The organism is Paenibacillus sp. FSL L8-0663 (assembly GCF_038008125.1).
In the GTDB taxonomy this organism is placed as follows: domain Bacteria; phylum Bacillota; class Bacilli; order Paenibacillales; family Paenibacillaceae; genus Paenibacillus; species Paenibacillus polymyxa_D.
Genome location: NZ_JBBOYM010000001.1, coordinates 2,203,500 through 2,261,170, shown reverse-complemented (window position 1 = coordinate 2,261,170; position 57,671 = coordinate 2,203,500). Strand labels below are relative to the sequence as shown.

Here is a 57,671-nt window from a genome sequence, read left to right as displayed (position 1 = left end):
TGCTTGAGAATGAAGGCATGCAAGGTATAGGAAATGACGGACATAAACAAAATCAGCATACTAATAATGAGCAGCATGGCATTGCGTTTCTGACGGAGATCACCCAGCGGACCGTCCAGCGCCACCACATTTAGCAGGTAGGCGTCCAACCCTTCTATATAACGATACAAACCAAGATAAGGCTTATTCCCATAGGTAAAGTCAAAAACACCACCCTGTCCCTGAACGCGGGACTGTAACAGATGGTGCACATGGGACAGAGGGATCGGAATGGGATCAGGTTGAAAGGAAGCTGTAGCTATATCGGTAGAAGACACTAATTTTCCACCGTTTGAGATGGAATCCCCGCCGTTCAGAATGAACATTTGCCATGCGCGATTACGTTGCGGGATTCCAAATACCCTAGGTGAAAATAGCTCCAGCCTCATATTTGTTTCTACCAACCCCGCGTGTCTTCCTCCAGTAGACTGAATTTCACGCAGCAGTGCCATATACTGCACTGTCTCACTTTCCTGGCGGGATTGTCCCCCAAGTAAGCTTTTCGGCCCCTTGTACATATCCCACCATATTTTCCCTTGTCGGAGTTGAGCCGCTTTCAGCCAGGAAGCCTTAGGCAATCGTGATTCTTTGAAAATCATCGGCCATATTTCATGCGTCTGGGGATTATTGGTATACAGTCGAATGTTCTCTACATTGGGATTACTGTACAGCAAGTGCTGTAAATTTGGAAACACATTCAAGTTGAATTGGACTAGCTCATCGCTGCTTATTTCACGTTCCTCGGTTAGATAATGAAGCACGTTGCGATCTGAGATCGCAAGCTGTGCGGTTCGCTCCATAATTTCCATATTGCTATGAATATGGGCCAGCTCTGTATCCAACACATACTGATTTTGTACGGTAATGTCTTTCATTGTATTCTCGTACAGTTGGTGAAAGGTATATAGCGAGAACAATACCACCGGGATTAAAATGACGCCGATATACGCGACAATGAGCTTAACTTGAAGGGAACAACCGCCAAGCCGATCGGTCGTTCCCGTCATCCACTGCCATATCGTGCGGCGCAGCAGGCTCTTCATCTGTGAACGTGCACGGCCTGGCATGTAATCACATCCTTAGGGGTTCAATAGATTAAGTTATTGAATTAAATCATTTGGTGAACTGTTCAATTTTCTTAAGGTTTTCCTCATAGGCTTTTTGCTGATAAGCCAATACCTTGTCATAGCCTGCTTTTCTGCGGTCTTCCAAAAAGCGGGCAAACAGCTGATCGAACTCCTCATCCGAGGAAGCCAGCAGCAGTTTCGGTAATGCCTTGCCCCAAATTTTGTCTATCTGGCCTGACGCAATGCCTTCTGCCGAGGTTCCGGTCGGTTTGATATTCTCATATTGAGAGAAGCTGTGGGTCTTGCCTTTCGTCCAATCTTCAGGCTGCTTATACGGCTCGACACTGGGCGGCGCCCACTGCAAATTCATATTTGTATCCATCAGCATCCAGAAAGTGAAGGAGGCGCCATACTTTTTGTCAAATGCAGACCGATCCTTGTTCAGCAGCTCCAGTACCTCCGGCTTGAAGGCTGGCTTACCGTTAACTGTGTCCCACAGCTTTCCCTGCTCCCCCAGATACAGATCACGATTCCCTTCCTCGCTAATCAGATAAGTCAGAAATTCAATAGCCCGCTCCTTGTCTTTGACATCCTTCGAAATAAGCGTCACCGTCCACCCGGAAATGCCCGGCCCGGCCAGCGTCGGCGGGTCCAGCTTACTGTTGGAAGGTCCATCCACCGCAATGTAGACGGAGTTGGGATCTTTCGCATGCAACGTCACCTGTTGTGTAGCAAAATCAGAGCGCTGATATAGCATGGCAAAATACCGTCCCTGTGCCACCTTCTCCTCCATTTGCGGACGTTTGTCGATAAATACGTCCTTGGCGATCAGACCCTGCTCATTGGCTTGACGGAATGTTTTGAGCCAGCGAATGTACTCTTCGTCCGATCGACGGTCGTACAGCTTTCCGTCCTTCTCATGTGGAACGGCTAAAAAATTAAGTAAATAGTCTTCAAAAGAATAATTTCCGTTATCCGTAAATTCGTGGAACCCTATCGGGATCAGCGGTTGACCGTTTATCTCCGGGAATTTCTCCTTTGCTTTTTGAAGCGCTTTCAGAAATCCCTCTGGTGTTCTCATATCCGGCTTGCCAATCGCCTCGTACATATCCTTCCGAACCATAAACGTTTGATTGGAGACAAAATTTTGGCCGTATTTTTGGTAATCCTGTGGTGAAGAGGACGCGTTAGGATACCCATATACATTCCCGTCCGTTTGACGATACCATGACATTTTAGCTGGGTCTGCCACTTTAATCAGATATGGATCATATTTCTCGGCCAACTTGTTAAGTGGGAGCACCATCTTGCCCTCGATCATTTTTTTGATCGCATCTTCCCCCCAACTGAGCGTGACAAAATCAGGCAGTTTGCCCGAGGCGAGCATGGTATTCAGTTTTTCATTTTCATTCCCTGCGGGTACGATAAAATTAACGCTGACCCCAGTCTTTTGCGTCACATACTTCGAGGTCATATCCGTTCCCCACTTGTTCGGGAACCAGGAAAAATTCAAATACCAGTCAAACGTAATCGGCTCTGTATCCGCCTTCCAGCCTGGCGTATCTGCCGAAGCCTTAGTTTTCTCGTCCTTCAATTCCGTGACAGCGCCACTTCCACCGGACGTACACCCCGCGAGCGGTCCTATCAGCAGCACGACGGCCAACAGCCCTTTCTGCCATTTGCGAATATTCATCATAAATCTCCCCCTTGGATGATGTGCTAACCCTTGATCGATCCGATCATCAGACCCTTGACGAAATACTTCTGCAGAAAAGGATATACCAGTACAATGGGCAATGTCGTCACGACCATCGTCGCCAGCTTGATCGATTGCGAAGTGACAGACTGGGCAACGCCCCCCGGTGCAGCAGCCATCATTTGATTAGAGCTGGATTGGGCAACAACCCGGTACAAATACGTCTGAATCGGCTGAAGATCCGTATTATTAATATAGATCATTCCAGTAAAATAATCGTTCCACTGGTATACCCCATGAAACAACGCAATCGTCGCTACTACCGGCATGGATACAGGGAGCACGATTCGGCAGAAGATACCGAAATCATTCGCACCGTCTATTTTCGCCGCCTCTTCCAGTGCATCCGGCAGTTCTCGGAAAAAAGCCATAAAAATAATAAGATCAAAAAAGCTGAACATCGCAGGAATGATGTACACCCAAAAGCTGTCCAGCAGTCCGAGATCACGAATCAGCAAATACGTTGGAATCAATCCCCCACCGAAAAACAGGGTAATGGTACCAATCAGCATATACAGCTTGCGCCCGATCAGCTCCTTACGGGAATATGCATATGCAATCATAGCGGTAAAAAACACATGAACAATCGTGCCGATAAGCGTCTTGGCAATAGTCACTCCCATCGCAGTCATAATACCGTTGTTAGCAAATACGGCCTGATAGCTGCCCAGACTGAAGACTCTCGGCCACCAGTAAATGCCACCCCGCATAGCGTCTGCTCCTTCGTTAAAGGAGTTCACCAGCACATACCACACGGGATACAATGTCACAAAACAAATGATCAGCATGAAGACGTTGTTCATGAAATCGAATATCGCTTCGCCTGCTGTTCTACGTTGCAATAGCTGCATGCACCCGTCCTCCTTCAAAATAGGGATGTATTATTCACCCGTTTGGTCACCGAATTGGCAATTAGCAGCAAAATGAGAGCAAGAACCGATTTCAGCAAACCCACCGCGGTAGAATACGAGAAACGGCCCTGCTGAATGCCCACCTGATATACATAAATATCAACTACATTACTTGCACTTTCATTCAGCGAGTTACGCAGGACGAGAATTTGATCGAAGTTGGAGTTCAATATGCCGCTGACCGCCAAAATAAACAAAATGGATATGGTCCCCTTGATAGCGGGAAGTGTGACGTACCACATTTTCTGAAACCGTCCGGCCCCGTCAATGGTGGCCGCTTCGTACATGTCCGTAGATACCCCCGCCATGGCTGCCAAATAGATAATAGCTGACCATCCAAGCTCTTTCCAGATATCCGAGCTAACGACGATAGCCCAAAAATAGCTCGGCTCTGCCAAATAACTGATCGGCTGGTCAATCCACCCCCAGGCTAGCAACAGTTGATTGATCATCCCGGTATCTGCCAGCCACGTCGTTAAGATCCCGCCAAGAATGACCCAAGATAAAAAGTGCGGAAGGTACGAAATGGTCTGAATAGATTTTTTGAACCGTGTAGACCGAATCTCATTCAGAAACAGAGCAAATACAATAGGTAACGGAAACCCGATCGCCAGCTTGAGCAGGCTAATGCCCAGTGTGTTTTTGACAATGTACCAAAAGTTATCATCCTCCAAAAAGGCCCGAAAATGCTCTAACCCTGCCCAAGGTGCGCTTGATATGGTTCCAATGATGTCAAAATGTTTGAACGCAATTAAAATACCGTACATCGGAATGTAATGGAAAATAATCATCCATACCACCCCAAGCAGCGCCATAGTCTGCAAATGTCTTTGTTGAACCCATTTGCGCGCTAGTGATGCTCCTCTTCCCGATCGAACCGGCGGCTGTGGCTGCGGATTTTTCCCTCCTGTACTCATACGAAGACCTCCTTTCTTTGTAATGTAAGCACTTACATTTATTATTTTAAAGGCTTCTGCTTCGTATGAGTAGTACTGGATTTTTTGATTTTGGTATCTAAAGTTCAGGTGGGGATCTGACTATAGGCGAGAATTTTCTTCCATACTTTGGATTTTCATATCTATTAATTTACGAAAAAGACTATCAGATGGTACGATAAGACTATATGTGATTCCAATCATTACCTATATACCTAGATCAGGAGGATTAAGAATGGAAGAATTGGTTCGTTCGATTCAGAAACAGGTTCGAATTAAAAAGTTTGCTTGCTGGGCGGGGCTCATCATGTTTGGTCTGTGTACTTTAGTTGGCATTGCAGCTCAGGAATGGCTTATGACGCTCCTGTCACTCGGGATGACAGTCTTATCAATCTATGGGTTAACCATGATGCGTGGTATGACGAAGTTTACTAAAGAGTATCAACCGGGAAAGGGCTACGGTTATTATCGCCGTACGGTACAACAAAAGCTGCGCTATCTAACTTGGGGACAGTGGTTAGTAGGCGGCCTTATTGTCCTGATGTTCTTTATATTTAACGTCCGACTTAGTGCTTTTCTCATTGCTATCTTGGGTATCCTGACTATTCAGTTCAGTATCAAAAAACGAATTAAAAATCATCAGGAACCCGATGTCACTGAGCTGGAGGAGTTTGTACGGATGGGGATTGTTTCTCCGCATGAGCAGACTATTGGTGTATATAAAGATTTTCTACACCTGAGTCATACATTTCGGGGTAACCAAATTGTTATCGTTACAGACAAACGCCTGATTTCTGTATTTGTGGAGGAACAGGGGCGTGCGGTGAAGACGGAAATGTTACTCTCGGGTATAAACAAAATACGCGCCATCGGTACGGGTTTTCAAGGTCAAGGTATATTGCTGTCCGTAAGCAACCGTGACCATAACGAGCTTCACATTCATATGGTCGGAAAAAGCATTTTCTTTTCTCCAGAGCAATTTATAGGTTCCTTGCTACGGGCACTGGATGCAGCGTTAAAAAGCAGATCATACAGTACGGAAGAACCATTCCCGGTTTACCAACAGACAAGGATTTCATTGCATCCGTCAGAACAGGGTTTGCTGCATAAACCTACGACAGCTTAAATATTGTTGGGACATGTACCGCGTTATATATACGGTATGATCGGTCTTCATCATACGCCAAATAGCAAGTAAGCCCTGACCTAAATGAGCTTACTTGCTATTGGGTGTACTTCCACATCATATTTTCCAATCAACTGCCTACCTGCTAAAACAACTAATTTTCTACTGTACTTCTGCCTTCTTAATGATTGGCTCCATGATAAAACACCGTGATGAGATCATGACTTGTAACAAACACTAGCAAACTAAACAGACTGAGCGACAGAGAGCGTGAAATCAATTTTTTCATCCTTTAACACTCCTTTTAAAATAGTTATATATTGGTCTTGCTGTGTTGCTGTAGCTTGGGATCTGAAAATTTCAAATACAGCGGTACATTTCCTAAACTCATGTTCATGTTCCATACCCAGGGTATCGGACAGCATGAGAGATTGCAGGATATAGCCCAACGCAACCGTAAACTGTTGTTGCTTGATATAGTAAAGAGCCAGTTGATAGCAGAAGCGAAAATAATAAGATACATTCACAGGCTCTTCAAAATATTTAAAACCTTCAATTTGTTCGGCAAATGATTCCAGCACAGCCTCTAAAGAATAGTCGTATCTCGACGCTCCCTCAACGATGGAAAGAAGCCCCGGTAACAGCTCTTCCGGATTGTTACGAAGAAATTGGATATATTCCTGCAACACTTCGGCATGGCCTGACAAAATATCAAGGGCATACAAATTAGCTCTGGCAGCATAGCGGTAATATTCCACCTCTGCTTCCCCATATTGATCAAGACCATTAAACCAGCCCAATTCTGCATATTTTTCGATGCAATCGCGAGCGGCCTCATACTTGCCCTGTTTTTGGAAAGCCATGCCTTTCATGAGATGACTGTAGCCGTAGTAGTAGACTAGCGGCCGTTTGGTATGTATGGGTTGTATAGGTTTCTTGCGCGCTTTGTAGAGCTGCAATTCCTGATACTTTTGGTTGACATGGCTATACAGCCGGTCGCATAAAGCAATCATATTGGCACCGTCCGCAAATGAAAAAGACAGCTTAATCATGTTGACAAGTGTGTCTAGATCTGTGATGTCGGAGTGAACAAGATCATCCACTATTCCCGCCTCCTTGTCTGACTTTTTATATTCACCAAACAAAAGCAAGCTCTAAACCTTAACTAAAAATAACTTAATTACGTATTTATTACGTAATTAAGTTATAACATGAATTCAAACATATGACAAGTGCATTATGATAATATATTCCATTTTTAAAATACCAACGAAAGTAGATCGTTCACTTGTTCAATTCCATGTGAAGCAAAGGAAATGCCCTACCTGATCCATCCAGTGCAGAACGCGCCGTTTGTACAAAGCCGTAATGTCTGTAGAAAGCATACGCTTTCTCGTTCTGCTCATTCACGTCCACTTTGAGGTGTTTCCCTTTTATTTTTTCAGCATGCTGGATGAGTCGGCTGCCTATGCCCTGCCCATGGTGTTCAGGGTCCACAAACAGCATCTCTATTTTTAATCCGTCCAGCCCGATAAAACCTGTTGGTTCTTGACTTGTATTCCATTCCATCCAAACTTCAAGTTCTCTTAAAACACCATTGCGTACGATATGATGATAAAATTGAATGTCCTCTTCCGCCAAAAATGTGTGCGTCCGGCGTACAGCCCGCTGCCAAATATCAACGAGTTGATCATGATTTTCTTCCCGATAAGCAACAATTTCATTTTGCACGGTACTTCCCCCTTATTTAAATATCGATATTGCATGTTTTGCAGTAAGTCTAACATGCCTATTTAGAAGCATACAAACACAAAAAAGGAAGCGGAGTAATTCCGCCTCCCTTAGACTACAGCCTTTTACAACGTAACACCGTTTTTAAAAATAGCGAGCTCCCTGAAATTGTTTTTCTCATTGTTCACCCATGTTCCGCTGGCTACATCGACGATGTAATCGACAAAGTTGCGGAGCGCATCTTCCATACTGACATCCTCCACCAATGAACCGGCGTTATAGTCGATCCAATGAGGTTTAGCCTTATATAACGGCGAGTTGGTTGATACCTTCATCGTCGGAACAAAGGAGCCAAACGGCGTACCGCGTCCAGTTGTGAAAATGACGAGTTGGCAGCCCGCTGCGGCGAGAGCTGAAGATGCCACTAGATCGTTGCCCGGCGCGCTGAGCAGGTTGAGTCCCTTGGTCTTGAGACGTTCCCCGTACTGAATGACATCAGTGACCGTGGAAGACCCGGATTTTTGCGTACAGCCCAGTGATTTATCCTCCAGCGTCGTAATGCCCCCTGCTTTATTGCCCGGTGACGGATTTTCGTATACTGGCTGCTTGTAATCCAGAAAATATTGTTTGAAATCGTTAATCAGATGTACGATCTTACCAAATACTTGCTCATCGGCAGCGCGCTCCATTAAAATCGTTTCCGCGCCGAACATTTCAGGTACTTCTGTCAATACCGTTGTTCCACCTTGCGCTGCCATATAATCCGACAATCGTCCGAGTAGTGGGTTGGCAGTAATACCCGATAAGCCATCAGATCCACCGCATTTCAAGCCGATGTTCAGCTCAGACAATGGTACAGGTTCCCGCCGATCTTCTTGCACGGCCGCAAAAATTTCATGAAGCAACCTTACCCCTTCCTCTACTTCATCCGACACATCTTGGGAAAGCAAAAACTTTACCCGCTCCGAATCATATTCCCCGATGGCTTCCTTAAATTCTTTCATTTCATTGTTTTCACAGCCCAAACCCAGTACAAGTACGCCACCTGCGTTCGCATGTTTCACGGCATCGATCAAAATCGTGCGCGTATGTGCATGATCGTCACCCAACTGAGAACAACCATAGTTATGCTTGAGCACAAGTGCATTTTCAAAAGGTGAAATATCTCCCACTTCCTGCTTGAAACGGTTTAAAATAAGTTCAGCGATCCCGTTCACACAGCCGACCGTCGGCACAATCCACAACTCATTGCGAATCCCCACACGACCGTCCTTTCGCCGAAACCCTTGAAACGTACGACTCTCCTGTTCATATAAATGAGGAGCTGGCTTAGGCTTATAAGTGTACTCTTCTACGCCTGTCAGGTTCGTCTTCGTATTATGCGTATGCACATGCTGACCTGCCTGAATGGGCTGAATGGCATGACCGATGGGATATCCGTATTTCAGAACATGCCCACCTACAGGTATATCCTGCAAGGCGATTTTATGCCCACGTGCTACATCCTCGGCTAGCTCCACCCGTTGTTCTTCTTGTGCTCCCCATGCCAGTGTTTCTCCCTGCTTGTAATCACGCAAGGCGACAGCCACGTTATCTTGATTATGAATTTGAATGAATTCCAGCATTCCGGTTTCCTCCTTGCTTATGCTCTGGGCACGCTGTTCCCGGTTAGAGAATCGAGCGTCTCCTTCATTCCTCTGCTTGTAATTTCATACACGTGCTGTGCCGTTTGTTCAGCCAGCCCTTCGATCTGGTTCAAATCTTGACCCCACCATGTTTGCTTGCCGAGTACCCGCTCAGTCAATTGCTTCGCCCCGGCGAGAGTACCGTCATATTTACTCCACAGTTCACCAAACGTGCTCAACACTTCAGCTTCGTCTGCCAACGCAATCGACTCGCCATTTCTATCACCCCGGTAAAATACGAGTAAGGACGCCAGTGAAAACACGATTTTGGCAGGCAGCTCCTTACGTTGTTCTACATACTGGAGCAAGGATGGCAAGTTCCGTGTCTTGAACTTTGACACCGAATTCAACGCAATACTCATAACATAATGACTTACATATGGATTACGGAACCGCTCAATAACATCGTCGGCATATACATTCAATTCCGCTTCTGGTGAGTCCAGCGTCGGAATAATTTCTTCTCGAATCAGCGACTGGATAAAACTGCCCATAATATCATGCTCAACCGCCTGCCCCACTGTGTCCAGGCCATATAAATAAGCTACAGGTGTAAGCGCCGTATGTGCTCCATTCAAAATACGCACTTTCCGTGTACGATATGGCGCCATATCGTCGACAATCAGGACATTCAATCCGGCCAAATGAGCAGGTAATTCCTCTTTAAGCCACTGTGGCCCTTCAATAACCCATAAATGATACTGTTCGCCCACAACAACCAAATCGTCCTTGTAACCCAATTCCGCTTGGATTTCATGAATTCGGTCTTTGGGATAACCAGGTACAATTCGATCCACCAAACTGTTGCAGAACGTATTTGCTTCCTCTATCCATGCAATAAACTCAGCTCCAAGCTTCCATTGGTCCGCATATTTCAGTACGATTTCCTTGAGAGCGTCTCCATTACGGTCGATGAGCTCGCATGGAATGATGACCAATCCCTTGCTCTGATCGCCCCCAAAAAATTGAAAGCGCTTATACAGAAAGGCAGCCAGTTTGCCCGGGAAGCTCTTTTGCGGACGATCTTCTAGCTGATCGTCTGGGGCATAAGCGATCCCCGCTTCCGTCGTATTCGACACAACAAAACGCAGCTCCGGCTTTTGGGATAGTGCTTCATACTCCAAAAAATCCGAGCCGTACGGATTAATCCCACGAGAGACGCACTCCACAACGGTATGCTCCTTCATGGCCTTCCCATCCTTAATCCCTTCAAGAATAACCGTATACAGGTCATCCTGCTCGTTAAGCTTCTCCACGAGGCCTCCTGGCTGCGGTTGTACAATCACAACTCCCGTATTCCATTCTGCCAGCTTATTCATTTTGTCAAATTGCCAGTCTACAAAAGCACGCAGAAAGTTCCCTTCCCCAAATTGCATCACCCTCACAGGATGCGGGTCTGTAACGATAAAGCTTTTTCTGTTTAATTGATCTAATGCATCTACTTTTTTCATCCGGAGTATCCTCCCACTATTACCATAATGATTTCAACGTTATTTTAGCATAATGCACACGTTAACAAAATAGTTTTCTCAACATTTTTACTTTATAAAAATAATAATGACAATAATATGAACACGTTAACATAAGAGTTTTGCATAACAACCAGCAAGTATATGGACCTCTTTCTGTTGTTTCGCTGCTGAGCCAAGACGGTTAAGGCTAACTATCACCCTATCCGAGACCTTGTCCTTATATACTTTTCAGGAGAATAGACGCAAGAAAGCACGGGCAGGATAACACTACTTACTAGGCAGGAGGAACATCTATGAAGACAATTGCAGATACTATTGTACAAGTTTTGGTCAATGCAGGGGTCAAGCGGATTTATGGCATTGTTGGAGATTCTCTAAATAATATGGTGGATTCCATTAGCAGCAATGGTCAAATCGAATGGATTCATGTAAGGCACGAAGAAGTGGCTGCCTTTGCAGCCGGAGCGGATGCTGACCTTAGTGGCAGCATTGCTGTATGTGCCGGAAGCAGTGGTCCCGGAAATTTGCATCTGATTAATGGTTTATATGATTGTCACCGCAATCGTGTGCCTGTACTGGCTATTGCCGCTCACATTCCAAGCGACGAAATCGGAAGTGAATATTTTCAAGCGACGCATCCTGAACATCTTTTCGGAGAATGCAGTCACTTCTGTGAAGTTATTACGACACCGCGTCAAATTCCCAGAACGGTGACCATGGCCATTCAACAGGCAGTTTCACGTTCAGGTGTCTCCGTCATTGTTCTTCCCGGTGATGTAGCAGCATTGGGGGCGGAAAAGGTACCCGTCCCTGAACATGTCTACCATCCCACTACACCTGTAGTGCATCCGTCAGCTTCCGAAATTTCCCGACTGGCCGAATATTTGAATCAAGGCAAACGAATTACGCTACTATGCGGCGCCGGCTGTTCACAATCTCATGAATTGCTCATGCAGCTATGTGACAAGTTAAAATCCCCCATGGTATCCGCTCTGCGAGGCAAGGAATATCTGGAGTATGACAATCCTTATTATGCTGGATTAACGGGACTGATCGGGTATTCTTCCGGGTACCATGCGATGATGGATTGTGACGTCCTACTTATGCTCGGAACAGACTTCCCTTACAGACAATTTTACCCTGAAGATGCGATTGTCCTACAGGTAGATATAGAGCCAGCCCATCTTGGCAGACGTACTCCGTTAACGTATGGTTTATGTGGGGATGTAAAAGCCACGTTGGAAATGCTGCTACCGCATTTAACATCAGAGCATGATTCCAAGCATCTAGAGAAAACCGTCTCCCACTATACCAAGGTACGCCAGGAGTTGGATGACCTTGCTGTCGGTAAACCAGGTCATACGCCGATCCATCCGCAATATCTCGCCAAGGTCATCAGTGACGCCGCGCAGGAAAATGCTATTTTCACCTGTGATGTCGGTACTCCCACTGTATGGGCGGCGCGTTATTTGCAGATGAACGGTCAGCGCCGGCTTCTCGGATCGTTCAACCATGGTACGATGGCAAATGCGTTACCACAAGCGATTGGAGCACAGGCCACTGAGCCTGACCGACAAGTGATTGCCCTCTCAGGCGATGGCGGACTCACGATGCTGATGGGCGACCTGCTCACCCTGAAGCAGCATCATCTGCCTATCAAAGTCATTGTTTTCAATAATGGCGCTCTCGGTTTTGTCGAGCTGGAAATGAAAGCGGCCGGATTTCTGGAAAACGGTACTGAACTGGTGAATCCTGATTTTGGTGCTGTAGCGCAAGCCATGGGACTCAAGGGCATCCGGGTTGAAGATCCGACCATGCTGGAAGATGCCATTCAGCAAGCATTGGCTCATGATGGCCCTGTTGTGGTAGACGTGGTGGTGAACCGCCAGGAGCTATCCATGCCACCCAAAATTAATCTTAAACAAGCAGAAGGATTTACACTGTGGATGATGAAAGCGATGCTAAACGGACGTGGTGACGAGATTGTAGAACTGGCTAAAACCAATCTCTTTCGTTAAATATAGACGAAGCAGAACGCATTTCAGCCTAAAAGGGGCAGAAACCATAAGTCTCGCATGGTTTCTGCCCCTTTGGCCTGCCTGTTAATCAAACGAAACTTAGTGTGGTCTGCCTGCCGTTGATTTCCGCTTCATGAGCGCGGTCTCCATAAATATAAGCTCGCCCTCATTGGACGGTGACTGAATTCGTTCCAGAATGCAGGCGGCTCCGCGCTCGCTAATCTGTTCAATCGGTCTTTTGACTGTTGTTAACGGTGGAGTCGTATACATTGAGAACCCGATATCGTCAAAACCAATGACAGAGATATCCTCTGGTACCTTCAAGCCGTTTTCGAATACCGCATTCATTGCCCCAATAGCCATATCATCGTTAGAGCAAAATACCGCTGTCGGCGGCTCCTGCAAGGAAAGCAATTGCTTCATTGCCTGGCTACCACTTTCAGTATCATAATGACCTTGCACGATATATTCATGTCGAATGGGCTTACCACTATCAATCAACGCATTCATAAAACCCTCGCGGCGTTGCTGGGTAGACTTGAAGCCTTCTACCCCTTCGATGATCGCAATGCGTTCATGCCCACTTTCAACGAGAAAGGAGACCGCTTCATAGGACCCTTCTTTATCATTAGAAATCACGTTTACAATCCCCGCCCCGGACACCTGCCGATTCAGAACAACAAGCGGAATGCCTTGACCGAGCACATGATAAATAAAAGGGTTGTCCGCCTCGCTCTGGCTCATCAGAATGATACCATCAAAACGCTTGCGGTGTATGGCCGAAAAATCAGCGTAATCGTCAATTCCTCGCACAAACAGATTGTAATCTACCCCAATGACATGATTAACACCGCGGATGGTATCGGCAAAAAAACTGGAGCTGGTGCCTTCTGAAATACTGGTGAAAAACAGGCCAATCGTATGCGAGCGCTGGAGAACTAGGCTTTTGGCATTAAAATTTGGAATGTAATTGAGTTGCTCTGCCAACTCCATAATTTTGCGTTTCGTATCTTCTTTAATCAGCGGGCTGTTATTGAGCGCCCGGGAGACGGTTGTATGGGAAACATTAGCCAATTTGGCAATGTCTTTAATGGTAGCTGCCATATACGTATCCTTTCCTTAGTGAGGCTCTAAAAAAATTATATACCCACCATACCACAGGAGCCGCCCGGAAAAGAAGACTTTCACAAATTATACGCGGTTGTCCGCATGTCGACGCTGTAATTCTTGAACCATTTCTGCATGTCTGCTGTCCGTCAGCTTGTACATTTTACCGATGACCAGCATGGCCAAAGCCAGGGCAACAGCCGGATAGAGACAAAGTAATGCTTTGATCCCAAGCAGGGTTCCAGAGGACTGAACCACATTCGGAACATACCCGATGAGCGCTAGTCCAATACCCGATAGAAAGCCAGACAAGGATTGAGCCAACTTACGTGAAAAGTTAAATAACGAGTAAGTAATCCCTTCCTTACGCTCCCCGGATGACCATTCGCCATAATCAATAATATCGGACACGAATGCCCAGGTCACCCCGTTAGGAATACTAATACCAATGAACGAAATACTGGCCAGGATTGTGAAAATGTATACATTTGAAGGCATAAAAAAGTTAATGGAGTCGGCAATGACACTAACCAGCATCCCCAGTATGGCTGTTTTTCGTTTACCGAAACGCCGTACCAGCTTGGGCAGGAACAATACACCCAGTAGCGACGAACCGATAATAATAAAATTCATATAAGCCATTAACTCTACATGCCCCAAGTTATATTCGGCAAAATAGATCAGCAGAGCGGACTTAATATTGTACGCGGATATAGTGAAAATCGTCATCAAAACGAGCACCAGCAAAGGCTTGTTATTCGTAAAAGTATGCACAATAACGCCTATAGATAGCTTCTCTTTTGGCCCGGACTGGCTAATAATACGTTCTTTCGTTCCTCGGTAACATATGATGAAAGCGATCACACCAATGAGTGACATAATCCCCATCACAACCGGATAGCCAACATGGTGGTTAGGAAATAGTAAAATAAGCGGCATGACAACGACACTGGTGACGAATAATGCGCCCAGCGATCCCGCCTGACGGAAAGATGACAATGAAGCACGCTGATGAGTATCCTGTGTAATAGCGGCACCTAGCGAGCCGTATGGAATGTTTACAATAGAGTAGCCGATCCCCCAGATCATATAGGACGCATAGGCGTAAATGAGTTTTCCTGTGGGTGAAATATTCGGCGATATAAAGGTTAGAACCGTAAGAATTGCAAGGATAACGCTTCCAACAATAAGAAAAGGTCTAAATTTTCCACGTGTACCGATATGTTTGCGATAATCAACAAAGGACCCGACAATGGGATCACAGACGGCGGCAAATAGCTTGCTGACCAAGAAAATGCCTGCGGCGGCTCCTGCAGAAACCCCTGCTACATCTGTAAAAAATTTCAGCAAATACAACTGCCCCAAATCAAACATGAATCCGTTTCCAAAGTCACCCATACCATACGAAATCTTTTCTTTCAGGCTAATATGCTCGCCTGTCTTGTTGTCAGTTTGGACGTTCTCCTGCACGATAGGCACTCCCATACCTACACACTCCTCTTTGTTTGTAATTAATTTCACAAAATTAGTTCTGGATTTTGCAAAATCCTCAGTTGATAACTATTTTATTTATAATTGCTCTTACCGGGAGTTTTGAAACAAGCTCCCGGTAAGAGCCCTTTCTTATGAAGTTAGTGAGTCCTCGCCTTAGGGCGTAGTTTCACTTACTATGAACAACCGTTGGGAAATTAAAATATTGCTCGGCGTTGTTGTAGCAAATGTTTTGTACCATGGCTCCGAGCAGCTCCAGATCCTCAGGCGCCTTACCCTCCTGAACCCACGTTCCAATTAAGTCACAGAGTATACGGCGGAAATATTCATGGCGTGTGTAGGAGAGGAAGCTGCGGGAATCCGTCAGCATACCAATAAAGCGGGACAGCACCCCGTAGTTAGCCAGCAACTTCATCTGCTCCTGCATACCTTCGATATGGTCGTTATACCACCATGCCGTGCCAAACTGGATTTTCCCCACATTTCCACCGGATTGGAAACAACCCGCGAGACTTGCCAGTACTGGATAATCAACCGAATTAAGCGAATACAAAATGGTTCTAGGTAATCCTCCTCCCAGCTCCTGTGCGTCCAGCAATGCCGCCAATGGACGAGCGATAGAGCCATCATTTACGGCATCGTAGCCTGTATCCGGTCCCAATTGACGGAACATAGTAGTGTTGTTATTACGCAGTGCGTGGATATGGTATTGCATAGCCCAGCCATGTTCTGCATACTGTTTGCCAAGGAAAACCAGAACGTACGATTTATATTTCGCCTCCTCTAAAGGAGTCACATGGCCTTCCTCCAGCGCCTTATTGAATATGGCTGCAGCTTCCTCCCGTGTCGTTTCTTCATAGACTACAGTATCCAGCGCATGATCAGATACTCGGCCTCCGGCAGCATGGAAATGGCGCACCCGGCTCGCCAGCGCATTCAAAAATCCTTCCAGGCCAGAAACATCCAGTCCGCTGACTTCACCCAACCGAGCCACCCAAGGCCGGAAAGTTTCGCGATTTATCTCCAAAGCCTTGTCGGGACGAAAGCTTGGCAACACTGCGACTGGGAAATCGGTCAGCTTGCTGATTTGTTTGTGGTATTCGAGATGGTCTGTCGGATCATCCGTGGTGCACACCACAGTTACCTTCGAGTTCACAATCAGATCACGTGCGCCAAAGCCTTTTCCCTGCAGCTTTTGGTTTACCTTTTCCCAGATCACTGGTGCGTTCTGTTCATTCAGCAGCTCAAAGACACCAAAAAAGCGTTGAAGCTCCAAATGCGTCCAATGGTACAGCGGATTGCCGATTAGTGTAGGTACGGTTTTGGCCCAAGCCATAAACTTGTCATAATCTTCGCCATCCCCCGTAATCAGGCGTTCCTCAACCCCATTGGCCCGCATAAGTCTCCACTTGTAATGGTCTCCGTACAACCAAGCTTCCGTAATATTCTTGAACGCTTTATTTTCATAAATTTCTTGTGGACTTAAATGACAATGATAGTCAATAATCGGCATATCCTTGGCGTACTGATGATACAAGATTTCAGCCGTTGGATTGCTCAACAAAAAGTTTTCGTCTAAAAACGCTTTAGTCATACTTTCTCATCCCTTCTATAATCGTGTTTCTCAACAAATTGTTAACGTTAACAAAAATGCTTGTACTGTACTCGTTTTCAATAATAGCATTCTCCACCACATAGCAGATCTCGTGATTAGGCAAGATGATATAGCTGTAATACGATACCTGCACATCATTTCAAGCCGGATTACTTCACTTTAAATTTAATGTTTACGTTAACAACAATTACATTGTAACCGCTATCCTTTGTAGACGAAAGTGATTTTTATCATGTGAGCGAATAAAAAAAATGGCCTACTGCCATTTGGAGCAGATCTGTTCTATATTTTCCCGATAGCTGATACCAAAAGAAAATTCTACAATTTTTAATTTTCCCCGATAAATCAAACTTTGAAAACGTTTTATGTGTTTTTCTCTTTTTTTCAGAAAATTTCTTTCTTGAAAATACCAGTTATTGCATTATAATTGTAATATACATCCATTGTTTTACATTGAAAGTATTTCATTGGTTTATTTCAAAGATGAAAAGAAGAGGTGGTAGCATTGAGTACTAAAGTTCAAGCTGTTCAAACTAAAACTAAAACCAAATCCGATACAAAAGGAGCCGACCTTGTTGTCGATTGTTTGATCAAGCAAGGGGTTACGCATATTTTTGGCATTCCAGGTGCCAAGATCGATTCTGTTTTTGATGTTCTTCAAGATCGGGGTCCAGAATTGATCATATGCCGTCATGAACAAAATGCCGCCTTTATGGCAGCAGCGGTCGGTCGTTTAACAGGTAAACCGGGCGTATGCATTGTTACTTCCGGTCCAGGCGCGTCTAACTTGGCGACAGGACTTGTCACCGCTAACGCAGAGAGTGATCCTGTCGTCGCCATTGCTGGTGCAGTCCCAAGATCAGAACGCCTGAAACGCACGCATCAATCTATGGATAACGCCGGACTTTTCGAACCCATCACCAAGTACAGTGTAGAAGTAGAACATCCTGATAGTGTACCGGAAGCAATTACTAATGCATTTCGGATTGCGACCTCAGCCCAGCCTGGAGCCACATTTGTCAGTCTGCCGCAGGACGTGTTGACTTCGTCATCCGAAGTAACCGCCATTGAGAAGGTTTCCCTTCCCCAGCTTGGAACCGCACCCGCCGAGCTCATCAAACAAGTTGCAGGCCAAATCAAAAAAGCCAAGCTGCCCGTACTCCTTCTCGGTATGAAAGCCAGCACACCCGAAGCTACAGCAGCCATCCGTGCACTGATTCGAAACACGGATTTGCCTGTGGTTGAAACCTTTCAGGCCGCTGGAGCCATTTCCCGGGAGCTGGAAAGCCACTATTTTGGGAGAGTCGGTCTGTTCCATAATCAGCCGGGTGACATGCTTCTTGGAGCGGCAGATCTGGTACTGACGATTGGCTATGATCCTATTGAATATGATCCAAAAAACTGGAATATTCCTGCGAACCGAACCCTTATTCATCTGGATGATCATCAAGCAGATATTGATCATGATTATCAACCTGATCACGAGCTTATCGGGAATATAGCCCTGATTGTGAGTGGCCTTGCAGAAGAATTGCCTACCTTAAAGCTACCTAAAGCCTCCTGCGACCAATTAAATCGTCTTCGTCATGATCTAAACGAGCAAGAAGCTGTTCCTGTACACAGTCACGATTATCTGATTCATCCATTACAATTTATTCGTACACTGCGCAGCCTGATCGACGATAATGTCACTGTCACCTGTGATGTTGGTTCACACTACATTTGGATGGCACGATATTTCCGTTCGTATGAACCGCGGCGCCTTCTATTCAGCAACGGAATGCAGACGTTGGGCGTAGCACTGCCTTGGGGGATTGCTGCCACACTCGTCAACCCCGGTCAAAAAGTCGTTTCTATTTCTGGAGACGGAGGATTTCTGTTTTCATCCATGGAGCTCGAAACCGCTGTACGTCTTAACTCTCCGCTAGTGCATATCGTATGGAGAGATGGTACCTATGACATGGTCGCATTTCAACAACAGATTAAATATGGCAGAACTTCCGGTGTAAAATTTGGAGATGTTGATGTAGTGAAATATGCTGAAAGCTTCGGGGCCACCGGATTACGCGTGCACTCTCCTGAAGAACTGGAAAGTGTATTGCAGCAGGCACTTCATACGGATGGTCCTGTGGTTGTTGATATCCCGATTAATTATCAAGATAATATCCAGTTGGGACGTAAACTGCTGCCAAATCAATTAAACTAACCTTTACCAAGACTTACTCGTGACGTTTTCGTGACAATTATGGAGCAAAACGTTATTTTTTATGATTTTTTTGAGTTATTCTCGTTATTTACTGAAAATTTACGTTTATTATTGAAAAAGAAAGAAAATAAATGCATACAATTACAAAAGGAAGTGTATTACCATGACCGTTGCAGGACTGGAAACCAAGCAAGAAACTGACCATGATATTTACCAAACGTCCACTATGCTCGCTCTATTAGATGGTCTTTATGACGGAGTTGTTGCCTTTGAGGAGTTGCAAAAGCACGGGGATTTTGGGATTGGTACCTTTGATCAACTGAATGGCGAGATGATCGCGTTCGATGGTGAATTCTATCACTTGCTTCCAGACGGTACGGCCCATCGCGTAAAACCGGAAGAAACCACACCTTTTTCCACCGTCACCTTTTTCCATGAAGATTTCACATATACTATTGACCGCCCCATGCATCGTGAAGAGCTGGAAGCTCTGCTGTTAAAGTTGTTTCCAAGCCGTAATCTGTTCTATGCCTTCCGTATGGATGGCACTTTTCGTGAAGTAAAGACACGTACCGTCCCTCACCAGGTGAAGCCTTACAAACCTTTTATCGAAGCGACCAAATCTCAGCCTACGTTCTCTTTTAACGACGCTTCTGGGGTGATTACAGGTTTTTGGACACCTGCCTATGCTCAAGGTATTGGGGTAGCCGGATTTCATCTGCATTTTATTAACGATGAACGCACTGGGGGTGGGCATGTCTTTGATTTTATCGTCGAAAAGTGCACCATCCGCATTTGTCAAAAATCCAATCTGCACCTGGTCCTGCCCGATACCCCGGATTACTTGAAGGCCAACCTGTCCAGAGAAAACCTGGAGAAGGAAATCGCCGTTACTGAAGGTGCGCAGTAATCGCAGCTATTTAACTCATCAATTTACAGACCCTATAGCCAAACAATAAACAGCAAAAGATCACAGTCAGGAAAGAGAATTACTGCTCTCTGACTGTGATCTTTTTATGTACGAGCGTATATATACGTTACTGCTTATGCTCTCACTCCGGTCCACCTATGTCTCGATCTGATCCAGTTTATCTGCATAATATTGAATGGCACGTGAGTACTCCTGTGTAGATAAATCCGAGGTCGTCTCAGCCACCTCCATTAGCAGCTCCTGCATGGCTTTCCCGAATTCCCCCAGATTATATAATACCATCGCGTAAAATACCCGAAACGGTCTGTAATCCGGAAATTCGTCCATTCCTGTGTCCAACCATGCTTTCGCCTTGGCATAATCCCCCAATACACGATATGTACTGCTTAATCCCAGGATGGCTCCTTTCCTTGATTCTGCGGATAATGCCATACCCAGGCTTTTTTCATAATAGGGTACTGCTTCCCTCTCTAAGCCCAATGAATCATGTGTCCAAGCGGTCTGATACCACAATTCTGCATCATTTTGCTGCTGTTCTAATGCCTTCAAAAGAAGCTTTCGTGCTTCCTCTGCTTGCCCTGTTCGTCTAAGCTCGCCAGCTTGCGCCATGATATCGTTCATATTAATCCTCCACTTCTGACTCATGCCTATCTTTGAGATATATGTTACCCGACATTTGAATGCAATGTAAATGGAGTTTTTCCTAAGATTTAAAATCCAAAAAAACGACTCTCCTTACAGGAGAGCCGCTATATATCCGAAGTTACGGTTTATTTAACCTTCAATGATCCTGCAGTTAGTATTCCTGCTACACGCTGTGCGTCGAAAATACGCGAGAGCTCCTCTACTGCCGTCAAGTACAATAGACCGTTGCCTTCCAGCTTAGGAGAATTGCCAAGTGGAATCGTGCGTTTGATGAGTTGTGCATATAATTCCGGTTCGGTGAGATCACGCTCAAAGCTCGCACTTACCAGCTGCTTAATCAACGCCAATGCACCTGCTACGTGCGGAGTAGCCATCGAAGTTCCGCTAAAAGTCGCATATTTGCCGCCCGGAACGGTGGACAAAATATCTTCTCCGGGTGCAACCAAATCCACCTCATTATTAGAATTACTGAATTCTGAGGCGTGCCTGTCAAAATTGATAGCGCCTACGCTAATCACTTCATTATAGCAGCCGGGGTAGCCGAGCTCGTCCGTTCTGTCGTCACCGTCTCCCTCATTTCCAGCTGCACAGATGACCAAGATTTGGCTAGCTACAGCCTTTTTTACTGCTTCATGCAGCTCTGGCACATCTTCAGGACCGCCAAGTGACATCGATATGATATCTGCCTTTTGCTCAATCGCATAATAGATGCCTTGAATAATCCAGTCATATTGACCGGAGCCCTGCTTGTTTAGCACTTTGATGATGAGCAGGTCTGCCTCTGGAGCAACACCCACGACACCATCCGCATTTTCTGCTGCCGCAATGGTTCCTGCCACATGCGTGCCATGACCGTTATAATCCTTGAAAATTTCCGGATCACCTTGATCATCATCCGTGAAATTCCGTCCGCCAATAATGCGCGCCTTCAAATCAGGATGGTCCGAATCACAGCCCGTGTCCAGCACCGCCACCTTCACGCCTTGGCCTCGAGTCTGGTTCCATACCGCAGGAGCCTGAATCAGCTCTACACCTCGCGGTATTTCATTCACTTGTTGCTCCTGCTTGATCACTTGGTAAGGAATGATATGCACTTTACGTTCCATCCTATTCCCTCCTTCATGGATTCAATCGGAAACCACCCGTCTTTGAAACTATGAAACTTTGAAAACCTCTACTACATTCGAGGTTACTATATTCTAGCAATTTTTGAAAACTTTGAACATCCCCATTTTGCTTATTTTTGTAAAAAAACAGACATCCCCCAATTCGCTTGGAGAATGTCTGTTGTAGGTTCTCTATCAGCCTTAGACGGATTCCGCCTGAAGTTCAGCCTTGGATAACAGCGATTTGTGCTGCCATTTCCGGCCCTTCCAGCGTAAATAGTGGAAAATGCCTCGTACCCACTCATCGCAGGCATGTGCAATCCACACACCCAGCACTCCATATCCCATATGAATGCCCAGCACATATGCTAACGGGATTTTAATCCCCCACATTGAAATTATGGCCATCATTAACGGGAACTGAACATCTCCCGCTGCTCGCAAGGAGTTAATGACAACATGATTAAACACTCGGCCCGGCTCCAGCAATATACAGAAAAGCAAAATCGCTGCCCCTAATTGAATGATCGCCGGCTCATCTGTAAAGATCGCCATCACTTCATATCGGAAAAAGGATACTACCACGATTACAGCAATCGTAATGATCAAAGACCATTTCAGGCTCCGTAAAAGTTGATGATAGGCCTTTTCCTTGTCTCCTGCTCCAATCAGGCGGGCAACAATAATTTCCGTCCCCTCCCCTACAGCCATTCCGAATACCATAAAAAAGTACACAATTGTATTCGAATAAAAATGGGTTGCGATTGCCGTTGTACCCATAAAGCTGACAAACCGGGTCACCATCATTTGGCTAAGCTGATAAGACAACCATTCCAGCCCGGCAGGAATACCAATCTTCAGAATGGCTACCAGCTTACTCCATTGTAGCTGTACATAATACCGGATGCGAATCGGCGCACTTACACGCTTGTACAGCAGTAGAAAAATCCAGACACATGCTACAACACGGCTAATAACCGTTGAAATCGCTGCTCCCGCCACTCCCATCTGCGGCAGACCAAACCAGCCATAAATGAGCAATGCATTTCCTGCAATATGTAAAATATTCATACCAATGCCCACGATCATCGTATCTTTAGTAAAACCATGCGATCGAATAACCGGACCTGCGGTTAGCATGAGCGCTTCCAGAAACAGCGAACCCCCTGCCAGCATCATATAAATCTCTGCATTTTCCTTAATCGTCGGAGTAATATGGTAAAAGGATAGCAAAAAATCCCGACTGACAATAAACATCAAGCTCAATGCCAGACCAAACACCAGATTAAAGGTTAGTGCCGAAGCCGTAACACGGCTTGCATCCACATGCTTTTGCGCCCCCAATAGCTGAGCAATGATCACACCTACACCAAGACCAAGCAGATTGAAAAGTATAATCGTAAATTCAATCAACTGTCTGGACACACCCACAGCCGATACAACCTCATCAGAAACATGGCTTAGCATGAACGTATCCACGCTACCCATCAAAATGTGAAACAACATCTCTATAAAGATCGGCCAAGTGATTGCAAAAACCGTCATCGTTTTAACGACTTGCGCTTGCTTGGAAGCGTTTTCCTGAGACAGTGACATCCTTTCGTATTCCTCCTAAATGCGAACCCAATCATTACTTACTTATTACTTATATCATTTATATCGATAACAATTACTCATTCAAAAAAAGTCATATGCTTTTTCATTTTATAATATTCCAGGCGGTCCCGCAATTGTCCTGTGTGGACTTCATACTTATGTCCGTCTGGATCTGTAAAATAGACTGGCCTTTTGTCCTGTTCATTCCGTTCTCGTCCGGACAAAATGATGACATTAAAAGTTCTCAGCTTGATAAGCGTGGTATTCAACATGATTCGATTGTCCATTGCAGAACGTCCTTCTTGTGGTTTTCGTTCAGGTAGACCTCGTTAAAATAATAATTTCTTATCAAAAAAAGACTATAACATCATCAAGATTGATGTTATAGTCCTTTTTTTAAAACTGGTCAAGAAAAAAACATCTTGGTTTTCATAGTTAAATTCTAGACTACCGCTCTTTAATTCAGCTAACGTTTCCTAAGCCTAAAGTATGGGCTTCTCAGACAATGAGCTTCATAAACTTAGTTGACCTACCTTGTAGTTCTGATAAATATGAGATTTAAAGAATAGAAACTGAAAAGGAAGCAAAGAATTCAGGAAAAATTTTAGTGGATAATGGTTTGAATACGGCTTCTTTCCACCATTTCTTCTCCATTTGCTTTCCTCTCCTTATTTAGCGTTTTTTAAGAATTCAAGCTCTTTGACAATACCGGGAAATAATTTATCTAGGTTGTAAAATGCCAGCAATACAATTTGCAGGGCAGCCAAGATAATTGGAACGTAGATAAACATGAAATGAATAGACGCTAGCGCTGTGGCACTGATTGTAGCTTGTCCACCAGCATATCCTCCCAATGCCAGTCCCCAACCGATGAGTGCCGCTCCGAAACCGCCTCCCGCTTTTGTGCCGAAACTACCCGCACTGTACACCAGTCCTTCGGTGCGCATCCCTGTCTTCCATTCGCCATACTCAATGGTATCTGACAACATGGCAAAGAAGGTTCCGAGAATAGCGGCATGTCCAAGCGCTTTAATAACGAGTCCCAGGCAGACCGCCATAAGACTTGCGGGACTGACGGCAATAACAAGCGATCCCACAATCAGGAGGATACTTCCGATAATGGATGAATTTCGTTTCCCGATCCGCTTGACGACGGGTGGCAATAACAGATAACCAAGCAGGGAAGGAAGGAGTAAGGATATGCCGAGCACCCCAATCAGATTGGCGTCTTTTAACACATAACGTGCGTAGTAAATATTCATACCTGTGCCCAGTGAGTTATTTATGAAATAGACCACAGCAAACCCAAGAATCAATTTCCAATACTTATTACGCATCAGCGCTCCAAAAGCACGTCCAAACGGAATTGGCTTCTGTACAACAGATGGAGTAACCCTTTCCTTGGTACTGAAGAAGGTAACGAGAAATAAGAAGGTTCCGAGCAAACCAAACAGAATAAAGGTGAAAATCCACCCCTTTTGACCGCCGCCGAACGACTTCACTAACGGGAGGGTGAAATAATTAATTAGCAAGGCACCAATATTCGCTAGAGACATACGAAAAATATTAAGCAGAGAACGCTGGTAAGAATCCTGCGTTATCATGGAATTAAGCACACCATAAGGGACATTAATGCTGGAATAGATAATGTTCATCAACAGATAGGTAACGTAAATGTATAGAATAGTGATCGTCATATTTCCACTTGGAACCGTGAACAAGAGAACTCCAGACAACGCAAATGGCCCGGACATCCACAGTAACCAAGGACGGGCCTTCCCGTGTCTGCTCTTCGTTTTATCGATCAAAGCCCCAATCGCGACATCAATAAACGCATCCAGTACACGCGCAACTAGCATTAAAGTACCAATGACCCCGGCGCTGATCCCGATTACATCTGTGTAAAAGTAGGACAGAAAAGTCATTGCGGCGGCAAACAGCAACTGGCTGGCAAAATCACCGAATCCATAACCCATCTTTTCTTTTAGCGAAATATTTGAACCGGTTTGCTTTGAAGCCTCATTTCCCATTACAACAATATCGCTCGAACTTCTCATGCTCATGCTCCTTTTCCCTTGTTATTCTCTACAATTCCAAGCCATAAGGAAAACGTTTTCTTGATAATCAAAAAAACAAGCCGAAATACCTTGAATTCAGCTAGTTATTTGGTAAAAACAATCATTTATCTCCAGAAAATACTAGAAAACGTTTTCCGGAGTTGATTATACTCCCCCTATAAACCAAGGTCAAGCGCTTTCTTTGCTCTGGAATCTTTGTTAAACTCAATAAACTGATATAATAAATTCAATTGACTTTGAGAACCTTTTTCTAAATAAATACTTGCTTGAAAGTCGGTGTGTACAATGAAAATGACTATAAAAGATGTGGCTCGAATGGCCAACGTCTCCATTTCAACGGTTTCCAGAGTGATCAATAACAGCCAGACGGTGAACAGTGAAATACGCAAACGAGTTCTAGAGGTCCTTGAAGCCACTCAATTCCGTCCAAATGCCATAGCGCGGACACTGGTAAAGAATAATACATCTCTGATTGGAGTACTTCTGCCCGAGATTAAAAACAATGTCTTTGATAACATGGTTGAAGGCATCAATCAAGTAGCGCATCTATACGGCTTCGATGTCATAATCGCCTTGTCAGGGGGGGACGCGGACTCTGAAATACACTATTACAATATGTTCCGTGAAATGCAGGCGAGCGGAATTATCATATCGGTAGACGGAATCCGGGATGCGCTATACGCGCTCATTGAAGCGGCGGGAATTCCCTGCATCCTTGTCGGACGGGATTTTCGAGACAAATCCATTCCTTCCGTACATGTTGACAACATAACGGCTGCTTTTGAAGCGGTAACTTATCTAATTCAGCAGGGACATCAGGATATCGCGATGCTGCGGGGAGCTGCGGGAGATATTTCAGTGGGCAGTCAGCGTTTTTTGGGCTATGAACAGGCATTGAAGGCCGCTCACCTGCCAGTACGTCCTGAACGTGTGTTGGAAAGCGGCTTTTCAGTTGAAGACGGCGTAACCTCTATGAGAAAACTTTATCATTCAGGCCCATTGCCCAGTGCGGTGTTCTGCGCGACGGACCGAATTGCCATAGGCGCTATGAACTTTCTGACCGAGAATGGGGTGAAAATACCTGAACAGGTCTCTTTCTTGGGATTTGACGACATTGATATGGCTACAATAATCCGGCCTAAATTGTCAACTGTCCGATATTCAGCATCCGAACTGGGCATGGTCGCCGCCCGCAATCTCATTAAGCTTATTAAAGGAGAGGAATTGGCGGCTGTCCACTGGTCCATATCGCATCAGTTAGAAATTCGGGACAGCAGTGTAAAACATGGGGTATCCTAATCTTTGCATGTTCCTACGCGGTTGCTGGAAGTGCTTCACCGGCTAGGATGGATTTTGTCAGCTCCGACGCTGAATAATGGAAACGTTCTCTTGCAAAGTTTTTCCCAAAAGAGCTTACTACATTCCCATGATTATAATAATAATTATATGGGGGGCTTTTTTTACCGGCGGCCTGATTGTAAGTCAAACTTGGTTAACTTCGGAGGCCTCAGAAGCACCTGAATTTGCTAATAGCTTGTTTGTCTCCTTTGCAAATTTAGGTGTCACGATTGGCACCACCTTAGGCGGATGGTTTCTATCACAGATGGGAACACACCTGATTACCTGGAGTGGAGTATTATTTCTGTGCTTGCATCTATCTGCATTGGGTTAAAAATCAAGTTTTTTGATGTACCGAAAAGAAAATATGATCCTTCCTTGTATGCTTTTATCCCTCTTCCTTACAGCGAATCCTGTTCAGCCAATAGGCCCACGCTTCTGTATATTGATCGAGATCTTCCGGATGATGACGAATGCAGGTGGCTATACGAAAATATAGTCCCAGTAACACTTCCCTGTTTAGCTCGTATTCCCCTGTCATCTCCGGCTCAAGCTTCTCTAAGGAAGGCAAAATGGTATCGATGGTCAGCCTATCCGGTGAAGAACAAAAGGCGTATATCAGATCATATAGGGGTTCTCCCACCACGGGATCAGGATCAATAATACCCGTCAATGTGCCATTTTCGTTAAACACAAAATTATGTACTCCACAGTCGCCATGAAGCAAATATTTAATATTCCGTTGCGGCGATCCAGCCACAAGGGTATGAACGAAACGATGATCCTCACGGGGTAAAATGTCTTGTATGATCTTTCCAGATTCCTTCGTTCTGTGCAGCAGAAAATCTTTCCATTCCACAAACGGGTGGTCCGGATAACCATAATGACGTTCCTCACCAAAAGGCTTATAGTACGAGATCACCTCCGTCGCCAGATGAAGCAACAAATTGCTTTTGTTTCGTCCATGATACTGTGTGAGCCCTGACCTGAACGTGTATACCAAATAACGGTGCAACGGATCTACATAAACCAAACGCGATAGTTTCTCAATCTGTACATAGGTATGTAAAAACTCCGCCTCGGCTTTTACAATCGCATGATCATTTTGCTTAATCACATATCGAGGCCTGGTACCATCCATGACAACAACCACTTCGCTCGAAGTACCGCCGGTCAGCGGTTTGAGATTTTGCATATGGCCTTCAAGCACGCCTGCTGCATAAAGCTCATTCAGGATTAGTTGAACGTCCATTTCACGCCTCCCTCCGTGCGTCTGATCCACAATGCGGCTGGCGATTTTTTGGATAATTTCATTAAGATAATCCCATACGTTCGCCAGCCGCTCTTCTTTTAAAAATAAATCTTTTCATGCTCCGTATAGATTTCAAGCGCCCGCTCCATCTTACGCACATAGGCCTCATCCTGACTAGAACATAGAAATGTAATGTGTCCCGCCTGCGATGGACTGGATTTTGGCGAAGGTTCCAGCAAATTACGCTCAGACAACACCTGTTTCAACCGTCTAACTGTTCCCTGGCTCCCGTCAATTAACTGAATATGAGAAGGCAGTAGTTCCCTTAGAATTTCCTTATAAAAAGGATAATGAGTACATCCCAATACCACCGTACCATATATGTCGAGATTGAACGAAGACAACTCACGGTTAAAATATGCGGACATTTCTGCCCGGTCAAAATTCAACTGTTCGCAATAATGTACTAGCTCCGGCAGAGGTAGTGAGTCCACGCTCCCATGATCGTCAACTCTGGATACGAGTGCTGCATAACAAGATTGTTTCAACGTCAATGGTGTGGCTAACACCAGAACTCTTTTACCATTAGCCCGGTTCATCTCGACCGCTGGCTTCACAGCTGGCTCCATACCAATAATCGGAATAGGATATTCCTTCCTTAGCTCCGCAACCGCGATACTTGTAGCCGTATTGCAGGCAATCACCAGTGCCTTAACATCTTCTTTTAGAATCGTTTGCACTGAAGCCTTGACATAACCAAGCACCTCTTGGGGAGTTTTCGTCCCGTAAGGCACATGAAGGGTATCCGCCATGTATACAAAATTTTCGTTTGGCAAACGTCTTAGTGCCTCGGACAATACTGTAATTCCACCCAATCCTGAATCAAAAAAACCTATCTTCAAGCTACTCACCTTTTTTCATTCAACTATGGTGCCAAATCTTGCTGGCACCATGTTCATTTCCTTCTTCGCCTACATAAACTATTCTCTTCATTAGACTTTACATTTAAATTTTACCGCAAAACTGATATTTTGCAAAAGAAACACTTGAATTTTACAGTGTAAAAAATAAAGTAGCTTTTCAAAGTAAATTTAATATAAAAGCGTTGACAGATATTATCTTTATATTGTAATATTACATGGTAACTTACTAACTTAACTTACTTATTCAACTTACTTAGGGGGAAATAAATTATGTCTAAAGTATTATTTGTCAAAGCTAATGATCGTACAGCTGAAGAATCTGCAACAGTTAAATTGTATAACGCATTCGTGGAAAGCTACAAATCTTCCCACCCATCTGATGAAATCACTGAGCTGGACCTGTTCTCCGTCGAGCTTCCTTATTTGAACGCTAACATGATCAACGGCACGTTCAAATCCGCTAGAGGCATGGAGCTGAACGCAGAAGAAGCTCGCCTGGCAAACATCGCTAATGGCTACCTGGATCAATTCCTGGCAGCAGACAAAGTCGTATTTGCTTTCCCGCTCTGGAACATGACGATTCCAGCTGTAATGCATACGTACATTGACTACCTGAACCAAGCTGGTAAAACATTCAAATACACTGCTGAGGGTCCTGTGGGTCTTGTAACTGAAACTAAAGTAGCCCTGTTGAATGCAAGAGGCGGCGTTTATTCCGAAGGACCAGCTGCTGCAGCTGAAATGTCCTTGAACTTCATGAGTAACATTTTAACCTTCTTCGGCGTGAAAGACATCGTGAAGGTTGTACTGGAAGGACATAACCAAGCTCCAGATCAAGCACAAGAAATCGTTGCTTCTGCTGTACAACGTGCAGTAGACACAGCAAAATCGTTCTAATCATATATTATGAAGGGAAGAGGATATCCGCGCCCTATATGGGCTGGATATCCTCTTTTTTGTTATAAAATATAAAAACACGTGCTCCCCTGATCTGTAATCAAGTGAAGCACGTGTTTGTGATATGAGATTACGATTACTTCTATTTTAAGGAATGAATTGCTGCACGATTTTTACAACTTTACCGTCACGAAGCGTAACATGGTATGGAAATTGACTGAGGTCTAGAACGTCCTTTTTTGCAAAATCCTTCTCAAACTGTGTCAGCGGAATCGATTCGTTCCATTGTACGTCTGTATCTTCTATGTTACCCGTGTGATCATAAATCTGCACCTCTACCGAAGCATCTGGTGCAACCTGATACACGTCATTTTGCACGGAATTGTTTACGATGTAGTAGCCATCCGGCGCTCCATCCAATCCTGTATTTCCTTCATGCTCCACAAATGCTTTGTCTGCCGCCGCGCCTTCATACCATTCAATCGGGTCTGCCGACAAATAAATTTGTCCGTCACGAATCTCCATTTGGTTTATATATACGGTCTCCTGATTTTCAGCAGCTGCGACAGGCGTGTAGCCTTGCGCTGTTGCTCCTGCCGTCGTAATCAGCATCATCATTAAAGCCAATACGGTCCATTTCGAAGCTAGTTTCATCATGTCTGATCTCTCCTTGCCGTTTGGGTATGTACACGGTGTCTGTAAGCTTCATTACCCTTGTGTACTTATCATAAACGTTGCACGGTTAAAAAGTGTATCAGATACATAAAAAAGAAGTTACGATTTTTTAAGACTTGGTCTTAAAACTTGATAACATGTCCTATTTATCTTTGCTATCTTAATAACCCGACCTGACGTGCCTGTTCTTCGGTGAGAATAAACTCCTCATTTTGCCATACTTCGTCCTCTTTGGTTACAGCAAACATCCCCATGATCTCTGTCCATATTCCTTTGTCGACGGCTTCCTTTTGTGTAATGATAATTTTCATGAGAATTCCTCCTCCTGTAGAAATACATGCAATCCAACGCTGTCGATTTGTGTGGCCCACTACGCGAACAGATGGTAGGTCAAATATAATACTTTTATTTAAAGCCTCTACCTCTTATATGGAACTCGCAATGCTTGTCCTAGATTTACATTATCGGAGTGCTTGAGGGCTTCTTGTCCCGCTTATAACATATGTACCCTTTTCCTACCGATATTATTCGTATCTTATTTGTAACCTTAAAATTTTAGTTTATTTTCGTAGTTAGTGACTTCTTTAGAAATGACTAAGCCCTAAAATAAAAACGGCTGTAGGTTATCCTACGAGCCGTTTTCACTAACAATTTTTCTATGCTTGGTTAATCTATTAGTACCATCAACATATACATATTCAATGGCTGTCAAAGCATTAAAGCAGCGGAGCGTTCGCCTTTGCCCCTGGATTTCTACCCTTGAACATACAAACAAGAAATCTGGGGGCATTTCCTAATTTTTATACAGAAAAGTAAAAAGGCTGTACGCATACTGGCTTGGACACGGTTACTTGTTGCCCGGTGTAGGTCAAGCGTCCACTTGCCTTGTCCACTTTGAACGTAACGATGTTATTGGTGTCGCGGTTGGCCACGAGCATATGGTTACCATTTGGAGTCAATGCAAAATGGCGTGGATGCTCTCCTTCGGCAGATACATGCTCCACCAAGCTCAGCTTGCCAGTTGCTCCGTCTACAGCGTATACCACAATGCTGTCATGCCCACGGTTGGAACCGTACAGATAAGCTCCATCCTCCGAAATTGCAACTTCAGCAGTTGTGTTTTCACCTGTAAAGTCAGACGGCAATGTCGGTACGCTCTCAAGCTCAGTGAGCTTACCAGCCTCTGCATCATATGCAAAAGAAGTAATGGAAGAATCCACTTCGTTAATGACAAAAGCAAATTTACCATTTGGGTGGAACGTCAAATGACGTGGACCTGCACCTGCATGGGTTTTCGTTTCACCATGAGGCACCAGTTGTCCTTTGCTGTCATCAATGGTATAAACACGGATCAGATCCAGACCGAGATCTTGTACGAACAGGAAGCGACCATCTGGACTAAAGAAACTGGAATGTGGATGTGGACGATCCTGACGTTCAGGGTGCGCTCCTTTGCCCTCGTGCTGTTTAACATCCAGCAACTCACCAATACGTCCGTCCTCAGTCAGAGACACCAGTCCCACCATACCTCCGTGGTAGCTGACTACAATAAGGTAACGATCAGATGGATCACGCTGAATGTGGCAAGTTGTTGCACCCACGTTTTCCGCACGATTCAGCAATGTAAATGTTCCTTTAACTGGATCAATTTCGAAAGCAGAAGCTTCGCCTACTTTTGCTCCTGCAGCAGAAGTCGTCTCCCCAATGGAATACAGCTTCCGATTTTTGACGTCCACATTCAGGAATGTAGGATTTTTCAAGCCGGAGAACTCATCCTGTAGTGTAAGTGCTCCTGTCTGTTCATTAAAAGTATACGAATAAACTCCGTTACCTTCCAATTCGGCGTAAGAGCCTGCGAATACGAGCAATTTTTGTTGCGCTGTCATGGTTGTGTCCTCCTTGGATTAAAAAAATGATGGGCAATTAGAATGATTGCTCCTGTTACAGATATCGCTTTAAGAGGCGCGCTCCACCACGGGCTCTGTGGACAACGTCACATTTCCCGCTACAGCACGCGAGATCATGCATGAGGTTTCTGCCTGCTCTGCCAGTCGCAATGCTTGTTCGATCTGCGATTCTGTCGCATCGGCGGCCAATTGAACCTGCGGACGATGCACAATTCGGCGATATGTAAAAATATTGTTCGTTACATCGACAATCCCTTCGGATTCCAGCGCCAGTGACGCCACCGGGAGACTCGCGCGTTCCATCATCGCCGCCAAAGTAATCAAATAGCAGGTAGCGGCGGCACCGAGCAGCATTTCATCTGGATTGGTGCCCACACCAGGGCCTCCCATCTCGGCCGGGATCGAAATTGCAGTCCGCAACTGTCCAGCCTCAATACGACCGTCACTGTTGCGCCCCCCGTTCCAGTCTGCCTTGAGCAGAAAGGTATGCTCCATTTCAGGTCACTCCTCTCTCTTATATTATGAATCTTCACACAGGTGAATGTAAAGGTTAGTCAATCTCCTGATTTTTGGTTTCCGTACCCAGCAACCATACAGCCGCTGCTCCGATCAAGATAGCTACGAAGAAAATCACAAAGATAGATGGTAACGCTACGCCCTGTCCTACGAGTATACCGACTGCAAAAGGCCCGATAACGCCTCCAATACGACCAAACGCAGCCGCCATACCCACACCGGTTGAACGGACGGATGTCGGGTACAATTCTGGTGTATAGGCGTACATGGCTCCCCATGCACCGAGATTAAAAAAGGACAAGCAGATACCAGCAGCTAGCAGCATTCCCGCCGTTTCCGAGGTGCCAAACCAAATGGCAGACACGGCTGTGAGCAGCAAGTAGATGATCAGTACGAATTTGCGGCCCAGCTTTTCAATTAGATAGGCGGCGGTAAAGTAACCTGGGAGTTGGGCAAGCGTCATGATCAGCACATACTCAAAGCTTTTAACCAGTTCGAAACCTTTCATAAACATAATGCTCGGTAGCCACAGGAACATGCCGTAGTATGAAAATACAACTGTGAACCATAAAATCCACAGCATCAGCGTAGACTTGCGATTAGGTCCCGACCAAATCGAAGCCAATCGTGCACGCAGCGGAAGTTTAACGCTTTGCAGCTTGTAACGCGGTGAATCATCAATAGCTCTACGCAGATAAAGAGCGTACAGTGCAGGTACTGCGCCGAGAATAAATGCCATTTGCCAACCATACTTTGGAATAACAAAATAAGCAATAAGAGCCGAAAGGATCCAGCCTGCCGCCCAGAAGCTTTCCAGCAGCACAACCGCTCTCCCTCGTTCTTTCACAGGCACTGATTCTGACACCAGCGTCGAAGCAACCGGCAATTCCCCGCCCAAGCCTGCACCAGCAATAAAACGCAGCACCAGCAGCATTCCGAGGCCTGTCGCCAAAGCTGATAAGCCGCTGGCAATAGAAAAGATCAACAATGTCCACACTAATATGGCGCGTCTGCCGTAACGATCAGCCAAAATCCCCGCCAAAGCGGCTCCGAACACCATTCCTATCGAATTCATTGCAGTCAGCAGTCCAATTTGCTCAGATCCCAGATGCCACTCCTTTGCCAACGCTGCGACTATAAATGAAAGCAGCCCTACATCCATAGCATCAAACAGCCAGCTAAGCCCTGCACTGAACAGCAATTTTCTTTTTTTGGCTGGTGGTAATGAAGTTAAGTCACTCATGATTCGCTCTCCCTTAAAAATATATCGTATGTAGACGTATATTCAGGTGTCTTGTCACCTGTAGCCTAGCATCTATTGTACCGTAAGCTTCCTTAATCTGCGAGCTTTTTAACACAGAAAAAAACGGAAGATTGCCTACGGCAATTCTCCCGCCTTCTGGAACCTGCCACTTACCGGTTTTGGACCAGACCGATGATCGTCACCATGAGCACCAGCAGCTGGATGAGTGTATCGTTACTCATTCCAATCGCCTCCATCCCATATGAGATACTCCTTCGGCCGTTTCCCCTCTCCCCGGATCATGACGCTTGTTCCCCAATACATACCTATGCAGGTGGCGGAAAGCTTATGATCAATAATGGATGAAAATCTCCATACGTTTAAGGTTTAATCCAGGACCACTGCAAATCCATTTCCTGAATACATTCACGGTTATCATGTTCATCATTGGCCACCAGCGGGGTCACTGGATAGATGTTCATGTCGCCTTGCTCATACGTGCGCAATAGAGGCAGCAGCTCATCTATGTTCTGGACAGACGGATCCAGCCATGAATCTATATGATCAGCTTCCAAAATAGCTGGCATGCGGGTATCGAATTCACGTATATCCGTATTAGCATGAACTGTCATCATCGTACAGGTGCGTAAAGGCTCCTTACGACTATCATGCCATACTTCATATAGCCCCGCGATCGCAAACATCTTCTGTTCCGGCAGTACCACCCTTACAGCACACATGCGTTTGCCTACTTTTCGCCAATAATAAAATCCATTGCATGGAATGATACAGCGTCGGGTTTCCGCCATCTTGCGATAACTCGGATTTACCCGAACCGTATTTAAGTCTGCATTGACACAATCCTTGCCCCAGTAGGGAATAAATCCCCAACGAAATTCATCAAGTACCCGCTCTCCATCCTGATGCAACACAATTGGAACATGCTGAGTAGGACTCATGTTATAGCGTGTTTTGTAATAATACATCACCCGTTGTATACCAAAGTGATCCCTCACCTCATCTAAATCAGCCGATAACGAAAACCTTTTGCACATATGCTATTCACCCTTCCGCCTTTTTCACCTATTGTGCGGATATACAAGGAAAAATATGCATATGCAGGTTATGCAAAAATCCAATAAACGCCAAAACATATAGCAATATCCCCGCAGTTGTAAAGCTACGGGGATAGATACTAGCTTATATTGTTATTACTTCTTTTCTACCGCGTGACCGCCAAATTCATTGCGCAGTGCAGCAACCACTTTCCCGTTGAACGTGTCCGCATCAAGAGACCGGTAGCGCATCAGCAGGGACAAGGCAATAACTGGTGTAGCAGCCTGAATGTCCAACGCTTCTTCAACCGTCCATTTTCCTTCACCAGAAGAGTGCATAACCCCACGGATTTCGTCCAGGTTTGCATCTTTGGAGAATGCACGTTCAGTTAAGCCCATCAACCAAGAGCGGATAACAGAACCGTTGTTCCACACACGCGCTACTTGTTCATAATCAAAGTCAAAGTTGCTTTTTTCCAGCACTTCAAATCCTTCACCGATGGAAGCCATCATGCCGTATTCCACACCGTTATGAACCATTTTCAGAAAATGTCCGCTTCCGGATTTACCTGCGTACAAATATCCATTTTCCACTGCTGTGTCGCGGAAAACAGGCTCAACAACCGCCCAAGCTTCCGGATCGCCACCGATCATATAACAAGCGCCATTGCGTGCGCCTTCCATCCCGCCTGAAGTTCCAGCATCCATGAAGCTGATACCATGTTCTTTTAAGCGGGCATGACGAGCAATAGACTCTTTGTAATGAGAATTACCACCTTCAATAATGATGTCCCCTTTGGACAACATCGGTTGAAGCTGATCCAGCACAGAATCAACAATTTGGTGAGGAACCATAATCCATAATACTCTAGGGGATTGAGTTGCCTGTACAAGCTCTTCCAATGTAGAAGCACCTTTAGCTCCATAATCCTTCATTTCTTGGATTGCGGCTGCGTTGACGTCGTAAGCGACAAGTTCATGCTTATGATCGATCAAATTTTTTCCGAGATTCAAGCCCATTTTTCCCAAACCAATTAATCCTACTTGCATAGTAAAGGCCTCCTGCCATAGCAAACATATTTTGTATATACTTTCTTAAAGTGTTAAGAACGAACGACTGCTTTCTCAGAGCTTTCGGACTTTTCATCCAACCACCATGTAAAGCCTTGCTCCTCTAACAATTGATCTGAAGCTTCTGGACCGTAAGAGCCTGCTGCATACGTGTGAAGTGGAACCTCACCACGAGCAAAAGCTTCCAGTACAGGTTGAACCCACACCCACGAAAGCTCAACTTCGTTCCAATGAGCAAAAAAGGTGGAATCGCCGCGTAGCGCATCAAAGATGAGGCGCTCATAGGCTTCTGGTACATCCTTGGCCTCGGAATGATAATTCATCAGAACCGTCTCCAGTTGACCATTGTTCAGCGGGTCTCTACTGTTCAGACGCAGCGTTACCTTTTCATCCGGGTTAACATGGATGATCAGCAGGTTCGGGTCAGTCGGTTGCCCTTGAGCGGCATAAGGATCTGTGCTGTCCTTTTTGAATTCCACGACGATACGAGTAGATTTTTCTTTCATGCGTTTGCCGGTACGAATATAGAACGGCACACCCGACCATTGTTCGTTGTCAATCCATAGGCGAGCTGAAATGAAAGTATCATTTTGCGAATCAGGTCCGATATCCGGCTCTTCTTTATAGGAAGGAACTGCTTTTCCGTTGATCTCACCGTTGGTATATTGGCCTCTAACCACGCTGGAAGCAATATCAGAAGGATCAAGTGCACGAAGCGCGTCCATAACCTTGCTTTTTTCGTCACGCACCTGGTCAGCCGTGACATGTCCCGGCTTGTTCATAGCCGCCATCATCAATACCTGCAGCATGTGATTTTGTACCATATCACGAATAGCGCCGGAGTGATCATAGTATCCTGCTCGCTCCTCTACTCCTACAGTCTCAGAAGCGGTAATTTGCACATTGGCGATGTACTGATTGTTCCATATTCCTTGAAGCAACGGATTAGCGAATTTTAAGGCTTCAAGGTTTTGAACCATGGGCTTGCCTAAGTAATGGTCAATACGATAAATCTCATCCTCAGCAAAGGTTCTGCTCAGGCGATCATTCAACTCACGTGCGGATTCCAGATCGTGTCCAAATGGTTTTTCGATAATGAGCCGTTTCCAACCCTTTGTTTCAGCTAAACCACTCTCCCGAATATTGAGGGCAATCACATCAAAAAATTCCGGTGCCACCGATAAGTAAAACATGCGGTTCCCCGGAATTCCCAAGTCATTTTCACGTTGCTCAGCAAGCTGTAGCAGCTTTTTATAATCTTCCGGGTGGTTGACGTTCAATGCGCTGTAACGGAAAGCACTTAAGAACTGATCCATCTGTGCACGGTCTTCATTCACGTGTCTGGAAAAATCCTTAATGGATTGCTCTACATTACTTTGAAATTGCTCGTCTGCCACTTCACGACGCCCCATCCCAATTACAGAAAAGGAAGCCGGAATTTTACCTTCTACAAACAAATTATACAAGGCAGGGTAAATTTTACGTTTAGCCAAATCCCCTGTCGCTCCAAATAAGACAAATGTCATTGAATCCATGAATTATTCCTTCTTCCCATTATAAAGATGAGGTTATTAAAAGTTACCTGAGGAATTAACGTAACCCATAATACACCCAAAATAAGGGGCAAGTCAATCAAATTTTAGCGAAATCGTGAACATTCGATATATCCTGTAATGATAACGTTTTCTGTGGTATGATTGACGAAAGGAAAGAGAAAAAAATGTTAAATATGTCACAGTTGACACAAAGCGTTATAGTTACTATTGGTATACAGAGTTACTTTTAGTATACTGTTTAAAACAACAATGAAATTGAGGGGATTCAGATGAGCGACGACAGGCAGCCTAAGCTTTTGTGCGGTAAGGTGGAACAGTCCTTTCAGATCATCAGCAAAAAATGGACCGCTCTCATCATTCATACTTTGATGGAACATCCCAAACGATTTAGTGAAATTCACGTCTCCATACCCGATCTTAGCAAACGCATGCTGAACGAACGCATCAAGGAACTAGAGCTTTCCGGCCTGATCCTTCGCAATGTCATCACAGAGCGGCCTGTGCGTACCGAGTATTCGCTGACACGCAAGGGTAAAGAGCTAGGTGATGCATTGAATGGTGTGGAGAGCTGGGCCGAGAGATGGCTTTAACTTCTAACAGGAGATCGTCACACATGGTCTCCTGTTATTGTGTTACCCCATGTGGATCATAATACAGACTACAGTACGAAAATAATGGAACAACCACGCAGCAGCTCATGATTTCAGTCTGAGCCAAGGAAGGAAGAGAACGATGGCATTTGGCATTACCCGGCAGGAGCTTATGGCCTGGAAAAGAGAGGTCAGTCGTGGTGAAATTGCTTTTCTGACACATTACTGGCTGGATGATCGCTTTCCAGGCATTACAACCGTCACCAAGGTGGGATGTTCTGATTTGGACAAGCTGCGCTTATGGTGCAACCATAACGGATTGGACCCCCAATATATTCATCAACGTCAGGCCTATCCGCATTTTGATCTTATCGGCAACAAACAGACAGAAATTTTACGTAAGTACGGCATGAGCGATCAATTAAAACGCTTTGAACTTCATCTCCCAACGAGTACACGCCCATCGTTCTAAACCGCAGCTCTCAGAGCTGCGGTACTTTTGTTTTCATACCCGTTAATACCTTGTGTATCCAAATCGCTGACATAGCTCCTTCTCCCATCGCCACAGTCGCTTGCTCGGCATGAACTCCTAAGTCCCCGGCTACCCACACATTTTCCACATTTGTCATTTTGCTGCGAGGATGAGTTTCAATGTGCTTATTATGCAGCAGATGTACACCCAGTTGCTCTGCCAGCTCTGAATGAACATGATTGCTGCCAAAAGCTAAAAAGCCCCGCTCTGCTCGAACTACTTGTCCATCGGCCAGCCGCACTCCTTCAAAACAGCCCGGTTCTCCGGTTATAATCTCAGAAATAGCGGCTTCCTTATAGCCAATCCCTTTTTCCCGCAGCTTTTCGCTCAGCTCGTCCGGCACCTCTGAACGCTCATGATTGACATATACAAGTTGATCGGTGCGCGCTGATAAAATCAGAGCCATGGAAGCTCCTGCTTTGCCTGCCCCCATGACGACCGTACTGCGATCCTGAACCTCATAACCGTCACAATCCGGGCACACATATACACCGTTGCCCAAGCAGGCTTGTAACCCATCCAGTTTTGGAAAACGGTCCGTTAGCCCTGTCGCCAACAGCAGCGTCTTTGACGAATACACGGAGCCTTCCTCCACTTGAATGTCAAAAAGCTCATCCCTTTTGGCGGCTTTTACCGCCTTCCCTACAATAAACTCAGTACCTAGTTTTGTGGCTTCATTACGTCCAAGCCGTCGCAGCTCTTCACCAGAAATTCCGTCAGGAAAGCCCAAAATATTATGATACTGGTGGCATAGCGTAGATCGACCATAGCCCGAATCTATCACTAGAACTCGATGACTGCTGTATCTCCCCAATTGAATCGCTGCTTGCAATCCGGCAATTCCCCCACCAACAATAATGCAATCATAGTTCATAACTTTTCCTCCTTTGAATGCGCGTTATCCTAGACATCTGCATAAAATCGCAATAACACCTATGTAAACTTCTCATCCAATTTTAAACATAATATCACCCACTAACGGATGAATTAACCGCTGTGTCTGTATATATCAAAGCTTACATATCTTAAAAATGGAATGGCAAAGAGCACTGTAGATACCCACAGTGCTCTAATCAGGCTGAACTTGAAACGTCATTTTATCGTGAAAATTATTTAAATGTTTTTACACGTTCTTCAATAGGCTGGAATTCTTTTTCACCTGGTTGGAATGTCGGTTTACCAAATGGCATTTCAGCAATCAGTTTCCAGTGCTCAGGAATGTTCCATTCGTTTTTCACTTTTTCATCAATCAAAGGGTTGTAATGCTGAAGGGATGCGCCCAATCCTTCTTGTTCCAGAGCTGTCCATACAACCAATTGCAACATACCATTAGATTGGTTAGCCCAGATTGGAAAATTGTCCGCATAGGCTTCGAATTGTTGTTGCAGACCAGCTATCACGTTATTGTCTTCAAAGAACAAGACCGTTCCGTAACCGCTGCGGAAACCGTTCATTTTCTCAGCAGTAGATTTGAATTGTTCTTCATTGCCTACCACTTCCCGCAAAATATCTTCTGTAATATTCCACAGTTTGTCATGATGTTCTCCAAGCAACACTACGGCGCGTGAAGTTTGGGAGTTGAACGAGGTAGGTGTGTACTTTACAGCTTCCTCTACAATCTCTTGAATTCGTTGGTCAGAAATGACCTGTTCTTTGCTAATACCATAATAGGAGCGTCTGTCTTTCAGAGCTGTGAAGAAATCTTTAGTCATTTTGTTACCTCCTGAGAAAAATCAATTACTTTTAGTAACTTAATATACATTGCATATATCTTAAAGTCAAGAGTTTTCTTTTTAAATATTACCAGTTAGTTGATAATTATACGCCACTATTATATTTTTTCTCACTGGAAGAGGTGTGCTTGGTTGCATCCTTGTCTCTCTCCTCCTGTCTTTCCATCTTCAAATCCTCTACAGGAATGGCGTCTACCGTCTGCTCGATCTCAAAACGGTCGAACAAGCTTTCCTGCTCTGTCGGATACTGCTCTGCATGATCTCGATTGATCGACTGTTTCTGATGTTTAGACTCCGTTGTTCCTTTCCCCGTCTGTCCTTTCTGCTGATTCTGATCGTACAGGTTATCTTCAAATGGGGCCATTTTACTTCCCTCCCTATCGGATTGGTGTCCACAGTATACTTTTACCTTTCACATCGGGGATTAAACGCAAAAAAGAGAAAATCTCTGCAAAGATTTTCTCTACTCATGTACTTATAGATGGTTGATTGAATTATTCCGAACTGGATTGACCTGTACACTCATGAAAAAGATGAGGTTCCAGCTTCTCTCCCGTTACGAGCTTCTGCACCAGTTGAGTCCCCGAGTCGGGGGTCATTTGACCATACCAGTCCCCTTGAGGATATACGATCACAACCGCAGCATCATGACAACGCCCATTACAGCGAGTTCTGGTCGTGTGAATATATGCTTCTGCATTTTGTTTACGAATTTCATCCCGAATTGCCTGTGTAACTTCTTCACCCTCATGTCGCATACATGTGCCTCCATTGCAGATCAACACATGATGCTTCATTGGTTCTAATTCAAAAATAGCCATAGCTTCCCCTTTAATCAACAGTTGTTGGTTTTAAATCAATGTTTATCTGGATAAAGAACAAGCTGTGCTTCCATCTGATCAGCTTCAATCGTCAGCACGATAAATGAATATTCGTCTTCGCCACGTTTGTCCGTCGGAGACCCCGGATTAAGGACAAGCTGACCGTCAATCGTTTTGACCACCGGAATATGCGAATGTCCATAAATCAGACAATCCAGCGTTTCTCCCTTAAACGTATTCAATGCGATATTTTCTGTCGTTCCTCGCCAGCCGTGACCGTGAACCATACCGATCCGCTTGCCTTGGGCTTCAACGATTCGCTGATAGCCTAGACGCTCCACGATGTCCACTCCATCATTGTTTCCGGCAATGCCTTGCACAGGCGCAAATTCAGCTAGACGTTCATATACGAACCAATCCGTCCAGTCTCCGGCATGGAGAATGAGGTCACTGCCTTTTAACTCCTGTACCAGTCGACTAGGCAGTGTTTTGCCTCTGTGCGGCATATGAGTGTCTGAAAGTACGATGATTTTCATATTAATTGCTCCTTACCAGCGTCTTTACACAGATGAACTTTGTTGCCCCACGCGCTGCTGAAGTGCCTGCTCCAAATCTCGCAGCGTAACGGTCTCGAAAAACGTCTGTATTTTCTGCTCTGCCACGGTATATAAACCATCCAACAATGCGTCTATGTTCCTGCCTACCTCACAATTAAGATTGCTATCGGTGTGGATGGCGAACAACGGACCTTCATCCTTAGTCGCTTCATAGATCATTTTCAGATTGATGTTTGAACTGGACATGCTTAGACGAAAGCCGCGTGCTCCAGGCGATGAATCAACCAAACCCGCTTGCTTGAGGCGGCTCATAATCCTTCTCACAACTACCGGGTTTGTATTGATGCTGGAAGCTATAAGTGACGATGTCATTCGCTCCGGTGCCCCTTCAGCCAGAAGAAGCAGACAATGGATACTAACGGAAAAATGGGTACTCATGTTAACCACCTTTATGTGTGTGCCTCATTAAATGTTTGATAAAATACTTGTTTCCATCATACCACAATAGAGGCACCAACACAGTGCTAACTGCACCTTACTCCGGAAAATAGTCATTTTCAGGACGTACTCGCACCTTTAATTGGCGCACACTATATTCCAACTGTTTTACGATATCCTCCAGTTGACGACGGTCAAGTCCATTAAGGTCGGCCGCTGGCTTGGGTGCATTTTTCAAATCACGTATGGTTGCCTGCTGCTCCTGCCACTTGTCCATCAGGTCGGCTATATTCGCATAAAAGCGTTCATAATCCTTGATCACTTCATCCAGAAAGGCATCTACCTCGTCCGGATCATAGCCGCGCATTTTATTCTTAAACTGTTTCTCATGAATGGAGAGCGCGTCCAGCTGAATGCCCAGTTGTTTAAACAACTGCTTTTGCTTATCCAGACGACGCTTCATATGTTCATCCATCGGTTATTCCCTCCTTAACACACTATTCTTTTTATATCACATTCTAGGCTGGGAATAAAAGTCTCTGCTGATTGCCCGGCCCTATGAACGGGTATAAAAGAGCATACGTGTCACTTATACAGACCACGAAGGGGAGAGATGATCATGAATCATTTGAACGATTCGCAGCTTGCAGAGCTGAAACATATGTTGTTGGAGCAGAAAAAGGATTTAGAAAAGCATTTTGAACAAAACGGTCAGGCAAACGCTCAATTGGGAGAAACACTGACAGATTCCACAGGTGAGCTCTCGTCCTATGACAATCACCCCGCTGATATAGGGACAGAAACCTTTGAACGGTCCCGTGATATGGCGATTAATGATTCGCTGCAAGACGAGCTGGAGCAAGTCAATGCAGCCCTTCAGCGGATAAAGGATGGGACATACGGAATTTGTGTGGAGAGCGGGGAAGAAATTCCTTTTGAACGGTTACAAGCCATTCCATATACAGCCTATACCGTCGAGCACACGCCAACTCGAGAATTATCGAATGACCGTCCGGTAGAGGAACAGGTCATGACTCCGCCGCCCAAGGGTGCAGGTGAGGTTCGCCAACGGAATGCAGGACGATTTGATGATGCGGGCGCATGGGACGCCGTGGAAAAATACGGTACATCGAACTCACCTGCAACTGCCGCCAAGCGTGATGTCACAGATTATGATGAAAATATGTGATGCTCGAATGCCCAAAGACTTATTGAAAATACCTATGTATTTGTCATCTAAAAAAGCAGCTTGTCCTTTTGACAAGGCTGCTTTTTAGATCTTCTAGGAATACGGTACACCGCTTATCCAATTTCTATCCGTTTCCGACTGCGAGCTGACTCAATACAAGCATCGATCACCTTCATATTGCTCACCGCATCTTCTGGCTCATACGGCAACGGGACACCGTCAAGCACTGCTTTAGCAAAAGCATCCGCTTGCAGTTCAAAAGAATTAAAACCTTTCAGACGTTCCTCACGCGTAACCGAACCGACGTGGACGAAAATTTGCGGTACCACAGACGTTCTTTCCCAGCCGAACATTTTGGGCATCGCAATCGTACCCTTGCTACCGAGAATTTCCATGTTGGAACGATTGGCTGCCCACATGCCACAATCGAAAGTAAGATTAACTCCACCTGGAAACTCCAGCAAGCCGGAAGCCATCATATCGACGTTGTCATGCTCCGGGGAAAATAAGGCATGTACCGTCACTGCCTCTGGCTCCCGATCCAAATACATACGAGCGGCTGATATTGGATAGACGCCCACATCATATAGCGAGCCGCCGCCCATGTTTTTATTAAAGCGTACATTATCTGCCTGATCGGTATTGTTAAACGTAAACGTGCAATGGATGCCGCGAATGTCACCAATTTCCCCACTATTGATAATTTCCTTAATTCTTCGATGTTTGGGATGATAGCGATACATAAAAGCCTCTGCAAAGATCACTCCTGCACGTTGACATGCTTCAATCATGCGGCTTGTACCGGCCGAGCTAAGAGAAGATGGTTTTTCACACAAAACGTGCTTCCCAGCCTCCGCCGCCCGAATGGTCCACTCTTCATGCAGATGGTTTGGCAACGGAATGTACACCGCTCCGATTTCGGGATCAGCCAACAGTTCATCATAGCTTCCATAACTTTTCGGAATATCGAACTCCCGGGCGGCCTCAGCGGCTTTATCCGCATTACGGCTAGCAATCCCAAGCACTTCTCCGCGTTCGGATTGCTGAATCGCAGGAATTACAGCGATTTGGGCGATCTCCGCAGTGCCTAAAATTCCCCATTTCAGCTTTCTACCCATCATTCTCATCCTTTCGTGGTTAGGAATAGTTGTCTTGTTCCGCTTTATGCAGCATACCTAAGCAACGGTCCAAATCAGCTTTGACCTGCTTCTTGTACAGTCGGGCTTTCTCCTCCCCATCATCTGTAAAGTGATAGAGTACAATCTCCTGAAAATCCACGCGCGGGTCTGTTCCTTTCAATCGCTTGGTACGGTAAAAAACGCCTTCCTGTACCAGCTCATGCAGCGCCCGATAAACCTCGCTCTGAGGCGGAACATATCCAAAGCCACTAAACTCATCCTTCATCGATTCGAGCATCTGATATCCATAACCGCGATGCCTCTCCACCATTGTGATCAGATAAATTTTGATAAAAGCCCGCTGGGATATCATAAACGCCATTTTACAGCCTCCTCCACACCTTATTCGTGCACCTTACCTTCCATTATAAACCACTCTGTGTCCATACACTATTTCCTTTGATGATATGAGAGCTTATGAGAACTCTCCATCCCTTGTGACCTGTTTTAAGATGGCGAGAGACATAGAATGAGGCGATATAGAGTAGTGTGCGAAGCGCTGAGAAATGAGTTTATGGTTTACTATTATGAATTTTTCATATTTTGAAATAATATAATATCAGTCAAAAAAGTATCCCTTGGCCTTATTTCTTGGCTTTGGGATACTCTTGTGAACATATGTGATTGGATTATCAAATCAAGCTTGCTTTTGTACGGCTGGCGGACTCCCAGTCGGGCGAGGACGAACCCGAAGCCCCACGATCCATTTGCCCAGAGGCAAACGTGCCAGCAGCCATGTTCCGGCAACGGAAAAGATCATACAGAGAACGAATGAAGCCAGCATACGAAGAACGTGGCTCCAGTCTGCAAACAACGTCTCGTCAAAATAATAGGTCACACGCAGCATAAAGGCATGCATGAGATACGCTCCATAGGACAACGTTCCGATGGCCGTCAGCATACTCGCCGCACGTCCCCCCTTATGAGCAATCCACGTCGCTACCCGATAAGCTACAAAAATAGACGCGACGCAATATACAGCCATGACCGGACGCAGCAGAGACAAATAGTTAAAGGAAAGAACTGTACCTTGCGGTGTCTGGAACTGACCGATCATCTCATACAGCAAGTAGCCAGTAATTACGATAAACAACGGCCAGTATATCATTTGTGCTTTGGTTACCCATGCATTCCAACGCTTGACGTTCATCCCGGCTGCCGCTCCCAGCACAAAATAAAAGAAAAAGTAGATCACATTCCGGTCAGCGTACAGGGTAAACCAAGAGGTAATGACCGGAAGCTGGAGCTTATCCATCGCTTGGTATACGGGTCCAACGGCGAACATGAGCAAAATATATAGCACGCCGAATACAGCCAATGCAGCGGGTCGCCATGTTGATGGCAGTAGCGCAGACAAACGACGGACAGCATAACGAAACACAGGAAATAACACATAACATTGAATAATCATTACGATGTACCACAGATGATAGCTACTTTTCCCGTTCAACAGCTTCTGGAAAAAATCCAGCGGGTGAATATATCCTCCACTTTGAGCAAGCTGATTTCCCAATTCGTATAAAAGAGACCATATGATATAAGGAACGATGATGTCCAGGAATCTTTTACGTAAAAACGTTCCGTACTTTAAGGCTCCATCATAATTGTAAAATAGCACCATTCCAGTGATAAATACAAACACAGGAACTGCAAATTTGGAACACAGCAGTAAAAGTGTCATCAATACCCCGTCCTGGACGCGCGCCCCCTGCGCAACCGCATAGTGTGCGACGGAATGCTGAAGAACAACGGCCGCAAAAGCCAGCCCTCTCAGCAAAGCGACTTCGGAAATTCTCTCTTTTTGACTCATGCCACTCTCCTGTTACATCTAGCAATTTATAAATCCAGGATTTTTTCAAAATCCTCAATCTATTATAACGACAATTCTGTAAAAATATATAGAAGGTTAAACGTGCCAACGGCAAGCTTAGCATCATTTATCTCAGATTTATTCTATGATCCACAAATATGTAAAAACAGCAGTCCTTCCTCTCGGGGAGACTGCTGCTGTAGAAACAACTCATATACAAAGGAGATAGGAAAGCCTGTTAAATCACGTTCTCAACTAGCCGTTAGGTTTTTACAGGTTCCTTCTCGTATCTGTGTATGCATCTGTACGCGGCGTGTCTGCCAACGTATCATCATACGTTCTGTAACGATCCGCATTCAGCGAACGGTTGGTGCGGAAAATATCATAAACATCCCTGTTATGGTCAGCGGAGTCCACCAGCACTAAAATCTTGCCCTGATCGACGTAAGTCTCGTATTGACGTGCATCATCTTCCGGAATACCCAGCCCGACCAGTCCACCGACCAAGCCACCTGCTCCCGCTCCGACAGCTGCTCCGGTAAGGGTAGCCGCGATAGGTCCAGCAGCGAGGATTGGTCCGATACCTGGAATAGCCAAGGCCCCGATGCCCGCCAGCAACCCAGCAACGCCGCCTACAACGCCGCCGGTAGCCGCACCGGTCGCTACACCCTCCGGTGCTTTGGTGCCTGTCTCTTCACTAATCGTCCTCAGCTCGTCACGGTCACGGGTGATCACAGAAATTTCACTGCTTGGGATTCCTTTGCTCTGCAATTGTCCTATCGCACGAGATGCTTCCTGCTCTGTATCAAAAACACCAACAATCTTCTTTTCATTATAATCGTTTAAGTTATTAGCCATGATAGTTACCTCCCAATATTTTGGTGTTGAGTGGTTCGTTTTTCATTACCCCGCTATTATGACGTTTAAACGATTTTACAAAAATTTAAAAAGTCTATTAGCATAAAACAGCTTTTATATTATTGCTTGCGCTTTGCTCTGTTGGTCGCCACAGCTTCTAGTGGATCTTCAGGCCAATAATGCTTGGGATATCTGCCTTTCAGGTCCTTTTTGACTTCAAAGTAAGCCTCGCTCCAGAAGCTGGACAAGTCGGACGTCACTTGGACAGGTCGCTGGGCAGGTGACAGTAAATGCAATACAATGGGTACGCGTCCGCGTCCAATACGGGGTGTATCCCTCATACCGAACAGCTCTTGTAGTCGTACGGCCAGCGCTGGTGCCTCAGGATTCGAATAATCGACAGGAATGCGGGAACCGCTGGGTACACGGATATGCGTCGGCGCTTCCTGATCAAGCTGCTGCCGCTGTTCCCAGTCCAGCCTGCCAAGCAGCAATGCAGCACTGTCCAGCCGTTGCAGATCGGATACGTTTTTGGCTCCTAGAGCAAAAGGCAACAGCCACGATTCCAGTGAATCCAGCAATGCCAATTCCGTGCAGTCCGGCCAGTCTTCAGGCGCTGAGAAGTGCATAAAAATCAAACGAGCCTGCAACTGGAGGGTTTGCCGATTCCATGACAACAGCTTCAGACCGCGTTCACGGACACCCTGCATCAAGGCGCCAGCAACTTCCTCTGCCGGAGGTCGCTCATAGGACGTTTCCTTTAAGACGAGTGAGCCCAGTCGCAGTACCTTGCGGGCTCTCACTGCTGAGGCGGAGTTATCCCAGTATACGCTGGCTTGTTCCAGCAACAAATCGCTGCAATGCTGGGTCAGCTCTTGCAGTTCAACCGGTGCCGCCAACTGAATGGCACCATCTGCTCCCTCGTCGTCCACTTCGGCGGCGACGAGATAGGATGAACGCGACATCCACTCCACTTGTCGGAGTCGCGTCCCTCGGCCGCCGCTAAGCAAAAAGCGGCCATCCCCCCGGCCCTGCGCGATCCGATCCGGATACGCAAAGGCCAACAGCAGCCCGCAAGCCGCGGAGCCGTCAGGCTCGTCCTGCGCTGCGGCTGCTGTCGGCAGCGTGGCTAGCAGCTGCCGGCTCTCTTGCACGATACGGCGAATCACCGTATCGTCTGCTGCCCGCAGCAGGCTGTGCGTACTGCGGGCATGGGCCGCCTCGCGCAGGGCATCCAGCCGCGGGCGCAAATCCGTTCCGCCATGTGCGCGGAACGGGTCCCGCTCTTGCAGCAGCGCAGCCAGACGGCTGGCGGTTGGTGCCAGGCCGAGTGCCGCAGCACGCAACAGCATGTGCCCAAGGCGCGGGTGCGTGCCCAGGGCGGACACCTCGCGCCCATGCGCGGTGATGCCGCCTGTAGTGCCATCGGCTGCTTCATCTAGGCAGCCGAGCTGGCGCAGCAGGTCTGTGGCCTGGCGGTACGCGGCCTCAGGCGGGGCATCCAGCCAGGCCAGCTCTGCGGGCTCGCGCACGCCCCAGGCCGCCAGCTCCAGCGCGAGCGGGGCCAGATCCGCTGCCGCGATTTCCGGGCGGCTGGCATCGGGGAGCGCGGCATGCTCCTGCGCGCTCCACAGCCGGTAGCATACGCCCGGCTGGAGGCGCCCCGCCCGTCCGCGCCGCTGGTCGGCGGAGGCCTTGGACACCTTGACGGTGGTCAAACGGCTCATGCCAGTTCGCGCGGAAAACACCGATTCCCGCGACAGTCCGCTATCGATCACCACCGTGATCCCGGCGATGGTCAAACTGGACTCGGCAATCGAGGTGGCCAATACCACTTTTCGACTGCCCGAAGCCGACGGGCGTATTGCCTCATCCTGCTGCTCCAGCTTCATGCTGCCGTACAGCGGAATGATCTTGACGTGTGCTGGTAAATGCTTTGAAGCCAATTCTCGTTCCGTTCTATGAATTTCTCTGGCCCCTGGTAAAAACACCAATAGATCGCCTTCATGAGCATGAAGCGCCTTTTCTACTGTCTCAGCCGTAAAGGACTCTAATGAGGTTGACGAAGGCTTGGACATATGGAAGGTTTCTACCGGAAATACGGTGCCTGGGCATTCCAGTAATGGCGCATCCCCTAATAGTCTACATACAGGCTCTGCCTCCAAGGTGGCAGACATGATCAATATCTTCAAATCCGGTCGCAGCAGCGCCTGGCTTTGCAGGGCAAGTGCCAATCCCAAGTCTGCATGCAGGCTGCGCTCATGAAACTCATCAAACATAATCAGCCCGACTCCCTCCAACGCCTGATCATGTTGCAACATCCGGGTGAGTACGCCTTCCGTAACCACCTCAATCCGCGTATTTGGCCCTACTTTTGTATCCATGCGAACCCGGTAGCCCACCGTCTTTCCGGTGGGCTCTCCCAGCGCTTTCGCCATTTGCGCTGCTGCTGCACGTGCTGCCAAACGCCTCGGCTCCAGCATAATTAACTTTTGCCCTGCCAGCCACGGCTCATTCAGTAGCTCCAGCGGTGTTACCGTCGTTTTCCCCGCTCCCGGCTGTGTAATCAGTACCGCCGCCGAATGAGATTGCAGTGTATGTTTAAGCTCGGGGATCACTTGCATAATAGGCAGTTGTTTATCTGTCAATGAAATCTCTCCAATGATACGCTTGATGCGTAGAATCTAAGTTTTAATTCTTTTATTATTGTGAATTTTTCATTACCTGTAATTATTGAATAGAAAAGGTTAAGCTGCCCTCTGGAACTTCTCCTCGGTCTGTCATACATAATTCTTCTAAATCTATTATACAGATATTTAAATTTCCCGTCTGACCATCGCGGCTATGTATGCTTCGTCTTTAGCTTCTATACCTATCGGGATGCACTCACGGCAAGATCATTTTATAATATAGTTGATATGGATTGCTGAAGGACGGAACATAGAATCGAGGTCACTTTCGTATGGAATTACAGGCCCAACCCATCAGAGGGCGATTTGCCCCAACACCATCGGGATGGATACACTTAGGAAATGCTCGTACCGCCTTATTATCCTGGCTGCACTTTCGTTCCCTGGGCGGAACCTATATTTTGCGCATGGAAGATATTGATATGACGCGAGCTCGCAGCCAGTTAGCGCAAGGAATAATGGAAGATTTGCGCTGGATCGGTCTGAACTGGGACGAAGGACCCGACGTAGGCGGTTCCTACGGTCCCTACACTCAAAGCCAGCGGCTGGATCGCTTCCAATCTGCATTGGAGAAGCTACAGGGGCATGATTTGCTATATCCTTGTTTTTGCAGTCGGGCTGACATTCTGGCTGCCGCTCATGCTCCACATGGACTGTCTGGTGAAGGACCCGCATATTCAGGGGCATGTCGTAACCTTAGCTCTCAAGATGCCGTAGCCAAAGCACAGCATAAACTCCCTTCACTTCGCTTTAAAGTACCGCAAAGTCCAGATGCCGTTATTTCGTTTCATGATCAGGTAGCAGGTCATGTGACCTTCGGTGCGGCAGAAGGCGGCGATTTTATCGTCAAACGAGCGGACGGCATGTTTTCCTATCAGCTGGCTGTCGTTGTCGATGATGCGGATATGCATATGACCGACGTACTCCGCGGGTATGATCTTCTCGATTCAACGCCCCGTCAGCTATTGCTGTACCAAGCTTTGGGCTTGCAGCCGCCACGTTTCGCACACGTTCCCCTTGTCCTAGGCCCTGATGGACGAAGGCTGGCAAAACGACATGGTGGCGTAGCACTCCGAGCCATGCGTCGACAAGGGGTCTCACCGGAAGCAGTCATTGGCTGGCTCGCCTATTTTTCAGGGCTGCTGGATTCACCCGAGCCTGTGAAGACAGTAGATTTAATCGATGACTTTCATTTAGACAAACTGCCCAAAGAATCCGTCATCCTGACGAAGCAATGCCACACGAGATTATCTGCACTGCAACAGTAATGAGGTAAAGCGTAGAAATTAAAGTGTACGGGCAAGGGCCTTCCGCCCTTCGCTCCTCTCGCTTCTATTCCTCCAGTCGCTTACGCATAGCGGACTCATATTCATAAAATACAGACGACGTATTCAGCCCTCTTTCCTCCAGCAGCATACGGAGACGAAGTGATTTTTCAGTCAGCCTGCGACTGATCCGCTCTTGCTCTCCCGCCTCATGACAAGCGTGAAGCAAATCACGTAGCTGGACACATTCCTTTTGCAGCTGAAGCTCTTCCGGTAAAATGCCTGCATTCTTCAACAGCTTGTACGACATCCGCAGCTCCTCTGGAACATGTGACAAATCCTCGATGACCAGTGGCTTGCCCGCTCCCGGTAGATGATCAAACTCACCTTTGGCCATCGCCTCGGCAATCTTCTGCTCTGCCATTCTGGAGAACATTTCCATCCACTCCTTGTATTAAGCATCCTATGTATAATCTATATTAAATAAACCCGGAGTTCTTTGCCACTGTAGCTTACATATCATTAGGATGTCTTGTATTCCTGTAGGAGAGAGCTGGTCATTCTTCGATCCCAAGCAATTGGCATACTTGTTCTCTATACTTTTTTGCCTTGCGTGTTCCATGAATGAGATTAGACAAGCGGCTAGCAGGAATATGGTAGGTATCACAAAATGTTCTCTGATCCATTTGCCTCTCGACTAGCTTTTCTTTGATTTTCCACCCAAAAGGGGTTACAGGATTTCTTTTGTTCAACAACGTTATCACCTCTTCATAGTATAGGATTTGGGATTTGGGATTTGGGATTTGGGATTTGGGATTTGGGATTTGGGATTTGGGATTTGGGATTTGGGATTTGGGATTTGGGATTTAGAATTTTGATTGGGGTTTGGAGATTGGAGATTGGATTTCACGCTCTTCCTTTAGCAACATGTCATGAACTCATTTGTTAGGATTTCATTTTGTATATTTGGTATTGATTCAATAGTTCATCCAGTTTCATGGATTGTTCAATCACTTTGGGATGCGTTAAAAATCCGTATTTCTTCTGGACTTGGTACAGTTTTTTTCTGGCCCGTTCGACACGAAGTAAAGTCACACCTGGATTCATCAGCATGATTCCCCCTTCTGTGTCATATCTTAATGCAAAACATAAATTTTTGGATTTTTTTAAAATACGCTTACCAAAAAAAAGCGCTTCTGGAATTCCAGAGGCACTTTTTTGGCGTTTTATGTTTATTTAAAATACAACATACTCCTACAAGATGAACTTAAAATCCAACTATTATTATTTCACTATGCAGTCGAATTTTGCTTCCTACGCCACCGTCCCTGTATTTCCTGAATAAAGTCCGATGAGGGTTAAAATCCGCTGCAAAAGCGACCGCTTTACTTGCACAGCAACACTGCCTTCTTCGTTTTCCATATACATTTTATTCAGCTTGAAATCAACACTTAGAAATGTTAATTACTACTAATAATAAAATAATCTATCTTTTCGCCCTTCTCTAACTAAACTTTCATATTTTGTACATAATCTAAAGTCTGCAAACTGTTTGAACTGCTCAAATAATCTTATACAGCTAATGAAAAAGGCTTCTTTGTTAATGACTAATGATTTAGATAAAGCGTCTAGTAAGTATTTAAATCCATATGAGTAATTACCTTTATCTAAGTAGTATTTAGCCAGTTCATATTTAAAACGTGTTGATTGTTCTGGAACCACTTGATGAGTGTACATATCAGCAGATGGTTGCTGTTGAGTGATCGAATCAATCTCCGTTTCGAACTGTTGAAGTATGTCATCCACATCAACTTGAAATCGGTTAGCCGCCATCATAATATTCAATAATTGAGTAACCATTTCTTTAGTGGTATTTGATGATACACTAATATATTCAACGTAATCCGGAAGCACACTTATATCTCCGGATAATAATTTATTAACGTAAGTATTACATAGCGCCCAATTTTGAAATAGTTTAATCCAATGCAGAGTATCCTCGTCCGTCTCTTTGACCCACTCTAAATTAACGTAGGCGTATGTATATTGTAGAGCTTGTTAGTAATTACTTTGGGCTTCACAGACGCTTGCACACAATAAATCAGCATAGGTGATATACACAAACAAAGGACGACTTAGCTTCTTTTCAAGTGCAGGCTTTCGTTTTTTCTGCTGATGCTCTAGCGCATATTGGATTTCCGCTTTACCTCTCATTTTGCGTGCTGTCACATCAAGCCGATCCCATAAGCGCAAAGAACGATACACATTCGCCAAATCCTTTAAGGCATCAAGCTGATCTATTTCATCCAGACGTTCCACAAAGGGTTCAAACAGTGTGGCTGCCTTGAGATTAAGGCTCTGATCATCTCCAACTTGAATCGTGAATATACGATATTGACAGATGGCCAAGCGTTCAGAATGCTGATATTTCTCCACTTCTGCGACATTCTCATAGAGAGGAAGCGCAGCAGCATGTTGTCCCTGTTCAAATAATGCTTCTGCAACATCGAATAGCCTAGTCGCATACAGCGGATTATCCATGATATCTCCAACCATTCGTCGGATTGCATCCAGCTTGTCCAGCTCCGCACAACGATACAATAATGGCTCGATTCGCCTAAAATTCGGTGAAAGTTCAATGATGTAATTTTCTATGTATAGATCGTAAAAATAGCCTTCTGGCAAATCCATAGCCACAGTAATTTGGTCCAGCTGCTGTACGGAAACAGGACGATGCTGAGTAATCCAATGACTAAGCGTTCTTTGATGAACCCTGAATATTCGGCAAATTGACTCAACGTCATATCATTTTGTTTTAGATAATCCTCAAACTCCGCTGAAATCGTAGGTGTATGTTTCAAGTCTTAACCACCCTTCACATAAAATTCCATTATTTTAAAAATCACGGAAGATTGTGAAAACGAATAGCAAAAGTGAAATTGGATTGCCGAAATAAAAGGTTTCACAGAGTTGACATGACTATTTCATTTCTCCATATTCTTTACTATTAGTAAATGATATAGAGTTCCCAGGTAATAACTCTGTTGAACCTCTTAATCAAATGAAAAATCCCCTGATTTTGATGTAATCAAGGGATACATAGGTTCATTTCTCTCGCATTGATAATGCTAAGTTGATTATTTCTCCAGTCACAATTCCTGTCAGAATTGCATAGATTCCCATAGCGCTCATCTGATATCCCAAAGCGTAAAATGTCCCTATCACTATTGCGTAGTTCAATAGAATCGTTGCATAACGTTTTAGAACCTTACTCATGGAAACCCTCATAAGCAACTCCCACCTTAATTTATACTTCAACCATTGTAAATGTTAAGTAATTGTTTCATAAAAGTAAGAGGAAATTTGTCGAATGAGAAATCCGTTAAAAAGAGATTTGCAACTATTCACTGCTGGGTAGGCCACGAAACAAGCCTTCTTTTTCATACCACCCACGCACTCACATGGAGTGCGAGCTTTAAGGGGGATACACCCCCTACTACCTATAAAATTTCAATCCACGCACTCCATACAGAGTGCGACAGCGAAAATGTAGTAATTCATACTCTAATTCCATCACATCCAATGCCAAGGAGGCTCGCCCTGGACGATCTCTAAGCAGAAAACCTACATAAGCATCGAGACCGACAGCTTCCAGTGCGGATTTCATATCGTTGGACAGCAGTGTATAGACAAAAGATAATAGGGTATTCACGTTATCTAACGGCGGGCGTTTATGGCGTCCATGGAAGTAAAAATCATCTTTTTGCTGCAAGATCAGATCATCCCACACGGAATTGTACTGAACCACCGTCGTCCCCTCCAAACCGCTAATATGTCCAGTTCCTCCACTTCTCGGATTTGCTTCATGATCCGGTCACCACTTTATGTGACCAGGTGACGAGGCTACTACGTCATTATCCACGCACTCATATAGAGTGCGACTTGTCGGCATCTTGCGGATTAGCTTGGATGTGTTGAAGCAATTTCAATCCACGCACTCATATAGAGTGCGACGATACTTCAAATTATCCAGAAGCTGCCTGGGTAGGTATTTCAATCCACGCACTCATATAGAGTGCGACGCTCTTGGTAAATCTTTGAGCTTGGTTACGTGTGGATTTCAATCCACGCACTCATATAGAGTGCGACTACAATTGTTTACAGTAAGAAAGGAGGATAGACAAATATTTCAATCCACGCACTCATATAGAGTGCGACAGCGAAAATGGGTCAAATGCCCCCTATTTAAATAACATTCTAGCGTTATTTTGGCAAAAACGCATCTAATATTACCTCATCCTCTTGCGATCGTTTAAAACTTGTTCACATTCGATATAATTCGACAAAATCTGAGGTGCGAATCTCTCGGAGAATTCATGTGAGCTTCACATTCGCACCTGAACAGACTCGCTTTTTGGCTTAGCAACAAATACCTGCCTGGACTTATTTCACCTCTGCCAGTTCTGCCACCTGTGAAGGAGGAAGCGCACATTCGAATATATTTAATTCATCGATAGCGCATTTAAAAGCAGGGTTCCACCAGTTAACTCCAAAGCTGAACGTTCGGGCTTTGGGTAAATACATCCGAAAATATCCACTACATTGATCAGAAAAATACCTTTATGTTTTCGAAAATCATAAAGGTATTTGTAAAATATTTTATGAAAACGTTCAGCAAAAGTTGAGTTATTAACCCTGTTCATCATACCGGCTGCATTACCCTCATAAACCTTCCCATCCGTTCCAGTGCCTTCTCCAAATCGACGAGCGAGGCTGCATATGAGCAGCGAATAAAGCCCTCTCCGCCTGATCCGAATACATGTCCCGGTACGACCGCCACCTTCGCTTCCTTCAGCATACGAAGTGCAAACTGCTCAGATGACATGCCAGTAGAAGTAATTGAAGGAAAGGCATAGAAAGCCCCTTCAGGCTCATGACAAGCAAGCCCGATTGCATTCAAGCCGGCCACAAACAGCTTGCGACGTTCGTTGTAGCTCGCCATCATCTCATCCTTGGCAGCCAAGCCATGACGCAATGATTCCAGCGCGGCTATCTGTGCAATGGTGGGCGCACACATGGCTGTGTACTGGTGGATTTTCAGCATGCTGGCGATCAGCTCACGCGGACCGCACGCATAGCCTACCCGCCAGCCTGTCATCGCAAATGCTTTGGAAAAACCGCTGATAACAATCGTACGCTCCTTCATGCCCGGCAAAGAGGCGATACTGACATGCTTTCTCCCGTAAGTCAGTTCGGCATACACTTCATCCGAAACGACGACCAGATTATGTTTGATAATGAGCTCTGTAATCGGTAGCCAATCCTGCTCCGTCATAACTGTTCCTGTCGGATTACAGGGGTAATTGATCATTAAAACCTTTGAATAAGGTGTAATTGCCACTTGCAGCGCTTGCGGGGTCAGCTTGAATTGCTCCTCTGCCGTAGCCACTACCTCTATAATTTTACCACCATGCAGATGGGTAATGGGTTCATAGGCAATATAGCTTGGGGCTGGAATCAGCACCTCGTCACCCGGATCGATCACTGCTCGTAGCGCCAGGTCGACGGCTTCACTGCTCCCCACCGTCACGATCATTTCGTGCTCAGGATCATAGGAAAGCGCGAAGCTGCCGGAAAAATAAGCAGAGATCTCCTCCCGCAGCTCCATCAAGCCGGCATTCGAAGTATATTTCGTCTGTCCTTCACGCAATGCCTGAATGCAAGCTTCACGCACCTTTTCCGGTGTAACGAAATCAGGCTCTCCGACCCCAAGGGCGATTGTATCTCCTCCTGCTGCATTCAGATCAAAAAAAGCGCGAATTCCCGATGGCCGAATATCCCGTACACGCGAGGATAGAAACCGCCCTGCACCCTTTTCAATAAACATATTACGCCACCCCCCATTCCTGTTTCCGCTCATGGAGCGAACTGGCAATAATATGGTCCAGCAGCTGTGTAAAAGTTATACCCGCAGCTGCCGCACTTTTCGGAAGCAGGCTATTGGCGGTCATTCCCGGTAATGTGTTCACTTCCAGCACGTAAGGCCTATCCTGACACAAAAT

Annotated in this window: 53 protein-coding genes, 4 pseudogenes and 1 CRISPR repeat array (2 of these 58 cut by a window edge); of the genes and pseudogenes, 11 read left to right on the top strand and 46 right to left on the bottom strand. The window is 45.6% G+C overall.

Annotation, left to right across the window (positions count from 1 at the left end; genetic code table 11):
- The 4 genes in view from MKY75_RS10415 to MKY75_RS10400 are tightly spaced (at most 46 nt apart) and all read right to left on the bottom strand, a layout consistent with a single transcriptional unit that may run on beyond the window.
- Nucleotides 1-1,106: the 5' portion of a sensor histidine kinase gene (locus tag MKY75_RS10415; RefSeq protein ID WP_340885162.1), read on the bottom strand. The gene continues 856 nt to the left of window position 1, outside the view; 1,106 of the gene's 1,962 nt are visible here — the first part of the coding sequence; the start codon lies at nt 1,104-1,106; its stop codon lies off the left edge, out of view.
- A gap of 46 nt (nt 1,107-1,152) precedes the next feature.
- Nucleotides 1,153-2,799 carry an extracellular solute-binding protein gene (locus MKY75_RS10410; protein ID WP_340885160.1) on the bottom strand — a complete coding sequence of 549 codons (1,647 nt, stop codon included), beginning with the start codon at nt 2,797-2,799 and terminating at the stop codon, nt 1,153-1,155.
- 26 nt (nt 2,800-2,825) lie between these two features.
- Nucleotides 2,826-3,713 carry a carbohydrate ABC transporter permease gene (locus tag MKY75_RS10405; protein ID WP_029519089.1) on the bottom strand — a complete coding sequence of 296 codons (888 nt, stop codon included), beginning with the start codon at nt 3,711-3,713 and terminating at the stop codon, nt 2,826-2,828.
- A gap of 14 nt (nt 3,714-3,727) precedes the next feature.
- The gene (locus MKY75_RS10400) at nt 3,728-4,690 is read right to left on the bottom strand and encodes an ABC transporter permease (protein ID WP_029519088.1); all 963 of its coding nucleotides are present in this window, start codon (nt 4,688-4,690) and stop codon (nt 3,728-3,730) included.
- A gap of 253 nt (nt 4,691-4,943) precedes the next feature.
- Here MKY75_RS10400 and MKY75_RS10395 point away from each other — a divergent pair, with 253 nt between their 5' ends.
- Complete coding sequence (locus MKY75_RS10395) at nt 4,944-5,834, top strand: hypothetical protein (protein ID WP_029519087.1); 891 nt, start codon at nt 4,944-4,946, stop codon at nt 5,832-5,834.
- Between the two features lie 245 nt (nt 5,835-6,079).
- Here MKY75_RS10395 and MKY75_RS10390 read toward each other — a convergent pair whose 3' ends face one another.
- The 4 genes from MKY75_RS10390 to MKY75_RS10375 all read right to left on the bottom strand — a co-directional run bounded on the left by MKY75_RS10390 (nt 6,080) and on the right by MKY75_RS10375 (nt 10,701).
- On the bottom strand, nt 6,080-6,937 hold the full coding sequence (locus MKY75_RS10390; RefSeq protein ID WP_029519086.1) for a hypothetical protein: 858 nt from the start codon (nt 6,935-6,937) through the stop codon (nt 6,080-6,082).
- Nucleotides 6,938-7,118: 181 nt separating this feature from the next.
- On the bottom strand, nt 7,119-7,565 hold the full coding sequence (locus tag MKY75_RS10385) for an acetyltransferase (protein ID WP_029519084.1): 447 nt from the start codon (nt 7,563-7,565) through the stop codon (nt 7,119-7,121).
- 125 nt (nt 7,566-7,690) lie between these two features.
- A complete protein-coding gene (locus MKY75_RS10380) occupies nt 7,691-9,190 on the bottom strand; it encodes a UxaA family hydrolase (RefSeq protein WP_069010226.1) in 1,500 nt (499 codons plus the stop codon).
- Between the two features lie 17 nt (nt 9,191-9,207).
- Complete coding sequence (locus MKY75_RS10375; RefSeq protein ID WP_029519081.1) at nt 9,208-10,701, bottom strand: tagaturonate reductase; 1,494 nt, start codon at nt 10,699-10,701, stop codon at nt 9,208-9,210.
- A 314-nt stretch (nt 10,702-11,015) separates the two neighbouring features.
- Here MKY75_RS10375 and poxB point away from each other — a divergent pair, with 314 nt between their 5' ends.
- Nucleotides 11,016-12,740, top strand: coding sequence for a ubiquinone-dependent pyruvate dehydrogenase (gene poxB / locus MKY75_RS10370; RefSeq protein ID WP_340885158.1), 1,725 nt, complete (start codon nt 11,016-11,018; stop codon nt 12,738-12,740).
- A gap of 99 nt (nt 12,741-12,839) precedes the next feature.
- Here the strand turns inward: poxB and MKY75_RS10365 are convergent, their stop codons facing one another.
- From MKY75_RS10365 to uxaC, 3 genes are all read right to left on the bottom strand, one after another.
- Nucleotides 12,840-13,844, bottom strand: coding sequence for a LacI family DNA-binding transcriptional regulator (locus MKY75_RS10365; RefSeq protein WP_029519078.1), 1,005 nt, complete (start codon nt 13,842-13,844; stop codon nt 12,840-12,842).
- Nucleotides 13,845-13,931: 87 nt separating this feature from the next.
- A complete protein-coding gene (locus MKY75_RS10360) occupies nt 13,932-15,332 on the bottom strand; it encodes an MFS transporter (protein ID WP_029519077.1) in 1,401 nt (466 codons plus the stop codon).
- Between the two features lie 175 nt (nt 15,333-15,507).
- Nucleotides 15,508-16,932: a glucuronate isomerase gene (gene uxaC, locus MKY75_RS10355; RefSeq protein ID WP_340885156.1), complete on the bottom strand. Its 1,425-nt coding sequence runs from the start codon at nt 16,930-16,932 to the stop codon at nt 15,508-15,510.
- A gap of 517 nt (nt 16,933-17,449) precedes the next feature.
- On the opposite strand from uxaC, the gene alsS reads away from it, so the two are divergent.
- Together alsS and budA are read left to right on the top strand one after the other, a co-directional pair.
- Nucleotides 17,450-19,159, top strand: coding sequence for an acetolactate synthase AlsS (alsS, locus tag MKY75_RS10350; RefSeq protein ID WP_029519073.1), 1,710 nt, complete (start codon nt 17,450-17,452; stop codon nt 19,157-19,159).
- Between the two features lie 163 nt (nt 19,160-19,322).
- Nucleotides 19,323-20,069, top strand: a complete 747-nt coding sequence (budA, locus tag MKY75_RS10345) for an acetolactate decarboxylase (RefSeq protein WP_029519072.1) — start codon at nt 19,323-19,325, stop codon at nt 20,067-20,069.
- Between the two features lie 156 nt (nt 20,070-20,225).
- Here budA and MKY75_RS10340 read toward each other — a convergent pair whose 3' ends face one another.
- From MKY75_RS10340 to MKY75_RS10320, 5 genes and pseudogenes are all read right to left on the bottom strand, one after another.
- A complete protein-coding gene (locus MKY75_RS10340; RefSeq protein WP_039273453.1) occupies nt 20,226-20,711 on the bottom strand; it encodes a tetratricopeptide repeat protein in 486 nt (161 codons plus the stop codon).
- 149 nt (nt 20,712-20,860) lie between these two features.
- Complete coding sequence (locus tag MKY75_RS10335) at nt 20,861-21,841, bottom strand: S8 family peptidase (protein ID WP_029519069.1); 981 nt, start codon at nt 21,839-21,841, stop codon at nt 20,861-20,863.
- Between the two features lie 201 nt (nt 21,842-22,042).
- Nucleotides 22,043-23,437 (bottom strand): MATE family efflux transporter, encoded by a 1,395-nt coding sequence (locus MKY75_RS10330; RefSeq protein WP_340885154.1) that lies wholly within the window; start codon nt 23,435-23,437, stop codon nt 22,043-22,045.
- A gap of 77 nt (nt 23,438-23,514) precedes the next feature.
- Nucleotides 23,515-23,673: pseudogene (locus tag MKY75_RS10325) on the bottom strand (metallothiol transferase FosB); the annotation flags it as partial.
- 432 nt (nt 23,674-24,105) lie between these two features.
- Nucleotides 24,106-25,494 (bottom strand): MFS transporter, encoded by a 1,389-nt coding sequence (locus tag MKY75_RS10320; RefSeq protein ID WP_029519065.1) that lies wholly within the window; start codon nt 25,492-25,494, stop codon nt 24,106-24,108.
- 306 nt (nt 25,495-25,800) lie between these two features.
- Here MKY75_RS10320 and MKY75_RS10315 point away from each other — a divergent pair, with 306 nt between their 5' ends.
- Together MKY75_RS10315 and MKY75_RS10310 are read left to right on the top strand one after the other, a co-directional pair.
- Nucleotides 25,801-26,814, top strand: coding sequence for a LacI family DNA-binding transcriptional regulator (locus MKY75_RS10315; RefSeq protein WP_340885152.1), 1,014 nt, complete (start codon nt 25,801-25,803; stop codon nt 26,812-26,814).
- A gap of 112 nt (nt 26,815-26,926) precedes the next feature.
- Nucleotides 26,927-27,204 (top strand): annotated as a pseudogene (locus MKY75_RS10310) (MFS transporter); the annotation flags it as partial.
- Between the two features lie 37 nt (nt 27,205-27,241).
- Here the strand turns inward: MKY75_RS10310 and MKY75_RS10305 are convergent.
- Together MKY75_RS10305 and murI are read right to left on the bottom strand one after the other, a co-directional pair.
- Nucleotides 27,242-28,105, bottom strand: a complete 864-nt coding sequence (locus MKY75_RS10305) for an aminoglycoside phosphotransferase family protein (protein WP_209948068.1) — start codon at nt 28,103-28,105, stop codon at nt 27,242-27,244.
- A 98-nt stretch (nt 28,106-28,203) separates the two neighbouring features.
- Nucleotides 28,204-29,007: a glutamate racemase gene (murI, locus tag MKY75_RS10300; protein WP_029519057.1), complete on the bottom strand. Its 804-nt coding sequence runs from the start codon at nt 29,005-29,007 to the stop codon at nt 28,204-28,206.
- Nucleotides 29,008-29,298: 291 nt separating this feature from the next.
- Here murI and MKY75_RS10295 point away from each other — a divergent pair, with 291 nt between their 5' ends.
- Complete coding sequence (locus MKY75_RS10295) at nt 29,299-29,925, top strand: FMN-dependent NADH-azoreductase (RefSeq protein WP_340885150.1); 627 nt, start codon at nt 29,299-29,301, stop codon at nt 29,923-29,925.
- Between the two features lie 147 nt (nt 29,926-30,072).
- On the opposite strand, the gene MKY75_RS10290 is transcribed toward MKY75_RS10295, so the two are convergent.
- The 8 genes from MKY75_RS10290 to zwf form a co-directional block, all read right to left on the bottom strand.
- A complete protein-coding gene (locus MKY75_RS10290; RefSeq protein ID WP_029519055.1) occupies nt 30,073-30,582 on the bottom strand; it encodes a hypothetical protein in 510 nt (169 codons plus the stop codon).
- Nucleotides 30,583-30,755: 173 nt separating this feature from the next.
- The gene (locus tag MKY75_RS10285; RefSeq protein WP_023988309.1) at nt 30,756-30,911 is read right to left on the bottom strand and encodes a hypothetical protein; all 156 of its coding nucleotides are present in this window, start codon (nt 30,909-30,911) and stop codon (nt 30,756-30,758) included.
- Nucleotides 30,912-31,400: 489 nt separating this feature from the next.
- Nucleotides 31,401-32,486, bottom strand: a complete 1,086-nt coding sequence (locus tag MKY75_RS10280) for a lactonase family protein (RefSeq protein WP_340885148.1) — start codon at nt 32,484-32,486, stop codon at nt 31,401-31,403.
- A gap of 69 nt (nt 32,487-32,555) precedes the next feature.
- The gene (locus tag MKY75_RS10275; protein ID WP_028542408.1) at nt 32,556-33,002 is read right to left on the bottom strand and encodes an OsmC family protein; all 447 of its coding nucleotides are present in this window, start codon (nt 33,000-33,002) and stop codon (nt 32,556-32,558) included.
- Between the two features lie 55 nt (nt 33,003-33,057).
- Nucleotides 33,058-34,266, bottom strand: a complete 1,209-nt coding sequence (locus MKY75_RS10270; RefSeq protein WP_165147410.1) for an MFS transporter — start codon at nt 34,264-34,266, stop codon at nt 33,058-33,060.
- Between the two features lie 380 nt (nt 34,267-34,646).
- Nucleotides 34,647-35,321, bottom strand: coding sequence for an SOS response-associated peptidase (locus tag MKY75_RS10265; protein WP_165147413.1), 675 nt, complete (start codon nt 35,319-35,321; stop codon nt 34,647-34,649).
- Between the two features lie 156 nt (nt 35,322-35,477).
- A complete protein-coding gene (gene gnd / locus MKY75_RS10260; RefSeq protein WP_029519049.1) occupies nt 35,478-36,371 on the bottom strand; it encodes a phosphogluconate dehydrogenase (NAD(+)-dependent, decarboxylating) in 894 nt (297 codons plus the stop codon).
- Nucleotides 36,372-36,424: 53 nt separating this feature from the next.
- Complete coding sequence (zwf, locus tag MKY75_RS10255) at nt 36,425-37,927, bottom strand: glucose-6-phosphate dehydrogenase (protein WP_069010238.1); 1,503 nt, start codon at nt 37,925-37,927, stop codon at nt 36,425-36,427.
- Nucleotides 37,928-38,217: 290 nt separating this feature from the next.
- Here zwf and MKY75_RS10250 point away from each other — a divergent pair, with 290 nt between their 5' ends.
- The gene (locus MKY75_RS10250; RefSeq protein WP_007430161.1) at nt 38,218-38,538 is read left to right on the top strand and encodes a winged helix-turn-helix transcriptional regulator; all 321 of its coding nucleotides are present in this window, start codon (nt 38,218-38,220) and stop codon (nt 38,536-38,538) included.
- A gap of 142 nt (nt 38,539-38,680) precedes the next feature.
- The gene (locus tag MKY75_RS10245; RefSeq protein ID WP_069010239.1) at nt 38,681-39,010 is read left to right on the top strand and encodes a hypothetical protein; all 330 of its coding nucleotides are present in this window, start codon (nt 38,681-38,683) and stop codon (nt 39,008-39,010) included.
- Between the two features lie 10 nt (nt 39,011-39,020).
- Here the strand turns inward: MKY75_RS10245 and MKY75_RS10240 are convergent, their stop codons facing one another.
- The 7 genes from MKY75_RS10240 to MKY75_RS10210 all read right to left on the bottom strand — a co-directional run bounded on the left by MKY75_RS10240 (nt 39,021) and on the right by MKY75_RS10210 (nt 43,094).
- Entirely contained in the window at nt 39,021-39,944 is a 924-nt protein-coding gene (locus MKY75_RS10240) for an NAD(P)/FAD-dependent oxidoreductase (protein WP_165147417.1), read from the bottom strand.
- A gap of 235 nt (nt 39,945-40,179) precedes the next feature.
- Entirely contained in the window at nt 40,180-40,782 is a 603-nt protein-coding gene (locus MKY75_RS10235; RefSeq protein ID WP_029519044.1) for a nitroreductase family protein, read from the bottom strand.
- 106 nt (nt 40,783-40,888) lie between these two features.
- Nucleotides 40,889-41,167 carry a hypothetical protein gene (locus MKY75_RS10230; RefSeq protein ID WP_165147420.1) on the bottom strand — a complete coding sequence of 93 codons (279 nt, stop codon included), beginning with the start codon at nt 41,165-41,167 and terminating at the stop codon, nt 40,889-40,891.
- Between the two features lie 130 nt (nt 41,168-41,297).
- A complete protein-coding gene (locus MKY75_RS10225) occupies nt 41,298-41,624 on the bottom strand; it encodes a (2Fe-2S) ferredoxin domain-containing protein (protein ID WP_061830316.1) in 327 nt (108 codons plus the stop codon).
- Nucleotides 41,625-41,659: 35 nt separating this feature from the next.
- The gene (locus MKY75_RS10220) at nt 41,660-42,160 is read right to left on the bottom strand and encodes a metallophosphoesterase family protein (protein ID WP_340885145.1); all 501 of its coding nucleotides are present in this window, start codon (nt 42,158-42,160) and stop codon (nt 41,660-41,662) included.
- 24 nt (nt 42,161-42,184) lie between these two features.
- Nucleotides 42,185-42,619 (bottom strand): Rrf2 family transcriptional regulator, encoded by a 435-nt coding sequence (locus MKY75_RS10215; RefSeq protein ID WP_029519039.1) that lies wholly within the window; start codon nt 42,617-42,619, stop codon nt 42,185-42,187.
- Between the two features lie 97 nt (nt 42,620-42,716).
- Entirely contained in the window at nt 42,717-43,094 is a 378-nt protein-coding gene (locus tag MKY75_RS10210) for a DivIVA domain-containing protein (RefSeq protein WP_023988297.1), read from the bottom strand.
- A gap of 144 nt (nt 43,095-43,238) precedes the next feature.
- On the opposite strand from MKY75_RS10210, the gene MKY75_RS10205 reads away from it, so the two are divergent.
- The gene (locus MKY75_RS10205; RefSeq protein WP_029519038.1) at nt 43,239-43,808 is read left to right on the top strand and encodes a TraR/DksA C4-type zinc finger protein; all 570 of its coding nucleotides are present in this window, start codon (nt 43,239-43,241) and stop codon (nt 43,806-43,808) included.
- A gap of 113 nt (nt 43,809-43,921) precedes the next feature.
- On the opposite strand, the gene MKY75_RS10200 is transcribed toward MKY75_RS10205, so the two are convergent.
- The 5 genes from MKY75_RS10200 to hrpB form a co-directional block, all read right to left on the bottom strand.
- The gene (locus MKY75_RS10200; RefSeq protein WP_061830313.1) at nt 43,922-44,926 is read right to left on the bottom strand and encodes a Gfo/Idh/MocA family protein; all 1,005 of its coding nucleotides are present in this window, start codon (nt 44,924-44,926) and stop codon (nt 43,922-43,924) included.
- 19 nt (nt 44,927-44,945) lie between these two features.
- Nucleotides 44,946-45,308, bottom strand: coding sequence for a helix-turn-helix transcriptional regulator (locus MKY75_RS10195; protein ID WP_013310011.1), 363 nt, complete (start codon nt 45,306-45,308; stop codon nt 44,946-44,948).
- Nucleotides 45,309-45,623: 315 nt separating this feature from the next.
- Nucleotides 45,624-46,796 (bottom strand): acyltransferase, encoded by a 1,173-nt coding sequence (locus MKY75_RS10190; RefSeq protein WP_029519036.1) that lies wholly within the window; start codon nt 46,794-46,796, stop codon nt 45,624-45,626.
- Between the two features lie 270 nt (nt 46,797-47,066).
- Nucleotides 47,067-47,654: a general stress protein gene (locus tag MKY75_RS10185; protein ID WP_029519034.1), complete on the bottom strand. Its 588-nt coding sequence runs from the start codon at nt 47,652-47,654 to the stop codon at nt 47,067-47,069.
- Between the two features lie 119 nt (nt 47,655-47,773).
- Nucleotides 47,774-50,302 (bottom strand): ATP-dependent helicase HrpB, encoded by a 2,529-nt coding sequence (gene hrpB / locus MKY75_RS10180; protein WP_340885143.1) that lies wholly within the window; start codon nt 50,300-50,302, stop codon nt 47,774-47,776.
- A gap of 314 nt (nt 50,303-50,616) precedes the next feature.
- Between hrpB and gluQRS the strand changes: the two genes are divergently transcribed.
- On the top strand, nt 50,617-51,612 hold the full coding sequence (gluQRS, locus tag MKY75_RS10175) for a tRNA glutamyl-Q(34) synthetase GluQRS (RefSeq protein WP_340885140.1): 996 nt from the start codon (nt 50,617-50,619) through the stop codon (nt 51,610-51,612).
- Nucleotides 51,613-51,676: 64 nt separating this feature from the next.
- On the opposite strand, the gene MKY75_RS10170 is transcribed toward gluQRS, so the two are convergent.
- From MKY75_RS10170 to MKY75_RS10135, 8 genes and pseudogenes are all read right to left on the bottom strand, one after another.
- Nucleotides 51,677-52,051, bottom strand: a complete 375-nt coding sequence (locus tag MKY75_RS10170) for a DnaJ family domain-containing protein (RefSeq protein WP_049827672.1) — start codon at nt 52,049-52,051, stop codon at nt 51,677-51,679.
- A gap of 115 nt (nt 52,052-52,166) precedes the next feature.
- The gene (locus MKY75_RS10165) at nt 52,167-52,361 is read right to left on the bottom strand and encodes an XRE family transcriptional regulator (protein WP_340885137.1); all 195 of its coding nucleotides are present in this window, start codon (nt 52,359-52,361) and stop codon (nt 52,167-52,169) included.
- Between the two features lie 193 nt (nt 52,362-52,554).
- On the bottom strand, nt 52,555-52,722 hold the full coding sequence (locus tag MKY75_RS10160; protein WP_340885134.1) for an aspartyl-phosphate phosphatase Spo0E family protein: 168 nt from the start codon (nt 52,720-52,722) through the stop codon (nt 52,555-52,557).
- A gap of 357 nt (nt 52,723-53,079) precedes the next feature.
- A pseudogene (locus MKY75_RS10155) lies at nt 53,080-54,470 on the bottom strand (helix-turn-helix domain-containing protein).
- A 707-nt stretch (nt 54,471-55,177) separates the two neighbouring features.
- A pseudogene (gene cas1, locus MKY75_RS10150) lies at nt 55,178-55,476 on the bottom strand (CRISPR-associated endonuclease Cas1); the annotation flags it as partial.
- A gap of 43 nt (nt 55,477-55,519) precedes the next feature.
- A CRISPR array of direct repeats spans nt 55,520-55,827; the repeat unit is 32 nt; unit sequence ATTTCAATCCACGCACTCATATAGAGTGCGAC.
- 225 nt (nt 55,828-56,052) lie between these two features.
- Complete coding sequence (locus tag MKY75_RS10145; protein ID WP_185156351.1) at nt 56,053-56,193, bottom strand: hypothetical protein; 141 nt, start codon at nt 56,191-56,193, stop codon at nt 56,053-56,055.
- A 118-nt stretch (nt 56,194-56,311) separates the two neighbouring features.
- Complete coding sequence (locus MKY75_RS10140; RefSeq protein ID WP_340885133.1) at nt 56,312-57,496, bottom strand: aminotransferase class I/II-fold pyridoxal phosphate-dependent enzyme; 1,185 nt, start codon at nt 57,494-57,496, stop codon at nt 56,312-56,314.
- A gap of 1 nt (nt 57,497) precedes the next feature.
- Nucleotides 57,498-57,671 carry the 3' end of a D-alanine--D-alanine ligase gene (locus tag MKY75_RS10135; protein ID WP_340887084.1) on the bottom strand. It continues 756 nt past the right edge of the window, so only the last 174 of its 930 coding nucleotides appear in the window; the start codon falls outside the window, past its right edge — the gene reads right to left on this strand; its stop codon occupies nt 57,498-57,500.

Bases quoted from the DNA above. Each gene is read 5' to 3' on its own strand.
- MKY75_RS10405 (WP_029519089.1), bottom strand. From the start codon at position 3,713: ATGCAGCTATTGCAACGTAGAACAGCAGGCGAAGCGATATTCGATTTC.
- MKY75_RS10230 (WP_165147420.1), bottom strand. From the start codon at position 41,167: ATGGCCCCATTTGAAGATAACCTGTACGATCAGAATCAGCAGAAAGGA.
- MKY75_RS10200 (WP_061830313.1), bottom strand. From the start codon at position 44,926: ATGGGTAGAAAGCTGAAATGGGGAATTTTAGGCACTGCGGAGATCGCC.
- MKY75_RS10160 (WP_340885134.1), bottom strand. From the start codon at position 52,722: ATGCTGATGAATCCAGGTGTGACTTTACTTCGTGTCGAACGGGCCAGA.
- MKY75_RS10145 (WP_185156351.1), bottom strand. From the start codon at position 56,193: ATGTATTTACCCAAAGCCCGAACGTTCAGCTTTGGAGTTAACTGGTGG.
- MKY75_RS10285 (WP_023988309.1), bottom strand. From the start codon at position 30,911: ATGAAAATTATCATTACACAAAAGGAAGCCGTCGACAAAGGAATATGG.
- MKY75_RS10190 (WP_029519036.1), bottom strand. From the start codon at position 46,796: ATGAGTCAAAAAGAGAGAATTTCCGAAGTCGCTTTGCTGAGAGGGCTG.
- uxaC (WP_340885156.1), bottom strand. From the start codon at position 16,932: ATGACTAAAGCGTTTTTAGACGAAAACTTTTTGTTGAGCAATCCAACG.
- MKY75_RS10240 (WP_165147417.1), bottom strand. From the start codon at position 39,944: ATGAACTATGATTGCATTATTGTTGGTGGGGGAATTGCCGGATTGCAA.
- MKY75_RS10295 (WP_340885150.1), top strand. From the start codon at position 29,299: ATGTCTAAAGTATTATTTGTCAAAGCTAATGATCGTACAGCTGAAGAA.
- MKY75_RS10220 (WP_340885145.1), bottom strand. From the start codon at position 42,160: ATGAAAATCATCGTACTTTCAGACACTCATATGCCGCACAGAGGCAAA.
- MKY75_RS10290 (WP_029519055.1), bottom strand. From the start codon at position 30,582: ATGATGAAACTAGCTTCGAAATGGACCGTATTGGCTTTAATGATGATG.
- MKY75_RS10365 (WP_029519078.1), bottom strand. From the start codon at position 13,844: ATGGCAGCTACCATTAAAGACATTGCCAAATTGGCTAATGTTTCCCAT.
- poxB (WP_340885158.1), top strand. From the start codon at position 11,016: ATGAAGACAATTGCAGATACTATTGTACAAGTTTTGGTCAATGCAGGG.
- MKY75_RS10185 (WP_029519034.1), bottom strand. From the start codon at position 47,654: ATGGCTAATAACTTAAACGATTATAATGAAAAGAAGATTGTTGGTGTT.
- MKY75_RS10375 (WP_029519081.1), bottom strand. From the start codon at position 10,701: ATGAAAAAAGTAGATGCATTAGATCAATTAAACAGAAAAAGCTTTATC.
- MKY75_RS10275 (WP_028542408.1), bottom strand. From the start codon at position 33,002: ATGGAGCATACCTTTCTGCTCAAGGCAGACTGGAACGGGGGGCGCAAC.
- MKY75_RS10250 (WP_007430161.1), top strand. From the start codon at position 38,218: ATGAGCGACGACAGGCAGCCTAAGCTTTTGTGCGGTAAGGTGGAACAG.
- MKY75_RS10360 (WP_029519077.1), bottom strand. From the start codon at position 15,332: ATGGGAGTGCCTATCGTGCAGGAGAACGTCCAAACTGACAACAAGACA.
- MKY75_RS10380 (WP_069010226.1), bottom strand. From the start codon at position 9,190: ATGCTGGAATTCATTCAAATTCATAATCAAGATAACGTGGCTGTCGCC.
- MKY75_RS10335 (WP_029519069.1), bottom strand. From the start codon at position 21,841: ATGGAACGTAAAGTGCATATCATTCCTTACCAAGTGATCAAGCAGGAG.
- MKY75_RS10320 (WP_029519065.1), bottom strand. From the start codon at position 25,494: ATGAGAAGTTCGAGCGATATTGTTGTAATGGGAAATGAGGCTTCAAAG.
- budA (WP_029519072.1), top strand. From the start codon at position 19,323: ATGACCGTTGCAGGACTGGAAACCAAGCAAGAAACTGACCATGATATT.
- MKY75_RS10305 (WP_209948068.1), bottom strand. From the start codon at position 28,105: ATGGACGTTCAACTAATCCTGAATGAGCTTTATGCAGCAGGCGTGCTT.
- MKY75_RS10330 (WP_340885154.1), bottom strand. From the start codon at position 23,437: ATGTCACTGTCTCAGGAAAACGCTTCCAAGCAAGCGCAAGTCGTTAAA.
- gnd (WP_029519049.1), bottom strand. From the start codon at position 36,371: ATGCAAGTAGGATTAATTGGTTTGGGAAAAATGGGCTTGAATCTCGGA.
- MKY75_RS10235 (WP_029519044.1), bottom strand. From the start codon at position 40,782: ATGACTAAAGATTTCTTCACAGCTCTGAAAGACAGACGCTCCTATTAT.
- MKY75_RS10140 (WP_340885133.1), bottom strand. From the start codon at position 57,496: ATGTTTATTGAAAAGGGTGCAGGGCGGTTTCTATCCTCGCGTGTACGG.
- MKY75_RS10170 (WP_049827672.1), bottom strand. From the start codon at position 52,051: ATGGAAATGTTCTCCAGAATGGCAGAGCAGAAGATTGCCGAGGCGATG.
- MKY75_RS10280 (WP_340885148.1), bottom strand. From the start codon at position 32,486: ATGACAGCGCAACAAAAATTGCTCGTATTCGCAGGCTCTTACGCCGAA.
- MKY75_RS10215 (WP_029519039.1), bottom strand. From the start codon at position 42,619: ATGAGTACCCATTTTTCCGTTAGTATCCATTGTCTGCTTCTTCTGGCT.
- MKY75_RS10245 (WP_069010239.1), top strand. From the start codon at position 38,681: ATGGCATTTGGCATTACCCGGCAGGAGCTTATGGCCTGGAAAAGAGAG.
- MKY75_RS10395 (WP_029519087.1), top strand. From the start codon at position 4,944: ATGGAAGAATTGGTTCGTTCGATTCAGAAACAGGTTCGAATTAAAAAG.
- gluQRS (WP_340885140.1), top strand. From the start codon at position 50,617: ATGGAATTACAGGCCCAACCCATCAGAGGGCGATTTGCCCCAACACCA.
- MKY75_RS10210 (WP_023988297.1), bottom strand. From the start codon at position 43,094: ATGGATGAACATATGAAGCGTCGTCTGGATAAGCAAAAGCAGTTGTTT.
- MKY75_RS10410 (WP_340885160.1), bottom strand. From the start codon at position 2,799: ATGAATATTCGCAAATGGCAGAAAGGGCTGTTGGCCGTCGTGCTGCTG.
- MKY75_RS10315 (WP_340885152.1), top strand. From the start codon at position 25,801: ATGAAAATGACTATAAAAGATGTGGCTCGAATGGCCAACGTCTCCATT.
- MKY75_RS10195 (WP_013310011.1), bottom strand. From the start codon at position 45,308: ATGGCGTTTATGATATCCCAGCGGGCTTTTATCAAAATTTATCTGATC.
- MKY75_RS10225 (WP_061830316.1), bottom strand. From the start codon at position 41,624: ATGGCTATTTTTGAATTAGAACCAATGAAGCATCATGTGTTGATCTGC.
- MKY75_RS10265 (WP_165147413.1), bottom strand. From the start codon at position 35,321: ATGTGCAAAAGGTTTTCGTTATCGGCTGATTTAGATGAGGTGAGGGAT.
- MKY75_RS10400 (WP_029519088.1), bottom strand. From the start codon at position 4,690: ATGAGTACAGGAGGGAAAAATCCGCAGCCACAGCCGCCGGTTCGATCG.
- MKY75_RS10340 (WP_039273453.1), bottom strand. From the start codon at position 20,711: ATGAACGATATCATGGCGCAAGCTGGCGAGCTTAGACGAACAGGGCAA.
- MKY75_RS10205 (WP_029519038.1), top strand. From the start codon at position 43,239: ATGAATCATTTGAACGATTCGCAGCTTGCAGAGCTGAAACATATGTTG.
- zwf (WP_069010238.1), bottom strand. From the start codon at position 37,927: ATGGATTCAATGACATTTGTCTTATTTGGAGCGACAGGGGATTTGGCT.
- MKY75_RS10270 (WP_165147410.1), bottom strand. From the start codon at position 34,266: ATGAGTGACTTAACTTCATTACCACCAGCCAAAAAAAGAAAATTGCTG.